Source organism: Streptomyces smyrnaeus (genome assembly GCF_017676345.1).
In the GTDB taxonomy this organism is placed as follows: domain Bacteria; phylum Actinomycetota; class Actinomycetes; order Streptomycetales; family Streptomycetaceae; genus Streptomyces; species Streptomyces smyrnaeus.
In genome coordinates, this window is the sequence record NZ_JAFFZM010000018.1 from 115,343 (window position 1) to 160,259 (window position 44,917).

Here is a 44,917-nt window from a genome sequence, read left to right on the forward strand (position 1 = left end):
GACCCCGTTGCCCGGCTCCGGCGCGAAGACGGCCACGCCCGCGCGCTCGGCGACGACCGACAGCTGGTTGACCGCGTTCGGGCGCTGGAGGTCGGCCGCGACCAGCATCGGCGTGTGCCCCTGCTGCTGCAGCCAGCGGCCCAGCTTGCCCGCCAGGGTGGTCTTACCCGCGCCCTGGAGACCGGCGAGCATGATGACGGTCGGCGGGTTCTTGGCGAACCGCAGGCGCCGCGTCTCGCCACCGAGGATGCCGATCAGTTCCTCGTTGACGATCTTGATGACCTGCTGGGCCGGATTCAGCGCCTGGGAGACCTCGGCTCCCAGCGCGCGTTCCTTGACCTGCTTGATGAAGGCGCGCACCACGGGGAGCGCGACGTCCGCCTCGAGCAGGGCGATACGGATCTCGCGCGCGGTGGCGTCGATGTCCGCCTCGCTGAGGCGCCCTTTGCCCCGGAGGTTCTTGAACGTCGCACTCAGGCGGTCGGAAAGGGTATCGAACACAGCGCTCGTCGGTCCTCGGGTCGGTGGCGGAGTCAATCTCTGCCAAGGGTAGCCGCCTCCCGGGCGGGGCCATCCCGCCTGTCCGGATCGGGGACGGCTCCGGGCCCGGATCGAAGTCGGCCCGTCCGTTCGGAGCGGACCGTACCGGTTCAGCGCAGCGCGGTCTCGACCTGCTGTGCGAGCCGCGCCGCCGCCACGTCGGAGAGGGGCACCCCGGCGGCGTCCGTCACGTAGAAGGCGTCGACGGCGTTCGCGCCCAGAGTGCTCACATGGGCGCTGCGGACGCGGACGCCGGCCTCCTCCAGGGCCTGGCCGATGCGGTGCAGCAGTCCCGGCGCATCCTGGGCCCGTACCTCGATGACGGTGGCCGCGGCGGAGTCGCCCGGCGCGACGGTGGCGCGTGGCGGGGGCGGCTGGATCGCCGTGCGGCGCGGACGGTAGGCGGCCTCCCGCTCGGCGAGCCGCAAGGCGAGGCCCAGCGAGCCGTCCAGGGCGCGCACCAGGTCTTCCCGCAGCCTCGCCGCCTGTGGGAGGGAGCCGTACTGAGCGGCAACCCGCCAGGTGAGCAGCAGGACGCGAGGGGTCTCGGCAGTCGCGGATCCACCTTCCACCGCTGCCGCGAAATCTCCCGCCACTGTCGTGCCGTGGGATGCCACTGCTGTGACGTCCGACGCCGCTGTCGAGCCGCCCTCCGTCAGTGCTGCGGGAAGTTCCGCCAGTCGCAGATCCGCGGCCCGGACAGTCAGCTTGTGCAAGGCCAGCACTCCGGCGACCGCGGGGAGCACCCCGGACTGCTCGGGCAGCGCCACGGAAAGCTCCACACCGACGGGCTCCGGCCCGCCGTCGGCACCGCCGTCGCCCGGCACCGCGGCGGCGCCCTCTCCCCCGGTGTGGCCGGTCTTGTGGGTGCGCAGCGCCAGTACGGGGCCACCGGTGCGCCACGCCTCCATCGCCAGTCGTTCGCCCTCCGCCGTCAGCTCCCGGTCGGCTGTCCGATCGGCCACCGGTTCACCGGCCAGCACGGCGGCCACCCGGGAGACGAGGTCGGACACGAGCGTCGCCCGCCAGGAGGACCAGGCGGCCGGTCCGGTGGCCAGGGCGTCGGCCTCCGTCAGCGCGTGCAGCAGTTCCAGCGTGCCGGGCGAGCCCACCGCTTCGGCGACGGAGCGGATGGTGGCCGGGTCGTCCAGGTTCCGCCGCGTCGCCGTCTCGACGAGCAGCAGGTGGTGGCGTACGAGAGTGGCCAGCGTCCGGGTGTCGGCGGCGTCGAAGCCGATACGGGCCGCCAGGTCACCGGCGATGGTCTCGCCGGTGACGGAGTGGTCGCCGGGCCAGCCCTTGCCGATGTCGTGCAGCAGCGCACCGGTCAGCAGCAGGTCCGGACGGTGGACACGCCGGGTGAGCGCTGCGGCCCGCACGGCGGTCTCCACCAGGTGCCGGTCGACGGTGTAGCGGTGCACGGGGTTGCGCTGGGGCCGGCAGCGCACCCGCTCCCAGTCGGGCAGCAGCCGGGTGATCAGGCCCGCGGCGTCCATCGCCTCCCACACCGGGACCGTCGCCTCGCCCGCGCCGAGCAGGGTGACGAACTCCTCACGGGCCTCGGCGGGCCAGGGCACGGGCAGCGGAGGGGCGCTACGGGCCAGCTTGCGTACGGCGGGCAGCGCCAGTGGGACTCCGGCCTGGGCGGCGGCGGCAGCGGCGCGCAGCGGCAGCACGGGGTCGCGGTCCGGGCGGGCGTGCAGGGCGAGGGCCGCCTCGCCCTCGTGTTCGACGACGCCCTCCGCCAGGGGCGTGCGCTCCCGCACGGGGGCTCCGGGGCGTCCGCCGGTGCGCCTGCCGCCGCCCAGCAGTCCGCGCAGCCGGGTGCCGCGCGGGGTGCCGCCGCGCGCCCGCAGTACCCGCTCCACCTCGCGCCAGGTCACGTCGCTCGCGTAACCGACGGCGCCGGCGGCCTCGTAGACGCGGCGCAGCAGGGTGTCGGAGTCCAGCAGGCCGAGCGCCGTCGCGACCTGGTCCTGGTCCTGGAGTGCGAGTCGGTCGGTGGCGCGGCCGGTTGTCAGATGCAGCGCGTCGCGGACGTCGAGGAGGGTGTCGCGCGCCTCCCGCAGTCCCTCGCGCGGGGCGTCGGCGAGCCAGGAGGCGGCCACGGCTCGCAGTGCGGTCAGGTCCCGCAGACCGCCGCGGGCCTCCTTCAGGTCGGGCTCCAGCAGGAAGCGCAACTCGCCGTGCCGCCGGGCCCGTTCACCGGCGTACTCGCGCAGTTCGGGGAGCCGGGAGCGGGCCTGGGCGCGCCATCGGGCGAGGGCGGCGGTGCGCAGTTGGGCCGTGAGGTCCTGGTCGCCGGCCACATGGCGGGCGTCCAGCAGGCCGAGCTGCACCTTGAGATCGTCCTCGGCGGCGGCGCGCGCCTCGCCCAGGGTGCGTACGGAGTGGTCGAGGGCGAGCCCGAGGTCCCACACCGGGTACCAGAGATGGTCGGCGAGGGCGGCGAGAGCCGCGGTGTCGGTGGTGCCGTCGTGCAGCAGGAGCAGGTCGAGGTCGCTGCGCGGGGAGAGCTCGCCGTGGCCGTAGCCGCCGACGGCCACCAGGGCGGTCCCGGTGGGCGCCTTGGCGGTGAACAGACCGGCGAGCCACCGGTCGGTGAGCCCGGCGAGTGCGCGGCGGCGGTCCGGTCCGGACAGCGCGGTGTCCTGCAGCAGCCGCACCCGGGCCGCCGCGTACCCCTCGGCCGTCCGGCCCGGGCCCTCGCCCGGGCCGCCCCCCGCGGGTACCGGGTCACCCGTATCCGGCCCGCTCCCGGCGGGCCCGGGGGCACCGTCCCCCGCCGGCGCCCCCGGGCCGTGCGTTCCGTGTGCCGTCGCCGCCGTCCGTGCCGCCGCCGCGTCCCTCACAGCGCGTCCGGCCCTCGCTCGCCCGTCCGTACCCGGACGGCGGTCTCGACCGGGACCATCCACGCCTTTCCGTCGCCGATCTTGCCGGTGCGTGCGGCCTTGACGACGATCTCCAGGAGCTGTTCGGCGTCCTCGTCCTCGGCCAGCACCTCGATGCGCACCTTGGGGACGAGGTCGACGGTGTACTCGGCACCCCGGTAGACCTCGGTGTGGCCGCGCTGCCGCCCGTAGCCGCTGGCCTCGGTGACGGTGAGGCCCTGGACCCCGAAGGCCCGCAGCGCCTCCTTCACCTCGTCGAGCTGGTACGGCTTGATCACCGCGGTGATGAGCTTCATCGGAAGTCCTCCGTGGATGCCCCGCCATCAGGCGAGGGAGGGAACGGACGGATTTCGCCGTTCCCCAGCGGGCGTGAGTCCGGCCAAGTAGTGTCCGCTATGCCTGGCCGGTGATAACCAAGCCGAGTGGGCCTACCGCCGGGCTGGCGGGAAGTTACGTCTGTGGAGAGCGTGTAAGACCGATGGGCGGCACACCGTCCCTCGCCGTTTGCTCGGGTCGGCTGTGGTCGGTGAAGCAGAAAACTCGACCTGTGAGGGGCGAATCCCGCTGCTTCGGCTGAGGGAGAGGTCAAGCCTCCACCTTGCTGTCATGGTGGCGGTCACTGCCGGTCGCGGTCAGGGTCTCATCCAGGGCCGCGCCGGGCGTGGCGGACGGCCCGCCCCTCTCGCGGAGCGAGGAGCCTCCGACGGCGCTGAAGTCGTACGCGGTCTCCGCGTGGAACGCCTGGTCGACGCCGGCCGCCTCGTCGTCCGGGTCGGCGCGGAAGCCGATCGTGGCCTGTACCAGCTTGGCCAGCAGCCAGGAGACCACGAAGGAGAACGCCATCACCGAGAAGGCGCCGAGTGCCTGCTTGCCGAACTGGGTGAGGCCGCCGACCCCGTCCACGGCCAGGAAGCCGACCAGCAGCGTGCCGATGACGCCGCCGACCAGGTGGACGCCGACCACGTCCAGCGAGTCGTCGAACCCGAGCTTGTATTTGATGCTGACCGCCCAGGAGCACACCGCGCCGGCGACGACTCCGATCAGCAGCGCGCCCATGGCGTTGACCGCGGCACCGGACGGGGTGATGGCCACCAGGCCGGCGACGGCGCCGGAGGCGGCACCCAGCGTGGTGAAGGCGCCGTGCCGCACCCGCTCGTAGATCAGCCAGCCCAGCATGGCGGCACCCGTCGCGAGCTGCGTGTTGAGCGCCATGTTCGCGGCGGTGCCGTCGGCGGCGAGCGCGGAACCGGCGTTGAAACCGAACCAGCCGAACCACAGCAGCGCGGCGCCGAGCATCACCAGCGGCAGGCTGTGCGGCCGCATGGGGTCCTTCTTGAAGCCGATGCGCTTTCCGACGACGAGTACGGCGGCCAGCGCCCCGATGCCCGCGTTGATGTGCACGGCGGTGCCGCCCGCGAAGTCGATGACTTCCAGTTCGTAGAGCCAGCCGCCCTCGGCCCACACCCAGTGCGCGACGGGGAAGTAGACGATCGTCACCCACAGGGTGAGGAACACGGCCCAGGCGCTGAACTTCACGCGGTCGGCGAGGGCGCCGCTCATCAGCGCCGGCGTGATGATGGCGAACATCATCTGGAAGAGGACGAAGGCGAAGACCGGGATGCCGCCCTTCTCGGTCAGGGACTCGGGCGAGATCCCCTTGAGGCCGATGAAGTCCAGGTTCCCGATCACACCGCCGGTGTCCGGGCCGAAGGCCAGCGAGTAGCCGTAGAGCACCCACAGCACGCTGACGATCGCCAGCGAGATGAAGGACATCATCAGCATGTTCAAGGCGCTCTTCACCCGGACCATGCCGCCGTAGAAGAAGGCGAGGCCAGGCGTCATCACCATCACCAAAAACGCGCTGACCAAGACGAAAGTGGTATCCGCGCCGTTCAATGTGGACGTCTCCTCGGGTCGCGACCCTGCGGGCGGGCCGGTGGGCACCTCCCGGCCGAGGCCGGGGGAGGGCGGGCTGGATGCCAGGTTTCCGAAGCCCGGTTTCGCCCGTCGCCCCCCGGTGTTTCGACACCGTGAAAACAGGCGCGCCGGTGTTACGCGCAGATGAAGCGGGACCTTCCGCGCGGTGACGCGCGTACGCTGCGCCCACTCTGAAGGCGCGCGGTGCAGCCGGCCCCGCAGGCCCCGGGCTCAGCCCGCGACGGCCTCGCTGTCGGTCAGCTCGACGCGGAGCCGCTCGCTCAACTGCACCACGTCCGCGAGCTCACCGAACTCGCGCACGGCACCGGCCGTGGTCCGGCGCAGCCGATTGTTGACCCGTTCCGAGCGCAGCCGCTTGGCGACGCCGAGGGCCTCGCTCGCCCGCGCCACACATCCCTCGGGCTCGCGCTGCAGCAGGTGCACGCTGGCCATGCCGATCAGGTTGAGCGCGTAGGAGCGCTGATGGCCGCCGCCCTCCTCCTCACGGGCCTCCTGCGCGAACAGCTCGACAGCGCGTTCCATCGCCGGCCGTGCCAGTGAGGCGTAGGTGGGGCTGCGGCCGGAGGAGTAGGCCAGATCGCGGTAGGAGTGCGCGTTCTCCGCGTACAGCTCGGCCTCGGAGAAGAACCGGATCCAGTCGGGGTCCGCGTCCGAGGGGTCGATGTCGGAGAACGTCTCCTCGGCCATCCGCACCGCGCGCTTGCACTTGCCGGGCTGGCCCATGTTGGCGTAGGCGCGGGCCTCCATCGCGTAGAGCATCGCCTGGGTGCGGGGGGTGGCGCCCTCCCGGCTGCCGTACTGCGCGAGGTGCACCAGCTCCAGCGCGTCCTCGGGGCGGCCCAGATGGATCATCTGACGGCCCATCTTGCTGAGCACGTACGAGCCGAGGGGCCGGTCACCGGCCTCCTTGGCGGCGTGCAGCGCCAGGACGAAGTACTTCTGCGCGGTGGGCTGCAGCCCGATGTCGTAGCTCATCCACCCCGCCAGTTCCGACAGCTCCGCCGTGACACGGAACAGGCGGCGCCGGACGGGCTCGTCGGGCCGCTCCTGCAGCAGGTCGGTGACCTCGTGCAGCTGTCCGACGACGGCCTTGCGGCGCAGCCCTCCCCCACACTGTGCGTCCCAGGTGCGGAACATCTGAGTCGTCTGCTCCAGCAGCTCCAGCTCCGGTGCGGACAGCCGCGGCCCGCGCCGCAGCCCGCCACCGCCGCGCCCGGCACCCTCGTCGCCGCCCCCGGCACCGGCACCGGCCGCCTGCCGCCGACGGCCCGGGTACGGGGCCTGTCCGCCGCCGCGTACGGCCTCGCCGTACAGCCCGTCCCGGGGTGCGGGAACGGTGGGTCCGCCCGGGGAGGCCTGCTGCTCCCCGGGCAGTCCGGCTTCGGGTCCGGTGCCCGGCACCAGCCAGCGCTGCATGGGCTCGATCAGGGCGGGGCCCGCGGACACGGACAGCGAGGTGCCCAGGAAGCCTCGGCGGCCCAGCATCAGATCGCTGCGGGTGAAGTCGCTGATCATCGCCACGGTCTGGGGTCCGGCCCAGGGCAGGTCGACCCCGGAGGCCGCGGGGGACTGCCGGGCGGGGCGCAGCCCGAGGTCCTCCACGGCGACGACGCAGCCGAAACGCTCGGAGAACAGTTCGGAGAGGATGCGGGGGATGGGCTCCCGGGGCTGCTCGCCGTCCAGCCAGCGGCGCACCCGTGAGGTGTCGGTACTGATGTGGTGTGCACCCAGCTGTCGTGCCCGGCGGTTCACCTGGCGGGCCAGCTCGCCCTTGGACCAGCCACTGCGCATGAACCACGAGCCCAGCCGCTCGTTCGGGCTCTTGCTCGCCTGGCCTCGCTCAGCCACTGGTAACGCCCCCATCCCGCCTTGGTGACGCGCTCAGGAGCGGGCAGGTCCGCGTTGCCCCGCGCGCCCGCACCCTCGACCCCGCCATGCCTGAGGCATAGTCCGCCGCCGCGCTCTCTCCGTTGTGTGTACCGAAAGTAATCCTACGATCACGACCCAGGCGAGCGTAATTGCAGAATCGCCACCATTCGCCACCCCTTCGGATGAACCCTGGAGCACTCGGAGGCGCTTGACTTGACACCTGGGAAGCAAACTCCACGGAGAGGCATCCCCATCTCCCCGTCCTCGCCCAGGAGTCCGACCGCCACCATCTCTTCGTCACTGTGTGCAACGACGCCGTAACCATAAGCATTCGGGACCCGTTGGAGTGAGCATGGGCTTCACGATCGGCGCCATCAGCGGTCTCAGCGGCATCCGCGAGATCCGCGAGCTGCGGCCCGGCGCACGCAGGCGCGAACGCGCCCAGGTGTGCACCACTGTCGCGGAGTACACCAGCCTGTGGGGCTGGGACGTGATCCCCGGCGCCCGCGCCATCCGCTCGGGCGGCCGTGTCGCCTGCTCCTGCGGCGCGAGCGCCTGCCCCTCCCCCGGTGACCACCCGCTCGACGCCTCCCTGGAGGTTCCCGCGGGTGCCACCCTCGACGAGGCCTCCCGCGCCTGGGCGGCGGTTCCCGGGGCGGCCATGCTGCTCCCGACGGGCCGCGCCTTCGATGTGCTGGAGGTCGCCGAGCCCGTCGGCCGGTGCGCACTGGTGCGGCTGGAGCGGATGGGGGTACCGCTGGGTCCGGTGGCCGCGACACCGCACGGGCGGGCCTGGTTCCTGGTCGCCCCGGGCGCGGCGGCCGAACTTCCGGAGCTGCTCTACCGGATGGGCTGGGACGACGCCGGCCTCGACCTGCGCGGCAGGGGCGAGGGCGAGCACATCACGGCGCCGCCGTCCGACCTCGCCGGTCTGGGCGCCGTGCGGTGGCTGCGCCCGCCCACCCTGGAGGCCTCGGGGCGCCCTCCGCAGGCCCGGCTGCTGCTGGGCACGCTGGCGTACGTGTGCCACCGGGCAGCCGCCGTCCGGTGAATCGGCCGCGCGTCCGGCTCCCCGCCGTCGAGCGGCCGCCTGCGGCGCACCGTCGTGGTGGGCCGCCGTCGCGGCGGAACGGGTACCGCCGCGACGGCGGCCTTCGGCCTCAGGCCTCTCGGACGAGCGCGTCCACGAACGCCTCCGGTTCGAAGGGCGCCAGATCGTCGGCGCCCTCGCCGAGCCCGACGAGCTTGACCGGCACGCCGAGCTCGCGCTGGACGGCGACGACGATGCCGCCCTTGGCGGTGCCGTCCAGCTTGGTGAGGACGATGCCGGTGATGTCCACGACCTCGGCGAAGACCCTGGCCTGCACCAGGCCGTTCTGACCCGTGGTGGCGTCCAGCACCAGCAGCACCTCGTCCACCGGACCCTGCTTCTCGACGACGCGCTTGACCTTGCCCAGCTCGTCCATGAGGCCGGTCTTGGTGTGCAGCCGGCCCGCCGTGTCGATCAGCACCACATCGGCGCCGGCCTCGGTGCCCTGCTTGACCGCGTCGAACGCGACCGAAGCGGGGTCGCCGGCCTCCGGGCCGCGGACCGTACGGGCGCCCACCCGGGTGCCCCAGGTCTCCAGCTGGTCGGCGGCGGCGGCGCGGAAGGTGTCGGCCGCGCCGAGCACGACCGACTTGCCGTCGGCCACCAGCACCCGGGCGAGCTTGCCGGTGGTGGTGGTCTTGCCGGTGCCGTTGACGCCGACGACGAGCACCACGCCCGGGCGGTCGACGGCGGCCGCCTCCGCGCCCGGCTCGGTGTGCACCGTGCGGTCCAGGTCGGTGCCGACCAGCTTGAGCAGCTCCTCGCGGAGCAGACCGCGCAGCTCGTCGGGGGTACGGGTGCCGAGCACCTTGACCCGCTCACGCAGCTGCTCGACCAGTTCCTGGGTGGGGCCGACGCCGACATCGGCCGTCAGCAGGGTGTCCTCGACCTCCTCCCAGGTCTCCTCGTCCAGGTGCTCCCGGGACAGCAGGGTCAGCAGGCCCTTGCCGAGGGAGTTCTGGGAGCGGGAGAGCCGGTCGCGCAGCCGCACCAGCCGGCCGGCGGTCGGGGCCGGGGTCTCGATCTCCGGCGCGGCCGTGGCCGCCTCCGCGGTGGCGGGTGCCTCGGCCTCCTCGGCCTCGGGAAGGCCGACCTCCTCGATCGTGCGGCGGGCCCCTTCGGGCGGGGCCTCCGTCTCCTCTCCGACCTTCGGTTCGACAGTGCGGGTGGGGGCTTCGGTAGTGCTCTCGGAGGTGCCGGGCTGCTGGGTCTCGGCCGCCTTCTTCCTGCGGCCGGTGACCACCAGCCCGCTGATCGCGACGAGCGCGATCACAGCGATGACTACTACAAGGATGACGATTTCCATAGCGGCTCCAGTATCGACCACCGTCAACGCTTCGCCGCCATTCCCTCTTCGCGCGCGCTGGGCTACGGTCCGGCACTCGCCATTGCCGTCTGCCGGGTGGGAGTCCTCGTGACCGTGACGACAAGTGTCCGCTTCAACCTCGTCCAGCCCGAACAGCCGCCGGGACCGGCGGAGTCGGCCGAGCGGCCGGTGGAGCGGTACCGGGCGGCGCTGGAGATGGCCGGCTACGCCGACGAGCACGGTGTGACCTCTCTCATCGTCGAGGAGCACCACGGTGCGCCGGACGGCTGGCTGCCCTCGCCGCTGGCCCTCGCGGGCGCCTTCCTGGGACGTACGCGCACCACGCTCGTGACGGCCTGCGCCATCCTGGCGCCGCTGTACGACCCGCTACGGCTGGCGGAGGACATCGCGGTGCTCGACCTGGCCAGCGGAGGGCGACTGGTCACGGTGGCGGGAGTCGGCTACCGCCCGGAGGAGTACGCGGCCCTGGGACGGGACTTCTCCCGGCGCGGCGCCCTGCAGGACGAGGCCCTGGAGACGCTGCTGGCCGCCTGGACCGGCGAGCCGTTCAGCTACCGGGGCCGTACGGTGCGCGTCACTCCGCGCCCGTACAGCAGTCCGCATCCGCCGCTGTTCGTCGGCGGCAGCTCGCGTCCCGCCGCACGCCGCGCCGCGCGGCTGGGCCTGCCGCTGTTCCTCCCCGCGCACCTGCCGCAGCTCGCGCGCTACTACGAGGAGCGCTGTGCGGCGGCGGGCGGCGCCCCGCTGTGTGTGATGCCGCCGCCGGAGCTGCCCGTCGTCCATCTGACCGACGACCCGGACCGGGCCTGGGCCGAGCTGGGGGAGCACTTCCTGTACGAGGCACGCCGGTACGCCGCCTGGCAGACCCCGGATGTGCACTCGGCGATGCGGGCGCAGGCCACCACGGTGGCGGAGCTACGCACGGAGGGCGTCTACCGCTTCGTCACCCCGGACGAGTGCCTGGCGATGGTGGAGCGGCAGCCGGCCGGGGCGCGGCAGGTGCTGCTGCATCCGCTGTGCGGCGGGATGCCGGTGGAAGAGGGCCGGCGGTCGCTGCGGCTGCTGGTGGAGGAGGTCATGCCCCGGTTGAAGGGGCTCGACGGCTGAACGGCTGAACGCCTGCCGCTCCCCGGCCGGGGCCCGTACAGCCCGCTGCCCCGGCTCCTGGCGAAGGAGCCGGGGCAGCGCCGTACGAGGAGTGGGCGGCGGGGGGGCTAGCCCATCTCCTCCAACGCCTTGCCCTTCGGCTCCGGCACCCACTTGAGGATGAACGGAATGGAGAGCAGGGCGAAGACCGTGTAGCCGACGTAGGTGGCCGACAGGTTCCACTCCGACAGGCTGGGGAAGCTGGCCGTGATGGCCCAGTTGGCGACCCACTGCGCGGAGGCGGCGACACCGAGCGCGGCGGCGCGGATCTTGTTCGGGAAGATCTCGCCGAGCAGCACCCAGACGACCACGCCCCAGGAGAGGGCGAAGAACAGCGTGAAGGTGTGCGCGCCGACCAGGGCGACGACGCCCTGTGCGTCCGGCAGCGAGACATTGTCGCCGGAGCCGGTCTTGGCGGAGAACGCCCAGGCCACCGAAGCCAGCGAGAGGGTCATACCGACCGAGCCGATCAGCGCCAGCGGCTTCCGGCCGATCCGGTCGACGAAGAGCATGGCGATGACGGTGCCGATGATGTTCACGATCGAGGTCGTGAAAGAGTAGAAGAAGGAGCTCTCGGGGTTGATCCCCACCGACTGCCACAGCGTCGAGGAGTAGTAGAAGACGACGTTGATGCCGACGAGCTGCTGGAAGACCGACAGGCCGATACCGACCCAGACGATGGGCAGCAGGCCGAAGCGACCGCCGAGCAGGTCCCGGAAGGTGGACTTGTGCTCGCTGCGCATGGCCGTCTCGATCTCGCCGATCCGCGCGTCGATGCCCTTGTGCTCGCCCTCGACACCGGCCAGCACCTCGCGGGCCTTGTCCTGGCGGCCGACCGAGATCAAGAAGCGCGGGGACTCGGGGATGGCGAAGGAGAGCAGGAAGTAGCCGACCGCGGGGATCACCATGATGCCGAGCATCCACTGCCAGGCCTCCAGGCCGGCGACGTCGCCGCGCTGCTTGCCGTCGGCGAGGTTGAGGATGCCCCAGTTGACCAGCTGCGAGACGGCGATGCCGAGGACGATGGCGCCCTGCTGGAAGGAGGCGAGCCGGCCGCGGTAGGCGGGCGGGGAGACCTCGGCGATGTAGGCCGGGCCGATGACGGAGGCCATACCGATGGCGATGCCGCCCAGCACCCGCCACATCGCCAGGTCCCACAGCGCGAAGGGCAGGGCCGAGCCGACGGCGCTGACGACGAAGAGGACGGCGGCCAGCCGCATGACCTGGATGCGGCCTATCCGGTCGGCTATCCGGCCGGCGACGGCGGCACCGATCGCGCTGCCGATCAAGGCGGCGGCGATGACCTGCGCCAGCATGGCGGAACCGACGTCGAAGCGACCGCGGATCGCCTCCACCGCTCCGTTGATCACTGAGCTGTCGTAGCCGAAGAGGAAGCCGCCCATGGCGGCTGCGGCGGTGATGAAGACGACACGGCCGAGGGGCGCGGTGTGCGCTCCGGTGCCTGGCCGCGGCTGCGGCGTCTGCGGCGCTTCCTGCGCTGTGCTGGTCACGTTCTTCTCCTGAGGTACCCCGGCGACAGTGCCGGGCGGGGACACCACCGTCAAAGGGTCGAAGACGGGCCTGCGCGGGGGAAGCGCGCTGGCCTCAGACTTAACGGTGGCCTCTCAGACTGTAAATCTTCAATTCATGAAGTCAATAGGTCAGCTTCTGCGACTCAGAGCACACAGAAGGCGATCATCGTTCGACTTGTGAAGCAAAGCAGTCGGAGTGGAGCCGGCCCGGGACCGCTGCGGGCCGCCTCAGGAGAGGCGCTGGCTGATCACCTTGGAGACGCCGTCGCCCTGCATCGAGACGCCGTAGAGCGCGTCGGCGACCTCCATCGTGCGCTTCTGATGGGTGATCACGATCAGTTGGGAGCTGTCCTTGAGCTCCTCCATGATCCGGATGAGCCGCTGGAGATTGGTGTCGTCGAGGGCCGCCTCGACCTCGTCCATCACATAGAACGGGCTGGGCCGTGCCTTGAAGATCGACACCAGCAGCGCGACAGCCGTCAGCGACCGCTCACCGCCGGAGAGCAGCGAGAGCCGCTTGACCTTCTTGCCCGGCGGCCTGGCCTCCACATCGACACCCGTGGTCAGCATGGAGTCGGGCTCGGTGAGCACCAGCCGCCCCTCGCCGCCCGGGAAGAGTCGGGAGAAGACGCCCTCGAACTCGCGAGCCGTGTCGTGGTACGCCTCCGTGAAGACCTGCTCGACGCGCTCGTCCACCTCCTTGACGACCTGGAGGAGGTCCGCGCGGGTCTTCTTGAGGTCCTCCAGCTGCTCGCTGAGGAACTGGTGCCGCTCCTCCAGCGCCGCGAACTCCTCCAGCGCCAGCGGATTGATCTTCCCCAGCTTCTGGTAGGCGCGCTCGGCCGCCTTGAGCCGCTTCTCCTGCTCGGCGCGGACGAACGGCACCGGCTCGCTGTGCGAGTGCCCGGCCGCGGCCGGCCTGCCCCCGGAGCCCCCCTCGGACGGCTCCTCGCCCTCGGCCGTCACGGACGGCGGCACCAACTGATCGGGGCCGTAGTCCCGGATCAGCCCCGCGGGCTCCACACCCAGCTCCTCCAGGGCCTTGGTCTCCAGCTGCTCGATGCGCATCCGCTTCTCCGCGCCGAGCACCTCGCCCCGGTGCACCGAGTCGGTCAGCTTGTCCAACTCGTCCTTGAGCACCCGGCCCTGGCTGCGCTCGTCGGCCAGCGCCTGCTCACGCTCGGCCTTGGCCCGCTCGATCCCCTCCCGCTCCTCGCGGGCGCGCTGCAGCGACGCCTCGACATGGGCGAGCAGCTGCCGGGAGCCGTCGGCCACGGCCTGTGCGACCTCCGCCTCGTGGCGCAGCCGCGCCCGGCGCTCCTCGGCACGGGCGCGGGCCTCCCGCTCGGCGCGGGCTCCCCGGTCGAGGGCGTCGGCCCGGCCGGCGATCGCCTTGACCCGCTCCTCGTGCGTACGGACCTGGAGACGGGCCTCCATCTCGGTCTGGCGCGCGTTGGCGCCGTCGGCGGCCAGGCGGTCGCGTACGGAGGTGTCCGGATCGGCCGCGCCCTCCGCCTCCTGGGCCTCCTCGGCGGCGGCCAGGCTCTCGGCCAGCTCGTCGGCCTCCTGACGGGCCTTCGCGAGCGCCTCCTGCGCCTTGGTGACCGCCGCGGCGGCGCGCTCGGCCTCGCCCCGGGCCGCGCGGGCCTGGCCTTCGAGGGTGCCGACGCGGCCTGCGACGCGGGACTTCTCCCGCTCCGCGCTGCTGCGCCGCCGGGCCAGATCCTCGACCTCGGCCGCCGCCGCCCTGCGGGCCTCCTTGGCCCGGGCCTGCTCCTCCTTGAGGCGTTCGCAGCGGCTTTCCAGCTCGGTGAGCTTGGCCGCGGCCTCGTCCACCGCTGCCTGCGCCTCCAGCAGGGAGGGCGCGCCCTCCGAGCCGCCGGTGACACGGTGCGCGGACAGCAGGTCGCCTTCGGCGGTGACCGCGGTGGTACCCGGGTGCCGCTTGACGACCTCCTCGGCCGTCTCCAAGGTGTCGACCACCACGGTGTCGGCGAGCAGCCGGCCCAGGGCGGGGCGGAGTTGCTCCGGCGCCGACACCAGGGCGGTCGCCGAGGTGCCCGGCGCCGGCGCGGTACCGTCGCCGGCTGCCGGGCGGGCGCCTCCCGTATCGGCGGCCACCAGCAAGGTCGCCCGGCCGCCGTCCTCCTTGCGCAGCAGCCGCAAGGCCTCGGTGGCGGTGGCCAGATCCGCGACGGCCACCGCGTCGGCGGCCGCGCCCAGCGCGGCCGCTATCGGCAACTCGTGGCCCGGCGTCACGGTCAGCAGTTCGGCCGCCGGGCCGAGCAGACCGGTGAGGCGGTCCTTGGCGGCCAGCAGCGCCGCTGTGCCGTCCTTGCGCCGGAGGTTGAGGGCGAGGGCGTCGTGCCGGGCCGAGGTCGCGGCGCGTTCGCGTTCGGCCTCGGTGAAGGCGTCGCGGGCGGCGCTGAAGGCGGCCTCGGCCTCGGCGAGTTGACGCTTGGCCTGTTCATGGCGGTCCGCCAGCTGCTCGTCGCCCGCGTCGAGGCCGTCGACCTCACCGCGCAGCGCCTCGTACTCCTCCTGCGCCTGTTCCGCGCGCCGGAGGGCGTCGTCGCGGGCGGCGGCGAGGCGGTCGATCTCGGACTGGGCCGAGGCGACGCGGCTGCGTGCGGCCCCGGCCTTGCCGCGCAGGCGTTCGAGGCCTTCGCGGCGGTCGGCGAGGGCACGCGCCTCGTCCCGCAACCGGCGCTCCTCCTGCTCCAGCCTGCGCTCCAGCTCGGCCCGGTGTGCGACGGTCTCGTCCAGCGCGGTGGTGGCGGCCTCCAGCGCCGCCTCCAGCTCGGCCTCCTGCTCGCGGATCCGGGCTGCCTCCCGCTCCATCTCCTCCGGGTCGCGGCCCCTGCGCTCCTCGGTCTGCGGCGCGGCGGCGTGCTGGACGCGCTGGTCGGCCAGGCCGATGGTGCCGCGCACCCGCTCGGCCAGCTGGGAGAGCTCGTACCAGGTCTGCTGGGCCCGCTCCAGCCGGGGTGCGAGGGTGCGGACCTGCTGCTCCAGGTCGGCCTCGCGGCGCAGCGCCTCCTTCAGCTCGGTCTCCGCGGCCTGTTTGCGCTGCTTGAGTTCGGCCTCGTCGGCCACCTCGGTGCGCAGCGCCTCGCGCAGCGAGACGAGGTCGTCGGCGAGCAGCCGCAGCCGGGCGTCGCGCAGATCCGCCTGGATGACCTGCGCCTTGCGGGCCACGGCCGCCTGTCGGCCGAGCGGTTTGAGCTGGCGGCGCAGCTCGTCGGTGAGGTCCTGGACGCGGGCCAGGTTGGCCTGCATGGCGTCCAGCTTCCGCAGCGCCTTCTCCTTGCGCTTGCGGTGCTTGAGGACACCCGCCGCCTCCTCGATGAAGGCCCGGCGCCCGGTCGGGTCGGCGTGCAGTACACCGTCGAGCTGGCCCTGGCCGACGATGACGTGCATCTCGCGGCCGATTCCGGAGTCGGAGAGCAGCTCCTGGATGTCGAGCAGCCTGCAGGTGTCGCCGTTGATCTGGTACTCGCTGCCGCCGTTGCGGAACATGATCCGGGTGATGGTGACTTCGGAGTACTCGATGGGCAGCGCGCCGTCGGCGTTGTCGATGGTCAGCGAGACCTCGGCCCGGCCCAGCGGCGGGCGTCCGGTGGTCCCGGCGAAGATGACGTCCTCCATCTTGCCGCCGCGCAGCGACTTGGCGCCCTGCTCGCCCATCACCCAGGAGAGGGCGTCGACCACGTTGGACTTGCCGGAGCCGTTGGGGCCGACGACGCAGGTGATCCCGGGCTCGAAGCGCAGCGTCGTGGCGGAGGCGAAGGACTTGAACCCCCGCAGTGTCAGGCTCTTGAGGTGCACGCGTCCGGACCCTACCGAGGTTGGCCCGGGGATGTCGCGCCGACGGCCCCGAAGCGACAGGAAGGGTTTTGTCCGGGGGTTTCACCGGGAGGGGGCGGGGGCAGATCAGACGTAACGAAACGCGCCACGGTGAGCACACACTCCGTAAACAGCGGAAGGCGAGCACACGAGAGGCGACAAAAACTAAGGGACGCCGAAGCGTCCCTTGAGATTTCTGAGTACGGCTGTCCTGCTCAGCCCGTCCTGCCCGGCGGGCGCGGATCAGGTCAGCGCAGGCTCGGCCGTTTTCACCTCGATGTCTTCGAACACCGGGTCGCGGTGCCGAGCGGCGGCGGACAGAGCGTCGTTCTCGGCCTGCATCCGTACGAGTTCGGATTCCAGGTCCTGGACACGCTGCTGCAGCCGTCGCATCTCGGCGAGCACCCGGGGGTCGTAGCCGCCGACGTGACCGAGAAGCGCCTTTGCCATGATGGATGGTCCTCCACACTGAGTGACCGACCGTGGGTTTGGTGGGTCGTGAGGGATTCGCACCGTTGAGGGTCTGCTCTGGACTTTTACTAAAGGTTCGCTGGATCAAACAACTCAGGTGCGCGGGGTTTCAGGATCTCACCAAATGGTTTGACGGTCAACACGATCACACGTCGCTCCCCCGGACCTGCCTCGGCTCGACGGCGTCCGACGCCGGAGACGGCTGTCCGCGGGGGTGGCTGAAAGATCCACGGCGCTCACTCGTTGCGGCAGCTTTGCACGGTACGGCGCGAATGGCAACCGTTGTGGATCACCGGATCGCGAAGCCGCGATACCCCCCTCTGGGGGTGTCCCAGATCTCCGTGACGCCGTCCACGTGTCCGGGCGTGTCACCGCCCCGCAGCCACTCCAGCAACTGCTCGCAGTCGGCACGGGTGCCCTCCGCCACGATCTGGACCCGGCCGTCACCGAGGTTGAGCGCGAAGCCGACGAGCCGGCCGATCCGCAGCGCCGCCGCGCGGGTGAACCAGCGGAAGCCGACGCCCTGCACCTCGCCGCGGACCCAGGCGGTCAGCCGCGCGGGCTCCTCGGGGCGCACCGGATCAGGCTGCTCGGACAACTGCTCACCCAGTTGTTCTCTCAGCTGTTCACGCGGCGTTCCGTCCGTACTGTCGGTCGGGTTGATGGCAGCCATGGGGTGCACGGTATCCGGACAATTCCCGAGCGGGCACATCAGGCCCCGTGGGGATGCCGTACATTGCCCGGCAACTCTCTTCACACCTCGCTCACACCCGGGCGTGAAGGGGGACGGAAGAGTCACGCCGTATCGCCGAGCAATGTGAGGACAGCACAGATGGGCCGCCATCGACGCGCTAACCCCACTCCCGCCGCCGCGCCGGAGCCCTTCGAACGGCAGTCCGGGCCCCGGCACCACGCGAGCAGGCACCGCAGACGCGCGGCCACCCCCGTACGGACCGGACTGCTGGGAGCCTCCGCCGCGCTCGCGATGGGGACCGTGGCCGTCGCCTCGGGTCTGATCCCGGCGCCCGGCGGGCTCGGCGGCCCGCGGGACGGCCGGGTACAGGCCGACGGCACCGGCGATCCCGCCTCCCCACCGATATCCGCCACCCCCTCCGACCGGACCGCCACCACCGCCCCCGAGGAGGACCGGAAGGGCGGCGACCCCCGGGCGACCCCCTCGCAGCAGACCTCGCGCCCCGAGAAGAAGCCGAGGACCACCCCTTCCGAGCGGCCGTCGAGGACCCCCGAGACCTCCCACGACGACAAGCGCGGCTCCCGCTCGGGCGACGATCGCCGGCCGGAGTCGGACCGGGCCGGTGGCGGCGGCACCGCGGCCGGCGCCCAGGAGTCCGCCGCCGAGAGCGAGGTCCTCGCCCTGGTCAACCAGGAGCGCGCCAAGGCGGGCTGCCGACCGCTCAAGGCGGACGACCGGCTCGCCACACTGGCCGGCAACTACAGCGAGGACATGGCGCGGCGCGGCTTCTTCTCGCACACCTCCCCCGACGGCAAGAGCCCCTGGGACCGCGCCGAGGCCGCGGGCATAGCCGATCTGGGCGGCGAGAACATAGCGCGCGGCCAGGCCAACGCGCGCTCGGTCATGGACTCGTGGATGCGCAGCCCGGGCCATCGGGCCAACATCCTCAACTGCGACTACCGGACGCTGGGCGTCGGCGCGCACTTCGCCGAGGGCGGCCCCTGGTGGACGCAGAACTTCGGCTTCTGAGGCCGACCGCAACCGGAGCGTTCGGCTTCACCCCTGGCGGGGAGCGCGCTGGCAGCGCGGGCAGAAGTAGCTGGAGCGGTTCATCCACGGGCTGCGGCGCATCGGGGTGCCGCAGCGGCGGCACGGCTCGTCCTCACGGCCATAGGCGTCGAGCGAGCGTTCGAAGTAGCCGGACTCGCCGTTGACGTTCACATAGAGGCTGTCGAAGCTGGTGCCGCCCTGGGCCAGCGCGGCGGTCATCACATCCCGCACATGGCCGACCAGCTCGGTGGTCCGCGCCCTGGTCAAGGTGGCCGTGGGGCGGTCGTAGTGCAGCCGGGAGCGCCACAGCGCCTCGTCGGCGTAGATGTTGCCCACGCCGCTGATCAGCGACTGGTCCAGCAGGGCGCGCTTGATCGTCGTGCGGCGGCGGCGCAGGGCCGTGTGGAAGGCCGCCTCGTCGAAGGCGGGGTCGAGCGGGTCGCGGGCGATATGCGCGATCACATCGGGCAGCCCGTCCTCGGCGGCCGGGTGGAGCGAGAGCCCGCCGAAGGTGCGCTGGTCGACGAAGCGCAGCTCACCGCCGTCCGTGTCCTCGAAGGTGAACCTCACGCGCAGATGCCGCTCGTCGGGGATGCCGGACGGCTGTATCAGGAGCTGGCCGCTCATGCCGAGGTGGGCGAGGAGGGCATGGGAGCCGTCCTCGACGGGCAGCCACAGATACTTGCCGCGGCGCCGGGCGGTCCCGATGCGCCGGCCCGCCAGCCGCGCGGCGAAGTCCAGCGGTCCGGCCGCGTGCCGGCGGATGGCGCGGGGGTGGAGCACTTCGGCGGCCGCGATGGTGCGGCCGCCGGCCCAGCGTTCCAGTCCGCGGCGGACGACCTCGACTTCCGGCAGCTCGGGCACGGGACTCCTCATGGGACAGGGCCCCGCCTGCTCGGGGCCGCCAGCACCACGGCCGCCCCCGGGAGGGGCGGCCGATGCGGGTGCGGGTGGGGTGCGGTGGGGTCAGCGGGACGCCGTGGTGCCCTCGCCGGTCCCGGCGGGCTCGCTGGACCGGGCATCCGGCGCGGACGGTCCCGCGGCACCGCTCTTCTCGGCCGGTGCCCCCTTCTCAGCCTCCGCGCCCTTCCCGGTCAGCGCGCTCTTGTCGGCCTGGACACTGTCCGCCGCGGCCTCGCTGCGGGCGGAGATGGCGCGCCAAGCGGTCTCGGCGGCCTGCTGCTCCGCCTCCTTCTTGCTGCGTCCTGTGCCGGTGCCGTACGCGACACCACCGACGCGGGCAGCAGCCGTGAAGGTCTTCTCGTGGTCGGGACCCGTCTCGGAGACCAGGTATTCCGGGACGCCGAGCCCTTCCGCGGCCGTCAGCTCCTGAAGACTCGTCTTCCAGTCGAGACCGGCGCCGAGGTTGGAGGAGCGCTCGATGAGCGGGTCGAACAGGCGGTGCACCAGTTCGGAGGCCGCTTCCAGGCCCTGGTCGAGGTAGACGGCCCCGATGACCGCTTCCAGCGTGTCGGCGAGGATCGACGCCTTGTCCCGGCCGCCGGTGCCCTCCTCGCCCCTGCCGAGGCGGATGAAGGCACCCAGGTCGAGACCTCGGGCCACACCCGCGAGGGCACGCGAGTTGACCACCGCCGCCCGCAGCTTGGCGAGCTGGCCCTCCGGGAGGTCCGGATGCATGCGGTAGAGAGTGTCGGTGACGACGAGTCCGAGGACCGAGTCACCGAGGAACTCCAAGCGCTCGTTGGTGGGCAAACCGCCGTTCTCGTACGCGTAGCTGCGGTGCGTCAGTGCACGCACCAGAAGGGCGGACTCCAGTCGGTAACCGAGCCGCCCTTCCAGAATCGCGTGGGACGAGGCCGCGTCCACCAGCTCCGCAGAATCTCCTCCCTTCCCGGGAGCGGGGTTCTGAGGAGTGCCGGCGTTGGACATGAAGCCTGTCACCCGCCGATCAGACCTCGAGGACCTGGCGCTTGTTGTAGGTGCCGCAGCTCGGGCACGCGATGTGCTGCTGCTTCGGCTCGCGGCAACGCTCGCACTTCACCAGGGTGGGGACCGCAGCCTTCCACTGCGACCGGCGGTGGCGCGTGTTGCTGCGCGACATCTTCCGCTTCGGAACAGCCACGGCTACTTCTCCTGTGAGTCATCCCCGTCGGCGCGGGGCTCGTTTTCCTTCTCGCCGTCCGTCATGGTCTCGGCGAGTCCCTGCAGTGCCGCCCACCTGATGTCGACGGCGTCTTCGTGCCCGTGGTCGGGGTCGTCCGCCAGCTTGGCCCCGCATTCGGGGCACAGGCCGGGGCAGTCCTCGCGGCACACCGGCTGCAGCGGCAGTGCGAGCACCACCGCGTCCCGCAGCACGGGTTCGAGGTCGAACAGGTCGCCCTCGAGGAAGAGTGTGTCCTCGGCCTCCTCGTCGTCGCCGGGCTCCGCCACAGGGCGGCCCCGGTCGTCGGCGTCGGGGTAGGAGAACATCTCCTGGAAGTCCGCTTCGACTCGCTGGTCGAGCGGCTCCAGACACCTTACGCACTCCCCCGTCAGCGGCGCACGGGCGGTACCCGTGACGAGTACCCCTTCCATGACCGACTCCAGACGGAGGTCCAGCTCGATCGTCGCCCCGTCGGGAACCTTGATGAACTCGATACCGAGGTCACCGGGGGACTCCACCTCGCGGGAGAGCCGCTTCATCGCACCAGGACGCCGCCCCAGCTCGCGTGTGTCGAACACGAGAGGAGCGCGGTGGTCGAGGGGGGCGTTCAGGGCTTCCTGCTTTCTACGGGTGGGGCTGGGGCCGCACGTACTCGCGGCCGAAGAGACAGGATACTTGACGGCTCCCCCATGACCCAATCCGCGCCCGGGTGACACCCGCACCGGGTGACGCCCAGCCCGGCTTCGCGGCTCAGCCGCCCTGGCCGTGCCGCTGCTCGTACGCCCTGAGCTGGTCGATGTCGATCATGCTGGTGTCGAAGAGGCTGGTCTCGTCCAGCTGCGCGTGGGACTGCTGCTGATGCTGCTGCGCCTGGTAGTGCTGCTGCTGGTAGTACGCGTCCTGCTGCTGACCGTAGCCGTACGGGTCGTGCTGCTGCTGCGCGTAGTAGGCCTCCTGCTGCGCCTGCTGCTGGGCCTGGGCGTACGCGTACGGATCGTGCTGCTGCTGACCGCCGTCGTAGGGCAGCTGCTGCTGACCGTAGTAGGGGTCGGCGGCGACCGGCTGGCTCTGCGGCTGCGGGGGGACGTGCGGCGGCTGCGGCGGCTGGGCGGGCGGCTGGGGCAGCTGCTCCCCGTGCGGCGCCTGTGCGGTCGGCTCGGTGTGCGCGAGCCCGGCGAGATAGTCCGCGTCGCTGGTGTGCGCCGTGTAGCCGTCGGCGCCGTCCTGCGCCGCCATATGGGCCGCCAGCTCGTCGATCGGCTCCTGGCCGCGCAGCTTGAGGCGGCCCCGCCCCACGGCCTCCAGCGTCTTGGCGAGCACCGCCGAGACGGAGCCCAGCCGGGCCTCGACATAGCTGTCGGCGCGGCGCTGCAGCTCCCGCGGGTCACCCGTGCGCTCGGGGGCCTCGTGGGCGTACTCCTCGTGCCACTCCTCGGCACCGGGCCCGCTGCCCAGCAGCTTCTCCCGGCCCCGCTCGATGGAGCCGATGGTCTTGGAGAGCACCGCCTCGAAGTTGGCCAGCTTGCTGTCGACGTAGTCGTCCGCCTCGACCCGGATCTCGCCCGCCTCCCGGCGGGCCTCGGCGAGGATGCGGTCGGCCTCCTCCTGGGCACGCCGGGCCACTTCGGTGCCGGACACCAGTGCGGCGCGCTCGGCCTGGGCCGCCTCGATGATGCGTTGCGCCTCCTGGTGGGCCTCGGCCACGACCTGCTCGCGACCGCCGATCACCTCGCGCGCCTCGGCGAGCGATCCGGGCAGGGCCTGGCGCACTTCCTCGAGCATGGCGAGCAGCTCGGACCGGTTGACCACGCAGGAGGCGGACATGGGCATCGAGCGGGCGCCGTCGACGGTCGCCACGATCTCGTCGAGTTTCTGCTGTACGTCCACGCAGGTGACTGTACGGCCCGTGGGCGCGGGCCCGTTACTCCTTCCCGGAAGCCGACGAATCCGGGCAGGTCAGGGCGTTGTGAGACGTTCGGCCAGTGCGCGGTTGACGGCTTCGGGCACCAGGTGGGAGACGTCGCCGCCCCAGGTGGCGACCTCCTTGACCAGGCTGGAGGACAGGAAGCTGTAGGTGGGGTTGGTCGGGACGAACAGCGTCTCGACGCCGGAGAGGCCGTTGTTCATCTGCGCCATCTGCAACTCGTAGTCGAAGTCGCTGACGGCGCGCAGCCCCTTGACGATGGCCGGGATGTCGCGGTCCTTGCAGAAGTCGACCAACAGCCCGTGGAACGCCTCCACCTGGACGTTTCCGAAGTCCTCGGTCACCTCGCGGATCAGGTCGATGCGCTCGTCGACCGTGAAGAGGCCCTTCTTGGACTTGTTGATCATCACGGCGACGTACACCGTGTCGTACAGCCGGGAGGCACGGTCGATGATGTCGAGGTGGCCATTGGTGATGGGATCGAAGGACCCCGGGCAGACTGCGCGGCGCACTGGCACTTCCTCGCTCTCCTCACGGCGGGCACCGGGCCCCACCTCAGGTGATCTCAGCATGACGCGGGAGTAACTTCCCGCGCGGCGGCGCGACCGTACCAAAGCGTTCCCTCGCCGTAGCGACGGGATCGGAGCCCCTCGAAACCCTCCGGCCAGCGGAAATCACCGCCCCTGGTGCTGCGCTCCACGGTGGCCAAGGCACCGGGTGCCAGCCAGTCCTTCGCACGGAGTGTGAGGAGTGTCTCCCGCAGTTCGTCGTCGGTGACCGCGTACGGAGGATCGAGAAAGACAAGGTCGAACGGGTGCTCGGGCGGCTCCCCCGCGAGGATCTGGGAGGCCTTGCCCGAGCGCACCTCGGCACCGGACAGGCCGACGGCGCGCACGTTCTCCTTGAGGGTGCGCACGGCACGCGGATCCGCCTCGACGAGAAGCGTGCGGGCCGCGCCCCTCGACAGCGCCTCCAGTCCGACGGCGCCGGAGCCGGCGTACAGGTCCAGCACACGCAGGCCCTGCCAGCCGGCGGCGCCCCCCAACTGGGACTCCCAGCTGGAGAACAGGCCCTCGCGGGCCCGGTCGGAGGTGGGGCGGGTACCGGTGCCCGGCGGAACGGCCAGCCGTCGCCCGCCTGCGGCTCCGGCGATGACGCGGGTCATGGGTGCGGATCCTCTGTGTGGGGTGGGTGCTCGGACATCAGGATCCCATGCGGCGGCGGGGTCGGTAGGGGCCCGGATCGGCCGTTGTCCGCATCAGCCCCGTCAGCCCTTGTCGAGGTACTCCTCGCGCTCCTCGTCCAGCAGGGCGTCCAGCGCCGTGCGCAGCTCGGGGTGCTGCTCCAGCTCCGGGTCGGCGGCGACCAGGACCGTGGCCTCGTCCCGGGCCTCGGCGATGACCTCCTCGTCCTCGATGACGGCGAGCATCCGCAGCGAGGACCGCACCCCGGACTGCGCCTGGCCCAGCACATCGCCCTCCCGGCGCTGTTCTAGGTCGATACGGGACAGCTCGAAGCCGTCCAGCGTGGCGGCGACCGCCTCCAGCCGGGCCCGCGCGGGGCTCTCCTGCGGCATGTCCGTCACCAGCAGGCACAGACCCGGTGCCGAGCCCCGGCCGACGCGGCCGCGCAACTGGTGCAGCTGCGAGACGCCGAAGCGGTCCGCGTCCATGATCACCATGCCGGTCGCGTTGGGCACGTTCACACCGACCTCGATGACCGTGGTGGCCACCAGCACATCGACCTCGCCCGCGGCGAACCGCCGCATCACCTCGTCCTTCGCCTCCGGCTGCATCCGCCCGTGCAGGGGCTCCACCCGCAGACCGGCGAGCGGACCGGACGCCAACTGCTCGGCGATGTCCAGGACGGCCAGCGGCGGGCGCTTCTCCTCGCTGTCGGCGCCCTCGTCGGGGGCTTCCACCAGAAGGCCGGCCACCTCCTCGGCACTCTCGGCGTTCCCGGCGGGCCGCCGCCTCCCGCCCGCGCCCTTGGCCGGCCCTCCCGGCTCGTCGTCCAGATCGCCGATCCGCGGGCAGACCACATACGTCTGGTGCCCCGCCTCGGTCTCCTCGCGCACCCGCTCCCAGGCCCGGGCGAGGAAGTGCGGCTTGTCCCGGACGGGCACGACGTGGGTGGCGATCGGGGAGCGTCCGGCGGGCAGTTGGTCGAGTACGGAGGTCTCCAGGTCACCGAAGACCGTCATGGCGACGGTCCGGGGGATGGGCGTCGCCGTCATCACCAGCAGGTGCGGGGGTTGCTTGCCCTTGGAGCGCAGCGCGTCGCGCTGCTCGACCCCGAAGCGGTGCTGCTCGTCCACCACGACCAGGCCCAGATCGTGGAAGGTGACCTTGTCCTCGATCAGCGCGTGGGTCCCCACGACGATGCCCGCCTCGCCCGTCGCCAGGTCCAGCAGCGCGCGACGGCGGGCCGCCGCGCCCATCGAACCGGTCAGCAGCACCACCTTGGTGCCCTGCTCGGCGCCGCCCAGCATCCCGCCCTCCGCCAGTTCGCCCATCATCTCCGTGATGGACCGGTGGTGCTGCTGTGCCAGCACCTCGGTGGGGGCGAGCATCGCCGCCTGACCGCCCGCGTCGACGGTGGTGAGCATGGCCCGCAGTGCCACCATCGTCTTGCCGGATCCCACCTCGCCCTGCAGGAGCCGGTGCATGGGGTGCTCGGTGGCCAGGTCGGCGAAGATCTCCCGACTGACCTCCCGCTGCCCCTCGGTGAGGGTGAACGGCAGTCGCGCGTCGAACGCGTCCAGCAGTCCGCCGGAGACCGGGCGGCGCGGCACCGCGGGCAGTTCCGTCTCCTTGGCCCGCCGCCGGGCGAGGGCGACCTGCAGGACGAACGCCTCGTCCCACTTGAGCCGGGCGCGGGCCTCGGCGATGTCCGCCTTGCTGCGTGGCCGGTGGATCTTCTCGAACGCCTCGGGGAGGTCGACGAGTCCGCGCTGCTCGCGCAGCGCGTCCGGCAGCGGATCGGTCAGCCCGCGCCAGTCGGTGGCCTGCAGCGCGTTGAGCACCATCCCGACCGACTGCTCGATGCTCCAGGACGAGAGCTGCTTGCACGCCGGGTACAACGGCAGCAGCGCCCCGGCGAACTGTTCGACGGCCTGCTGGTCGCTGTCCTCGTCCAAGAGCTTGTAGTCCGGATGGGACAGCTGGAGCTTGCGGTTGAAGACCCCCACCTTGCCGGCGAACATGCCGCGCTTGCCGGGCAGCAGTTGCCGCTGGTGGAAGTGGACCGAGCGGCCGAAGAAGACGATCTGGAGCCGCCCGCTGCCGTCGGTGAGCGTGACCTCCAGGCGCTGGCCCTTGCCCCGGTTGAACTTGTGCACGCGCGCGTCGTGGACCCGGGCGACGACGGTGACGTGCTCGTCCAGCGGCAGTTCGGCCAGCCGTGTCAGCTCGCCGCGCTCGGCGTACCGGCGCGGGTAGTGGTGCAGCAGATCGCCGACCGTACGCAGCCCGAGGTGCTCGGACATCACCTTCGCGGTGTTTCCGCCGAGCAGCGCCTTCAGCGGCTCCTGGAGGGGTTCGCTTCGCGTGGTTTCAGTCGAGGGCACGGTCCCATCCTGCCGGACACGTGTGACAGTGCCCGTGTCACTCGCCAGGAGAGGTCGGTCCGGTCGGCCGATGGATCCCGGATATCGCCCCACGCGGCCGTCATTCGACGCCGATGAGCAGCTGCGCCTCCTGCTGCCGTCCCTCGTAGACGACCGTGTCGACGGCGAGATGGCAGCTGCGCACATGGTGCTCCAGGGCCGCGGCCAGCCCGTCGGGCGCGTCCGCACCCAGGACGAGGGTGACCAGCTCGCCCCCGGCGGCCAGCATCCGGGCGAGCACGTCCGTCGCCACCCGTACGGTCTCGTTGCCGATCAGGGCGACATCGCCCTCCACGAGTCCGAGCACGTCCCCGGCCTGGCAGACACCCGCTGTCGTCCACGACTGCCGCTCCGCGACGGTCACTTCGCCGTACCGGGTGGCTCCGGCCGCCGAGGTCATGGTGACCACGTCCTCGTCGAAGCGGCGGTCGGGCTGGTGCACGGCCAGCGCCGCAAGCCCCTGAACGGCGGCGCGGGTGGGGATCACGGCGCATCTGATGCCCGCCGCGCGTACCGCGTCGGCCGCGCGCGCCGCCACCGGGTGGAGCTCGGTGTCGTTGGGCAGCAGCGCCACCTCCGCGGCACCCGTCGCCCGTACGGCCGCGACCAGCGCGTCCCGGCGGGCGGCCTCGGACACCTGCAGCACGCCGGCGCCCGCCTGGCGGCACAGCGCGGCCAGACCCTCCCCCGGTACGACGGCGACGACGGCCCGCCCCCGACCAGCCGGCCCGGGCGCCGTCGGCTCCACCGCCTCTTCGCGCACAGCGCCCCGCGCTCCCCAGACCGAGCCGCCGCCCGTGTCGTCTCCGGAGCCGTCCCGCGAGCGTTCCTCGGTGCCGGCCTCGGTGCCTTCCTTTGTGCCGTGGCCGTCCGTCGGCAGGTGGGTGATGCGGATGCGGTACGGACGGCCTGCCGCCAGGCCCGCCTCGACGGCGGCTCCGGCGTTGGCCACGTGGATGTGCACGCTCCACAGCCCCTCTCCGCCGCCGATGACCAGGGAGTCGCCGAGCGGGTCGAGTCGCGCCCGGAGCGCGCCGACGGCCTTCGGGTCCTCCGCCTCCAGGAGGTACATCACCTCGAACTGAGGAGGGAAAGGCGCCTGCGGCGACCCGTCGGCAGGAGGGGCTGCCGCGCCCGGCGCGGGCACGGGGCACCCGGTGACGCTCGCCCCGGCTGCCGCACCGGTCGTACCGGTCGTCGCCCCGGCCGCACCGGTCGCCGGCTCCTCCGGGACCGGCTGGCCCAGCGCCGCCCACAGCGCCGTCAGCAGCGCGGTCAGGCCCAGCCCGCCCGCGTCCACCACGCCGGCCCGGGCCAGGGCCGCCAGCCTGCCGGGAGTCGCGGCCAGCGCCTCGTGCGCCGCCGCCGCGGGGTCGCCGCCTGCCTCGGCGGCGTCGGCTGCGGCTGCCGCCACCGTCAGCATCGTGCCCTCGACGGGGTGCGCGACAGCGGCGTACGCGGCACTCGCCCCGCAGCGCAGCGCCCGGGCCAGCGCCTGGCCGTCCCCGCCGCTGTCCGTGCCGTCCGTGAGGCCCTGCGCCATGCCGCGCAGATACTCGGCGAGGATGGTGCCGGAGTTGCCCCTGGCGCCCAGCAGCGCGGCCCGCGCCATCACCCGCAGCACTTCAGCGGCTGTCGCTTCCTCGGTTGCCGCTTCCTCGGCTGCCGTGTTCCCGGTTGCCGTGTCCCCGGGCGGGAGGGCGGCGACCGCTGCCTCGAAGGTGAGGCACAGATTGGTGCCGGTGTCACCGTCGGCGACCGGGAAGACGTTGATGGCGTCCATGCGCGCGCAGCAGGCGCGCAGCGACTCCAGGCCGAGGGCGCACCAGCGTCGTACCGCGGCGGTGTCGAGCGGTGGCGGCACCTGCGGGACCTCCTCCAGAAGGCTGCGACCGGTGGGACGGCCGGGGCGGCTGCGTTGCGGGAAGGCTAGTGGGGTCCCGGGCGGAATCCCAGGTCGGGACCGGGACGAGGGCCTTGGTTTCGCTGTTCGAGACCGTCCGTTGTATGCTGCTCCGGTTGCCTGATCCGGATGTTTCGGTCCGGTAGGCAACGATCTCCCTGGCACAGCCGGTCATCTGGTCCTGCGTCGCCGGGATTCACCGTACGTGCATCTGAAGTCTTTGGAGTGACCCGTGGCTGCGAACTGCGACGTCTGCGGCAAGGGGCCGGAGTTCGGCAACAACATCTCCCACTCGCACCGCCGCACCCGCCGTCGCTGGAACCCGAACATCCAGCGCGTGCGTGCCGTGGTCGGCGGGACGCCGAAGCGCCTCAACGCCTGCACCTCGTGCATCAAGGCCGGCAAGGTGTCGCGCTGACGTCCTCGACGTAACGCAGCGCGGCTCACGCCGAGAGCCGAACGCAGAACCGGCCCGCAGCACGCGGGCCGGTTTTTGTGTGCTCGGATCCTGTGTGCTCCGAACCTGTGTGATCCCGGGCGCTCCGATCTTGTGCGCACGGGGGTGCCCCGGACGCTCCGGCGTACCCCGCAGCTCAGCCCCGCTCGCCCGACCGCCATCCGTGATCCACCGGGCCCAGTCCCGCGCCCAGCGGGAAGCCCGCCGCTATGGCTCCCGTCGTGTACTCCTTCGCGGCCCGTGCGGCCTGCGGCACCGGCAGCCCCTTGGCCAGATACGAGGCGAGCGCGCTGGCCAGCGTGCAGCCCGTACCGTGCGTGTGCCGGTTGTCGTGGCGCGGAGCGCGCAGCCAGTGCTCCTCGGTGCCGTCGGTGAGCAGATCGACGGCCTCGCCGGGCAGGTGCCCGCCCTTGATCAGGGCCCAGCGCGGGCCGTGGGCCAGCACGGCGGCCGCTGCCTCGCGCAGCCCGCTCTCGCCGGTGACCCGGACACCCGTCAGCTGGGCGACCTCGTCCAGGTTGGGGGTGACGACGGTGGCGACCGGCAGCAGCTTGCCGCGCAGCGAGTCCACGGCGTCGGCGGCCAGCAGCGGGTCCCCGTGCTTGGAGACCCCCACCGGGTCGACGACCACCGGTGCCCCGGTACCGGCCAGCAGTTCGGCGACGGTCTCCACGAGCGGCGCCGAGGCGAGCATCCCCGTCTTGACGGCCTGCACCCCGATGTCGTCCACGACGCTGCGGTACTGCGCGCGTACGGCCTCCACCGGAAGCTCCCAATAGCCCTGCACGCCCAGCGAGTTCTGGGCGGTGACGGCGGCGATCACGCTCATGCCGTGGGTGCCGAGCGCGAGCATCGTCTTCAGATCGGCCTGGATGCCCGCGCCGCCGCCGGAATCGGACCCGGCGACGGTCAGCACGCGGGGCGGCCCGCCGGCACGGGAGTTCTCATCGTCCATGGTGACGACGGTACTCAGTGCTCCCCGTCGTCGGAGAAGTGGTCCCAGCCGCCGGCCCTCGACCAGGGGGCGCCGTCCACGGTGACGCGCGGCCGTGCGGAGGCCCCTTGCACCTCGCCGATGACGCGCCAGCGCGCCGGGAGCTTCTGATCGCGCGGGAAGGTGGCGACGATGGCGTGGTCCTCTCCCCCGGTGAGCACCCACTGGAGCGGGTCGACGCCGACGGCCTGCCCGATGTCGGCCATCTGCGCGGGGATGTCGAGGTCGGCCGAGCGGATGTCGATCCGCACCTTGCTGGCCTCGGCGATGTGCCCGAGGTCGGCCACCAGTCCGTCGCTGACGTCCGTCATCGCGGTGGCGCCCAATCCGGCGGCCGCGGGCCCCGCGTGGTACGGCGGCTCGGGGCGGCGGTGCGCCTCCACGAAGGCGCGGGGCGAGCGGAAGCCGCGGGAGAGCACCGCGTGCCCGGCGGCCGACCAGCCCAGCCAGCCGGTGACGGCCACGACGTCGCCGGCGCCCGCGCCGGAGCGGGTGACCGGCTCGCGGTTGCGCAGGTCCCCCAGTGCCGTGATGGAGACGGCGATGCTGTCGCCGCGCACCACGTCGCCGCCGACCACGGCGGAGGCGGCGACCTGTGCCTCGTCCCGGATGCCGTCCATCAGCTCGGTGGGCCAGTTGGCGGGCAGGTCGGCGGGGACGATCAGACCGAGCAGCAGCGCGGTGGGCACGGCGCCCATGGCGGCGATGTCGGCGAGATTCTGGGCCGCGGCCTTGCGCCCCACGTCGTACGCCGTCGACCAGTCCCGCCTGAAGTGCCGGCCCTCCAGGAGAATGTCGGTACTGGCGACGACACGCCGGTCCGGGGCCGCCACCACAGCGGCGTCGTCGCCCGGGCCGATCCGGACGGCTGGGGTGGTGGTCAGTCGGGAGGTCAGTTCCCGGATGAGGCCGAACTCCCCCAGCTCCCCCACGGTGCCCTTGCTCCGGCCCCGCGCGGGGCCGTAGGGGGCCTCCATCGCGGGCTGCGTGGGTTCCGACGCGGTACCGCCGTTCACATCCCGCATTGCGCTGCCCCTTCGCTCACTTCGCTCATCGTGCACTCCCGTGCGTCGTCCACACGCCCGTGATGCGTGTCCGTCCGATGCGTGGCCCGGCCGCCGAGGCGTCCTTCGCTGCCCGCCGGTCCCGATGCCCCCGGCCGCCATACGGGCGGCCCTGTGGTCTCCCGGCGGCAGGGGGGACGCGGTACGGTGGCGTTTCTCTCTCGCCCCGCATGATCCTCGTAGCCCCCGTGGAGGTTCCGTGGTACAGGCGTACGTCTTGATTCAGACCGAAGTTGGCAAGGCTTCGACCGTCGCAGAGATCGTCTCCAAGATCCCCGGTGTGATCCAGGCCGAGGATGTAACGGGTCCGTACGATGTGATCGTGCGTGCCCGCGCGGAGACCATGGACGATCTCGGTCGCATGGTGGTCGCCAAGGTCCAGCAGGTGGAGGGCATCACCCGCACTCTGACCTGCCCCATCGTCCATCTCTAGGCCCCCCGTATGCTCGCCCGGTGAGCATTCGACGCCGGGCTGCTTCCCCTCGTTCCGTCCCTGCCGCCTCCGCTGCCGCGGTGGGTGTACCGGTCGTACTGGCCCTGCTGGTCACGGCAGGCTGTTCGGTCACCGGCGATGCGGGACCCACGCCGCCCAGTCCCTCCGGCAGGGCCGCGAAGGTGTGCCGGTCGCTGCACGACGCGCTGCCGAAGCGGGTCGACGGCCAGTCGCGCGGCGAGGCCGATCCCGTCTCCGACTACACCGCCGTCTGGGGGGACCCGGCCATCGAGCTGCGCTGCGGCGTGCCCGAGCCCGCCCGGCTCACCCCCGGTGACGAAGAGTACAACCCGACCGCCGACGCGGCGGAGGTCAACCAGGTCTCCTGGCTGATGGAGAAGCAGGACGGCGGCTACCGCTTCACGACGACCGACCGCGTCGCCTACGTCGAGTTGACCGTACCCGACGACTACAAGCCGGAGGTCGAGGCCCTCGCGGACCTCAGCGGGGCGGTCAAGAGCGCGGTGCCGAAGCAGCGGAAGGACTGAGCCGGCGCCGCGCCCCACCGACCGGCGGCCGGAGCCGGTCCGGACCCGTACGACGGCTCAGGCCCGGTACGACGGCTCAGGCCCGGTACGACGGCGTCCGGGCCCGGCGGCAGCCTCCGGCCCGCTGCTACCGCAGGCCCGTGGAGCGGCGCAGGGCCGACTGGATGAGGCGGTCGACCAGCTCCGGGTAGCTGACGCCGGTCTCCTGCCACATGCGGGGGTACATCGAGATGGGGGTGAAGCCCGGCATCGTGTTGATCTCGTTGATGACGAACTCGCCGTTCTCGCACAGGAAGAAGTCGGCCCGCACCAGCCCCTCGCAGGAGGCGGCCTCGAAGGCCTGTACGGCCAGCTGCCGCACCCGTGCCGTCTCGGCCTCGGTCAGCGGAGCCGGGACGATGCCGGAGGCCGAGTCGATGTACTTGGCCTCGAAGTCGTAGAAGTCGTGGTCGCTGACCGGGGGGATCTCGGCGGGCACGCTGGCGCGCGGTCCGTCCTCGAACTCCAGGACGCCGCACTCGATCTCGCGCCCGCGCAGCAGCGACTCCACGATGATCTTCGGGTCGTGGCGCCGGGCGGTCTCCACGGCCTCGTCCAGCCCGCCCAGGTCGCCGACCTTGGTGATGCCCATGGAGGAGCCGGCGCGTGCGGGCTTGATGAAGACCGGCCAGCCGTGCTCGGAGGCGAAGTCGACGATCTTCTTACGGGCCGCCGCCGGGTCGTTCTCCCACTCCCGGGGCCGGACGGTGACGTAGGGGCCGACCGGCAGTCCGAAGGAGGTGAAGATCCGCTTCATGTACTCCTTGTCCATGCCGACTGCCGAGGAGAGCACGCCCGAGCCGACGTAGGGCACCCCTGCCAGCTCCAGCATCCCCTGCAGGGTGCCGTCCTCGCCGTAGGGGCCGTGCAGCACGGGGAAGACGACATCGATCTCGCCCAGCGCCTTGGGCACCTGGCCCGGCTCGGTGTGCACGACCTCCCGGTCGCCGGGCGAGACGGGCAGCTGCACACCGCCGGTGTCCGACTCGGACAGCTGCTCGACGGTGGGGAGTGTGCGGTCCTCGATGGCCATCCGGGCCGGGTCGTCGGCAGCCAGCGCCCAGCGGCCTTCCGCGGTGATGCCGATGGGCAGCACCTCGTACTTGTCGCGGTCGATGGCGCCGAGCACCGCGCCGGCCGTGAGGACGGAGATCTGGTGCTCTGAGTTGCGTCCGCCGAAGACGACGGCGACTCGGGGCTTGGGGGCGGGGCTCTGGCTGCTCATATCGGTGGGACTTTACCGCGTCGTAGCCGCGCTGCCGATGCGGGACGCCCCGTGGCGCGCGGGCGCCGCACGGGTCCGTCCGGGGCCGGGCCCCGGGCCGCCGGGTGGCGGCCTCAGGCCCGTTCGGGCTTGGCGCTGCGGGACATCAGCTCCTTGAGCGCCACATGGGGCGGCTTGCCCTGGTGGACGATCTCCACGACGGTCTCGGTGATCGGCATCTCCACTCCGTGCCGCCGGGCCAGATCCAGCACGGACTGGCAGGATTTGACGCCCTCCGCGGTCTGCTCGGTGACCGCGATCGTCTCCTGGAGGGTCATGCCCCGGCCGAGGTTGGTGCCGAAGGTGTGGTTCCGGGACAGCGGCGAGGAGCAGGTGGCCACCAGGTCGCCCATCCCGGCGAGACCGGCGAAGGTGTGGGCCTCGGCCCCCATGGCGAGACCGAGCCGGGTGGTCTCGGCCAGCCCCCGGGTGATCAGCGACGCCTTGGAGTTGTCGCCCAGCCCCATGCCGTCGGCGATGCCCACGGCGAGCGCGATGACGTTCTTGACGGCGCCGCCCAGTTCGCAGCCGACCACGTCGGTGCTGGTGTAGGGCCGGAAGTACGGGGTGTGGCAGGCGCTCTGCAGCGCTCGGGCCGCCTCCTCGTCCGCGCAGGCGGCGACGGCCGCCGCAGGCTGCCGGGCGGCGATCTCGCGGGCGAGGTTGGGCCCGGTGAGGACGGCGACCCGCTCGGCGGGGACGTCGGCGACCTCCTCGATGACCTCGCTCATCCGCTTGGCGGTGCCGAGTTCGATCCCCTTCATCAGGGAGACGAGCACCGTGCCGGGGTGCAGCAGCCCGCGCCAGGACTCCAGGTTGCCGCGCAGCGTCTGGGAGGGGACGGACAGCACCGTGAACTCCGCGTCGCGGGCCGCGTCGGCGGGGTCGGTGGTGGCCCGCACCCGGGCGGGGAGTTCGGTGTCGGGGTGGTATCCCGGGTTGCGCCGCGTGGTGTTGATCGCCTCGACGACCTCGGCCCGGCGGCCCCACAAGGTCACCTCCACCCCGGCCTCGGCGAGCACCATCGCGAAGGCGGTGCCCCAGGAGCCGGTGCCGAACACGGCGGCCTTCCTCCGGCGTTCTTCCTGCCGATCGTCCTGCCGCCCGTCGTGCCGGCTCACGCGTTCTTCTCTCCCTCTGCCGCTTCGGCCGCGGCCGGTGTCTGACCGGCCGGCTCGTGCTGTTCGTCCACCCCGCGCCGCCGCGCCGGGTTCTCCCGGGCGGCCCGCTGCTCGCGTCTGCGGACCGCCGCCTTGCGCATGTCGTACCGCTCGGCGGGCGCGGGCTCGCCACGGACGACCGCGAGCTGTTCGGTGACGGCGTCCATCATGACGTCGGTGACCTCGCGGAGCACCTCGGCGGTGGGCTCCCGGTCGTAGTACGCCGACAGGTCCAACGGCGGCCCCGCCTGCACGATGAACGTCTTGCGCGGGAAGAGTCGCAGCTTCTTCTCCTTGGCGTACGGCGGCATCGCGAGGTTGGCCCCCCACTGCGCGACGGGGATGACCGGCGCCCTGGTCAGCAGGGCGACCCGGGCGGCTCCGGTCTTGCCGGCCATCGGCCACATCTGCGGGTCGCGGGTGAGGGTGCCCTCGGGGTAGAAGGCGACACACTCGCCCTTCTCGATGGCCTCGACGGCGGCCCGGAAGGCGCCCACCGCGTCGGCGGACTCGCGGTAGACCGGAATCTGCCCGGTGCCGCGCATCGCGGCGCCCACGAAGCCGCCCTTGAACAGCCCCACCTTCGCCAGGAACCGCGGGACGCGGCCGGTGTTGTACTGGAAGTGGGCGTAGGAGAGCGGGTCGAGATACGAGTTGTGGTTGACGACGGTGATGAAGCCGCCGTCCTGCGGAATGTGCTCCATTCCGCGCCAGTCCCGCTTGAAGAGCAGGATCAGCGGGGGTTTCAGCAGGAACGCCGCAAAGCGGTACCAGAAGCCGATCTTCCTGCGTTTACCGTCACTCCCCGGCATTGCGCGCCCCCTTCGGCTCGGCTTTTCCGGCCGAGGGTCCTGGGGTTGCTCCCGGGGCGGATACGGTCTGGCGGGACACCCGGACACCATCTCCTTAGGGGGCTCCTTGTGGGGCCCTTCCTCTGAGGGCGAATCGACAACCGCACAAGTGTCGCCGCGGACTGCCTCACTGTCGAGCACACTGTCCGTGCCCGACTGTGGGGCACACGGTAACCCCGCCCCCGTCGCCCCGCTCGGGCAGCAGGCGAGAATGGGGCCGATGCAGCCACATGTGACGCCCGTGACGTGGACTCTCGTGGTGCCGCTGAAGCCTCTCTCGCGGGCCAAGAGCCGACTGGCGGGCGCCGCCGCGTACGCTCCGCTGCCCGAGCTCGCGCTGGCGTTCGCACAGGACACGGTGCGCGCGGCGCTGGAGTGCCGGGTGGTGCGCGGTGTGGTGGTTGTCACGGACGATGCGCTGGCCGCGGGCGAACTGCGCGCACTGGGGGCCCGCCCGGTGCCCGATCTGCCGGGCGACGGGCTCAACGCAGCGCTGGCGCACGGGGCGGCTGCGGCGCGTGCCGTGGAGCCCGGTACGGCGGTCGCCGCCCTCAACGCCGATCTGCCGGCCCTGCGGCCGGCGGAATTGGAACGGGTACTGAATACGGCTTCCGGTTTTTCCCGCGCTTTTCTTCCCGACGCCGCGGAAATCGGTACAACTGTGCTGACGGCCCTCCCGCGGGCGACGCTCTCCCCCGCTTTCGGCGGCCCCTCCCGGGCCCGGCACCGGGCGTCCGGGGCGGTGGAACTCCCGGTGGCCGAGGTGTCCAGCGTGCGGCAGGACGTGGATACAACCGAGGATCTGCGCGCGGCCCTCGCGCTGGGTGTCGGCGGTTTCACCTCGGCACTTCTCGCCGGGTCCCTCCCGGGGCCGGGCCGTTAGGCTGCCGGTATGCAGGCCACGGCGTACACCTACGACCCGGCGTCCCGGTCCGGCAGCGTTCTGCTGGACGACGGCACCCCGCTTTCCTTCGAGCCCTCCGCCTTCGACGCGGGCGGGCTCCGCCTGCTGCGGCCCGGCCAGCGGGTCCGTATCGAGGTGGAGGGTCAGGGCGAAGCCCGCCGCATCACCCTGGTGACGCTGCAGACGCTGTGAGGGGCCGCGCTCGGCGCTGACGGCCGGGGCCGGGGCCGCCGCCCGGCCACCTGCGTACGGCAAGGGCCCTGTGCGGACACGCCGCGGGCCGGGCTCCCCCGAGGGAGCCCGGCCCGGCGCTGGCGTCGCGGCCTGCGGCCGCGTTCGGTCCGCTCCCGGCGCGCGGCCGGAAGGTGCCCCGCCCACGGGTGACGGCGCGCCGCCACCAGGGGAGGGATCGTTTCACCCGCCGACCCCGGGTGCGGGGTGCGGGGTGGGGGTCGCATGCGGACGTGCCGCGATACGCGGACTCACCGCCGCCGCGACGTGGTCTTCTTCGCGGTGGTCTTGCGGGCCGCCGTCTTGCGCGCGGGGGCCTTCTTGGCGGTGCTCTTGCGCGCCGGCGCCTTCTTGGCGGTGGTGGTGGTCTTGGCCGGTGCCTTCTTGGCAGTGCTCTTCTTGGCGGTGGTGGTCTTCGCCGGAGCCTTCTTCGCCGGTGCCTTCTTCGCGGTGGTCTTCTTCGCCGGAGCCGCCTTCTTGGCTGTGGTCTTCTTGGCCGTCGTCTTCTTGGCACCCGCCTTCTTGGCCGTGGCCTTCTTGGTGGCGGTGCCACCGGAGAGGCTGCCCTTGGGGGCCTTCTTGACCGCGACATCGTTCTTGGGGAGCTTCTTCGCCCCGCTCACCAGGTCCTTGAAGCCCGCACCGGCGCGGAAGCGCGGCACGGAGGTCTTCTTCACGCGGACCCGCTCACCGGTCTGCGGGTTGCGGGCGTAACGGGCCGGTCGGTCGACCTTCTCGAAAGAGCCGAAGCCGGTGACCGAAACACGCTCACCGGCGACGACCGCACGAACGATCGCGTCCAGGACTACATCGACCGCATCCGCGGCCTGCTGGCGTCCACCGAGGTCATCTTGGATAGCTTCAACGAGCTGCGCCTTGTTCACGTCTTCCCCTTCGGAGACATTGCCGGAACGAATGTGTTCAGCTTTTTCGCACGTTAGGCAGATATATACCGCAAATCAAACACGAAACGGGCGAATCACCCTTGTGCCGCAACGAACTCGCCCGTCACGGAGTTCCGTCCGCGCACACGTCCCCTCGCCCCGCACTGAATCGCCCCTCGTCGACGTCGGCCATCAGGCGCTCCAGACGCCGTTCGGCGTCGGCGAGATCGTGTTTGGAAGCCGCGGTGATGACGAGCAGCTTCCGGGCCAGCGGCACCCGTGCGCTCTGCGGAATTTGCGGGGAGCGCACCCGGGAGTGCGCTTCCTTGAGTCGGGCGGCGAGTCGGTCGTAGAGCTCCAGTTGACCGTCGCGTTCCATGCGGTGATTGTGCCATCTGGGGTGAGTTGTCGCTTCCAGCGGGTCAGCGTAGGGCGGGGACGTGCCAGGTGTGGGCACCAACTCCGCTGGGCAGAGCCTTTGTTGACACCTCCCGGCGAGTCGTGCGGGCGAGTCGCGAAGAGCACTATGCCTTGGTGCGACAGGAGCCGACGTCAAGACTAATTCACGTCATTCGTCAGCGCACGCGTGTGCGCACACGTGCCGCAACAACAGCACCGCTGCGACACACCAAAAGCACCGCGCCCTCGCCGGGTGCGGCGGGGGCGCGGTGGCGTGCTCGGGAGTGTCGCCGGACGGCTCCGAGCTGAGGTGCGACGCTGCTGCTCAGGCCCTCACGCGGCCAGCGTGCGCGGTTTGAAGGAGGCCCGGGTCTTCTCGAATTCCGCGATGGCGTCCTCGTTCTTCAGGGTGAGGCTGATGTCGTCCAGCCCCTCCAGCAGCCGCCAACGGGCGTTCTCATCCAGTTCGAAGTCCGCCTCGACACCGGGCGCCACAACCTTGCGCCGCACCAGGTCCACGGTGATCTCGGTGGCCGGATCGGTCTCCGCCAGCTGCCAGAGCGCTTCCACCGTCTCCTGCGGCAGCACCACCGTGAGCAGGCCGTTCTTGAGCGAGTTGCCCCGGAAGATGTCGGCGAACCGCGAGGAGATGACGGCCTTGAAGCCGTAGTTCTGGAGCGCCCAGACGGCGTGTTCACGCGAGGAGCCGGTGCCGAAGTCCGGTCCTGCGACCAGCACCGTCGCACCCTGGTGCGCCGCCTGGTTGAGCACGAACTCCGGGTCCTTGCGCCACGCCTCGAACAGTCCGTCCTCGAAGCCGTCGCGGGTGACCTTCTTGAGCCAGTGGGCGGGGATGATCTGGTCGGTGTCGACGTTGCTGCGGCGCAGCGGGACGGCCCGGCCGGTGTGTGTGGTGAAGGCTTCCATGTCTTCGTATCCCTTCAGCTTCCTGGGTCCGTCGTCCCGTCAGGCCACAGCCGGCTCGCGGACGTCCGCGAGATCGGCGGGCGAGGCCAGGTGGCCCAGTACCGCCGTCGCGGCCGCCACCTGCGGCGAGACCAGATGGGTGCGGCCGCCCTTGCCCTGCCGGCCCTCGAAGTTGCGGTTGGAGGTGGAGGCGGCGCGCTCACCCGGCTGGAGCTGGTCGGGGTTCATCCCCAGGCACATCGAGCAGCCGGCGTGCCGCCATTCGGCGCCCGCCGCGGTGAACACCTTGTCCAGCCCCTCCTCCACGGCCTGCAGCGCGACCCGTACGGAACCGGGTACGACCAGCATCCGCACGCTGTCGGCCACCTTGCGGCCGTCCAGCACCGCGGCGGCCGAACGCAGGTCCTCGATACGGCCGTTGGTGCACGAGCCGACGAAGACGGTGTCGACGTTCACCTCACGCAGCGGCTGACCGGCACTCAGCCCCATGTAGTCCAGGGCCTTCTCGGCCGCGTACCGCGCGCTGGCGTCCTCGAAGGAGGCCGGGTCGGGCACCGCGTGGGACAGCGGAGCACCCTGGCCCGGGTTGGTGCCCCAGGTGACGAACGGCGCCAGCTCGGCCGCCTCGATGACGACCTCGTGGTCGAAGACGGCGTCCTCGTCGGTGCGCAGCGTCTTCCAGTAGGCGACGGCCTCGTCCCAGTCCGCGCCCTTGGGGGCGTGCTCGCGGCCCTCGACATAGGCGAAGGTGGTCTCGTCCGGGGCGATCATCCCGGCCCGGGCGCCCGCCTCGATGGACATATTGCAGATCGTCATGCGGGCTTCCATCGACAGCTTCTCGATGGCCTCGCCGCGGTACTCGATCACATAGCCCTGGCCGCCACCGGTGCCGATCTTGGTGATGATGGCGAGAATCAGATCCTTGGCGGTGACGTCCTCGGGCAGCTCACCGTTCACGGTGACCGCCATCGTCTTGAACGGCGCCATCGGCAGCGTCTGGGTGGCGAGCACATGCTCCACCTGGGAGGTACCGATACCGAAGGCCAGCGCGCCGAACGCGCCATGGGTGGAGGTGTGGCTGTCACCGCAGACCACCGTCATACCGGGCTGGGTCAGCCCCAGCTGCGGCCCGACGACGTGTACGACGCCCTGTTCGACATCGCCCAGCGGGTGCAGGCGCACCCCGAAATCCGCGCAGTTCTTGCGCAGGGTCTCCAACTGGGTGCGGGAGACCGGGTCGGCGATCGGCTTGTCGATGTCGAGGGTGGGGGTGTTGTGGTCCTCGGTCGCGATGGTCAGATCCGTGCGCCGAACGGACCGGCCCGCCTTGCGGAGTCCGTCGAACGCCTGCGGGCTGGTCACCTCGTGGAGCAGGTGCAGATCGATGAAGAGAAGGTCCGGCTCGCCTTCCACACGCCTGACGACATGGTCGTCCCAGACCTTCTCCGCGAGTGTGCGTCCCATCGCATTCCCTCCGGCCGGCAGCGCCGCCGACCACATATCGAGACCTGTTCCTCCCCCGGCCTTCGGTCGGGGGGACCCCCAATAAGCGGTGGCCGTCCCTCAAGGTTGGCGGGTCACCGGGAAAATTGAACTTGCGTTTCACACTCTGAGACGTGAGTATCGACGCATGGACAACTCTAGCGGCGTCGGCGTTCTCGACAAGGCAGCTCTGGTACTGAGCGCTCTGGAGTCCGGTCCGGCCACGCTCGCCGGGCTGGTCTCCGCGACCGGTCTCGCGCGCCCCACGGCGCACCGGCTCGCGGTGGCTCTCGAGCACCACCGCATGGTGGCCCGCGACATGCAGGGCCGCTTCATCCTCGGCCCGCGACTGGGCGAGCTGGCAGCGGCGGCGGGCGAGGACCGGCTGCTCGCGGCGGCAGGCCCGGTACTCACCCACCTACGCGATGTGACCGGCGAGAGCGCCCAGCTCTACCGGCGCCAGGGCGACATGCGCATCTGCGTGGCCGCCGCCGAACGCCTCTCCGGCCTGCGCGACACCGTGCCGGTCGGCTCCACCCTGCCGATGAAGGCGGGCTCCGCCGCACAGATCCTGATGGCCTGGGAGGAGCCCGAGCGGCTGCACCGCGGCCTGCAGGGCGCCCGCTTCACCGCCACCGCGCTGTCGGGCGTACGGCGCCGCGGCTGGGCCCAGTCGATCGGCGAGCGCGAACCGGGCGTCGCGTCCGTCTCAGCGCCCGTACGCGGCCCTTCCAACCGTGTGGTGGCCGCCGTGTCCGTCTCCGGCCCCATCGAGCGTCTGACCCGGCACCCGGGGCGGATGCACGCCCAGGCCATCGTGGACGCTGCCGCCCGCCTCAGCGAGTCGCTGCGGCGCCCGGGCTGAGGAGTGCGTGTACGCGCCACCTGTGAGCGGTGACCGCCGCCCCGGCACCCGCGAGCTGCCCGCTCGGACCCACAGGTGGCGCGTACGCGGTGCTTCCGCCCGCCTTCACCGCGTCACATCGTCGCCGCCGCCGCGCAACACCGTCCGCGTCACGCCTTTCCCATCCGCTCACGCGCCCGGTCGCCCCGGGTGGCGACCGGGGCGGAGCCGTACGCGGACGCGAGTCCGTACGCGGGCATGTCGACGTAGACCGACTCATAGCGGCCTGCCGGGACGCGGTACGTCTCGTGCCAGACGCCCACGCTGCCCCGGCTCTTCCTGATCCGGCGGTTGAACGCCGCCCAGGCGGGACGGTGCGCCTTGTCCTGGGCCGCCGCGTAGTCGAAGAGCTGCTGGGTGGAGCGCCAGTACTGCACCACCGCGAACTCCCGGGGACCACTCACCGCGTAGCGGGCCGAGATCAGACCGCTGGAGTCGTCGGCCCCCAGCTCACGCAGCATCCGGGGCATCGCCATCAGCGCGGGCAGCCAACTGCGCACCGCCCGCAGCCGGTTGATCCGCATACCGATGAGGAAGACGACCACCTCCCCGTCCGCGTCCGCCGTCCTGCGCCCCTCGATCACCTTGCTGCCCATGGAACCCCCTCGGCCGTTCCGCCAACCGTGTCGGATAGTCGCGCTATCCATGGTTGGATAGTGCCACTATCCGGCGAGAAGGGCCAGCGGAAGAACGGCACAGGAGCCGGAGGGAGCAAGCACCGAGGGAGGAGCCCGGAATGCGGCTGGCCGAGCTGAGCGCACGCAGCGGTGTCCCCACCGCCACGATCAAGTTCTATCTGCGCGAGGGGCTGCTGCCTCCCGGCGAACGGATCAGCGCGACCCAGGCCGGCTACGGCGAGGAACACCTGCACAGGCTGCGACTGGTGCGCGCGCTCATCCAAGTGGGCCGGATGCCGGTGGCCACGGCCCGCGAGGTGCTGGCCGCCGTGGACGACCCCGGTCTCGACCAGCACTCCCGGTTGGGCATCGCCACCTGGGCACTCCCGGGGCCCGCACCGGGCCCCGGCCCCGAGGAGGAGGACGACGCCGCCACCCGGACGGCACGGCAGGAGGTCGGCAGCCTGCTGGAGCACCTCGGCTGGGACCAGTTCGGGCCCGGGAGCCCCGCCTACGAGACGCTGGTGCGCGCCGTCGCCACGCTGGTGCGGCTCGGATACCCCTGTGAGGCCGGTCATCTGCGGCGGTACGCACACATCGCGGCTCAGGTCTCCGAGGCGGATCTGGACCTGCTGGAGAGCCTGCCCGGCGAAGTCGAGCAGGTGGAGGCGAGCGTGGCCCTGACCGTGCTCTTCGAGCCGGTCCTGCTGAGCCTGCGGCGGCTGGCACAGGCGGAGGAGTCCGCGCGGCGGTTCCGCGGCTGAGGCGTACCCAGGAGAGAGCCCGGCGGTGCCGAGCCGCACACGACGAAGCCCCGCACCAAGAGTGCGGGGCTTCGGTGGATCGAGTACCCCCGACCGGATTCGAACCGGCGCTACCGCCTTGAGAGGGCGGCGTGCTAGGCCGCTACACAACGGGGGCCCTATCTGTGATCCCACCCGGATCGATGATCCGGACGGAATCCGTACCCCCGACCGGATTCGAACCGGCGCTACCGCCTTGAGAGGGCGGCGTGCTAGGCCGCTACACAACGGGGGCTCGATCTCGCAGAACGTGAACAGTGCTGCCCACAACGCGGATCTTGCTGGGCTACCAGGACTCGAACCTAGACTAACTGAACCAGAATCAGTCGTGCTGCCAATTACACCATAGCCCACCGAAACGCAACCCCCTGCGGGGATCTTGTCTGGGTGACCGCCTCCCGGCTCCGGCCTTTGCGGCCTGCCCCGTTCGGCGACAGGAAGAACATTACCTGATGGGGGACGGTGCTCCAAAACGAGTTCCCGGGCTCCCTCCGGGCACCGTCCCCACCTCGGCGGCTAGGAACCCAGCTTGGCCAAAGCCGCGTCGATACGGGCCAAGGTGCGGTCCTTGCCCAGCACCTGGAGGGACTCGAAGAGGGGCAGGCCGACGGTGCGGCCTGTGACGGCCACCCGGACCGGGGCCTGGGCCTTGCCCAGCTTGAGGCCGTGCTCCTCGCCGGCGGCCAGGACGGCGTCCTTCAGCGCCTCGGGAGAGCTCCAGTCGGCGCTCTCCAGCTTGGCGCGGGCCGTGCGCAGCAGAGCGTCCGAGCCCTCCTTCATCGCCTTCTGCCAGGACTTCTCGTCCTGAACCGGCTCGTCCAGGAAGAGGAAGTCGACGTTGTCGGTGATGTCCGCCAGGACCGTGAGCCGGGTCTGGGCCAGCGGGGCCAGCTCCTCGAAGGCCTGCTGGGAGAAGTTCGCCTCGTCCCAGGGGGCGTGCGGCGCCTTCAGCCACGGCTCGCAGGCGGCGATGAAGTCCTTCAGCGGCATCTCGCGCAGGTGCGTGGCGTTGATGGCCTCGCACTTCTTCAGGTCGAAGCGCGCCGGGTTGGAGTTGACCTCGTGGATGTCGAAGGCGGCGACCATCTCGTCCATCGAGAAGATGTCCCGGTCCTCGGCGATCGACCAGCCGAGGAGCGAGAGGTAGTTGAGCAGGCCCTCGGGAAGGAAGCCGCGCTCGCGGTAGAGGTTGAGGGAGGACTGCGGATCGCGCTTGGAGAGCTTCTTGTTGCCCTCCCCCATCACATACGGCAGATGCCCGAACTGTGGGACGCGCTGGGCGACACCCAGCTCCATCAGCGCCTTGTACAGCGCGATCTGACGCGGGGTGGAGGAGAGCAGATCCTCGCCGCGCAGCACGTGCGTGATGTCCATCAGCGCGTCGTCGACCGGGTTGACCAGCGTGTACAGCGGTGCGCCGTTGGTGCGCAGGATGCCGTAGTCGGTGACGTTCTCCGGCTGGAAGGTGATCTCACCGCGCACCAGGTCGGTGAAGGTGATCGGCTCGTCCGGCATCCGGAAGCGGACGACGTGGCTGCGGCCCTCGGCCTCGTAGGCGGCGATCTGCTCGCCGGTCAGCTCCCGGCAGCGGCCGTCGTAGCCGGAGGGACGGCCCTCCTTGCGGGCCTGCTCGCGGCGCTGCTCCAGCTCTTCGGCGGTGCAGTAGCAGGGGTAGGCGTAGCCGCCGTCCAGCAGTTTGCGTGCGACGTCCGCGTAGATGTCCGTCCGCTGGGACTGGCGGTAGGGGCCGTGCGGGCCGCCCACCTCAGGCCCCTCGTCCCAGTCGAGGCCCAGCCAGCGCATCGCGTCCAGCAGCTGCTCGTAGGACTCCTCCGAGTCGCGCGCCGCGTCGGTGTCCTCGATGCGGAAGACCAGGGTGCCGCCGGTGTGCCGGGCGTACGCCCAGTTGAACAGGGCGGTACGGACCAGACCCACATGGGGGTTACCGGTCGGGGAGGGACAGAAACGTACGCGGACGTCCGTGCCCGCGGTCCCTCCCCGTCCGGAGAACTCAGTAGTCACGCTTGATCACCTTATTGGTGAGAGTGCCGATTCCTTCGATGGTGACGGCGACCTCGTCGCCGACGTTGAGGGGGCCGACGCCCGCGGGGGTGCCGGTGAGGATGACATCACCCGGCAGCAGCGTCATGGCCTGGGTGATGTGGACGATCAGGTCCTCGATGGGCCGGATCATCTCGCTGGTACGGCCCAGCTGGCGCTGTTCACCGTTGACGGTGCACATGATGCCGACGTCCGAGGGGTCCAGCTCGGTCTCCGTCCAGGGGCCCAGCGGGCAGGAGCCGTCGAAGCCCTTGGCGCGGGCCCACTGCTTCTCCGTACGCTGCACGTCACGCGCGGTGATGTCGTTGGCGCAGGTGTAGCCGAGGATGACGTCCTTGGCGCGCTCGCGCGGCACGTCCTTGCACAGCCGGCCGATCACCACGGCCAGCTCCGCCTCGTGGTGCAGCTCCTCGGAGAAGGACGGATAGCCGATCGGGTCGTTCGGGCCGATCACCGAGGTGGACGGCTTGAGGAAGGTGACGGGGATCTCGGGCACCTCGTTGCCGAGCTCCTTGGCGTGCTCGGCGTAGTTCCTGCCGATCGCCACCACCTTGTTCGGGAGGGTGGGCGGGAGGATACGGACCTTGCTCAGGGGGAGCTTTTGGCCCGTGCGCTCGAACTCGGCGAAGGGATGGCCCTTGATGATGTCGAGGACAGGGCCCTCCTGGGTTGAGGGCTCGCCCTCGACGACGCCGAAACCTACGGTTCCGTCCAGGGAGAATCTTGCGATGCGCACGGGGGTCCTTCGGTGCCGGTTCCAATGGCTGAGACCCCAGCGTATTCCACTCGCCCTGCGGTCAGGGGCGGGGTTGTCCGGCCTCTGACCCTCCCCGGCCTCCGGTCATGAGCTGCCCCGAGGTACCGGAATCAGCGCAGACGTGCCATCAGGGCGTGTTCCACCAGGGTGATCAGCGCGCTCTTGGCGTCGGCCCGGTGCCGGGCGTCCGTGGTGATGATAGGTGC

41 protein-coding genes, 3 tRNA genes and 1 pseudogene (1 of these 45 only partly in view) are annotated in these 44,917 nt (G+C 71.6%); 10 read left to right on the top strand and 35 right to left on the bottom strand.

All coding sequences use genetic code 11. The features are described 5' to 3' along the window. The 5 genes from ffh to JW613_RS26840 all read right to left on the bottom strand — a co-directional run. Positions 1-501, bottom strand: partial view of a signal recognition particle protein gene (gene ffh / locus JW613_RS26820; protein WP_099884603.1) — the 5' end (the start) only. The gene continues 1,059 nt to the left of window position 1, outside the view; only the first 501 of its 1,560 coding nucleotides appear in the window; its start codon is at positions 499-501; its stop codon lies off the left edge, out of view. A gap of 149 nt (positions 502-650) precedes the next feature. Next, entirely contained in the window at positions 651-3,392 is a 2,742-nt protein-coding gene (locus JW613_RS26825) for a [protein-PII] uridylyltransferase (RefSeq protein ID WP_209213473.1), read from the bottom strand. Next, a complete protein-coding gene (locus tag JW613_RS26830; RefSeq protein WP_209213474.1) occupies positions 3,389-3,727 on the bottom strand; it encodes a P-II family nitrogen regulator in 339 nt (112 codons plus the stop codon). The genes JW613_RS26825 and JW613_RS26830 overlap by 4 nt, the downstream gene beginning before the upstream one ends. Positions 3,728-4,016: 289 nt before the next feature. Continuing rightward, positions 4,017-5,327: an ammonium transporter gene (locus JW613_RS26835; RefSeq protein ID WP_245226328.1), complete on the bottom strand. Its 1,311-nt coding sequence runs from the start codon at positions 5,325-5,327 to the stop codon at positions 4,017-4,019. Positions 5,328-5,579: 252 nt separating this feature from the next. Beyond that, positions 5,580-7,232, bottom strand: coding sequence for an NsdA family TPR-like regulatory protein (locus JW613_RS26840; protein WP_209213475.1), 1,653 nt, complete (start codon positions 7,230-7,232; stop codon positions 5,580-5,582). Between the two features lie 358 nt (positions 7,233-7,590). Between JW613_RS26840 and JW613_RS26845 the strand changes: the two genes are divergently transcribed. Then, a complete protein-coding gene (locus JW613_RS26845; RefSeq protein WP_209213476.1) occupies positions 7,591-8,289 on the top strand; it encodes a bifunctional DNA primase/polymerase in 699 nt (232 codons plus the stop codon). Positions 8,290-8,398: 109 nt separating this feature from the next. Here the strand turns inward: JW613_RS26845 and ftsY are convergent, their stop codons facing one another. Beyond that, entirely contained in the window at positions 8,399-9,634 is a 1,236-nt protein-coding gene (gene ftsY, locus JW613_RS26850; RefSeq protein ID WP_209213477.1) for a signal recognition particle-docking protein FtsY, read from the bottom strand. A gap of 108 nt (positions 9,635-9,742) precedes the next feature. Here ftsY and JW613_RS26855 point away from each other — a divergent pair, with 108 nt between their 5' ends. Next, positions 9,743-10,762, top strand: a complete 1,020-nt coding sequence (locus tag JW613_RS26855) for an LLM class flavin-dependent oxidoreductase (RefSeq protein ID WP_209213478.1) — start codon at positions 9,743-9,745, stop codon at positions 10,760-10,762. A gap of 107 nt (positions 10,763-10,869) precedes the next feature. On the opposite strand, the gene JW613_RS26860 is transcribed toward JW613_RS26855, so the two are convergent. The 4 genes from JW613_RS26860 to JW613_RS26875 all read right to left on the bottom strand — a co-directional run bounded on the left by JW613_RS26860 (position 10,870) and on the right by JW613_RS26875 (position 17,227). After that, on the bottom strand, positions 10,870-12,312 hold the full coding sequence (locus JW613_RS26860) for a sugar porter family MFS transporter (protein ID WP_099884589.1): 1,443 nt from the start codon (positions 12,310-12,312) through the stop codon (positions 10,870-10,872). Positions 12,313-12,561: 249 nt separating this feature from the next. Continuing rightward, the gene (gene smc, locus JW613_RS26865) at positions 12,562-16,161 is read right to left on the bottom strand and encodes a chromosome segregation protein SMC (RefSeq protein ID WP_209213479.1); all 3,600 of its coding nucleotides are present in this window, start codon (positions 16,159-16,161) and stop codon (positions 12,562-12,564) included. Between the two features lie 261 nt (positions 16,162-16,422). Next, the gene (locus JW613_RS26870; RefSeq protein ID WP_209213480.1) at positions 16,423-16,629 is read right to left on the bottom strand and encodes a hypothetical protein; all 207 of its coding nucleotides are present in this window, start codon (positions 16,627-16,629) and stop codon (positions 16,423-16,425) included. A 310-nt stretch (positions 16,630-16,939) separates the two neighbouring features. Continuing rightward, positions 16,940-17,227: an acylphosphatase gene (locus JW613_RS26875; RefSeq protein ID WP_099886814.1), complete on the bottom strand. Its 288-nt coding sequence runs from the start codon at positions 17,225-17,227 to the stop codon at positions 16,940-16,942. Positions 17,228-17,482: 255 nt separating this feature from the next. On the opposite strand from JW613_RS26875, the gene JW613_RS26880 reads away from it, so the two are divergent. Then, on the top strand, positions 17,483-18,373 hold the full coding sequence (locus JW613_RS26880) for a CAP domain-containing protein (RefSeq protein WP_209213481.1): 891 nt from the start codon (positions 17,483-17,485) through the stop codon (positions 18,371-18,373). 27 nt (positions 18,374-18,400) lie between these two features. Here JW613_RS26880 and mutM read toward each other — a convergent pair whose 3' ends face one another. The 9 genes from mutM to JW613_RS26925 form a co-directional block, all read right to left on the bottom strand. Further along, the gene (gene mutM / locus JW613_RS26885) at positions 18,401-19,258 is read right to left on the bottom strand and encodes a bifunctional DNA-formamidopyrimidine glycosylase/DNA-(apurinic or apyrimidinic site) lyase (protein ID WP_209213482.1); all 858 of its coding nucleotides are present in this window, start codon (positions 19,256-19,258) and stop codon (positions 18,401-18,403) included. 102 nt (positions 19,259-19,360) lie between these two features. After that, entirely contained in the window at positions 19,361-20,284 is a 924-nt protein-coding gene (rnc, locus tag JW613_RS26890) for a ribonuclease III (RefSeq protein ID WP_209213513.1), read from the bottom strand. A 19-nt stretch (positions 20,285-20,303) separates the two neighbouring features. Beyond that, entirely contained in the window at positions 20,304-20,477 is a 174-nt protein-coding gene (gene rpmF / locus JW613_RS26895) for a 50S ribosomal protein L32 (RefSeq protein ID WP_016470089.1), read from the bottom strand. 2 nt (positions 20,478-20,479) lie between these two features. After that, positions 20,480-21,076 carry a YceD family protein gene (locus tag JW613_RS26900; RefSeq protein ID WP_180289771.1) on the bottom strand — a complete coding sequence of 199 codons (597 nt, stop codon included), beginning with the start codon at positions 21,074-21,076 and terminating at the stop codon, positions 20,480-20,482. Positions 21,077-21,248: 172 nt separating this feature from the next. Beyond that, positions 21,249-22,385, bottom strand: coding sequence for a cell division initiation protein (locus tag JW613_RS26905; RefSeq protein ID WP_209213483.1), 1,137 nt, complete (start codon positions 22,383-22,385; stop codon positions 21,249-21,251). A 69-nt stretch (positions 22,386-22,454) separates the two neighbouring features. Next, on the bottom strand, positions 22,455-22,934 hold the full coding sequence (gene coaD / locus JW613_RS26910; protein ID WP_209213484.1) for a pantetheine-phosphate adenylyltransferase: 480 nt from the start codon (positions 22,932-22,934) through the stop codon (positions 22,455-22,457). 53 nt (positions 22,935-22,987) lie between these two features. Continuing rightward, positions 22,988-23,587: a 16S rRNA (guanine(966)-N(2))-methyltransferase RsmD gene (rsmD, locus tag JW613_RS26915; RefSeq protein WP_209213485.1), complete on the bottom strand. Its 600-nt coding sequence runs from the start codon at positions 23,585-23,587 to the stop codon at positions 22,988-22,990. 102 nt (positions 23,588-23,689) lie between these two features. Continuing rightward, positions 23,690-25,909: an ATP-dependent DNA helicase RecG gene (gene recG, locus JW613_RS26920; RefSeq protein WP_245226356.1), complete on the bottom strand. Its 2,220-nt coding sequence runs from the start codon at positions 25,907-25,909 to the stop codon at positions 23,690-23,692. 181 nt (positions 25,910-26,090) lie between these two features. Next, positions 26,091-27,893 carry a DAK2 domain-containing protein gene (locus JW613_RS26925; RefSeq protein ID WP_307866048.1) on the bottom strand — a complete coding sequence of 601 codons (1,803 nt, stop codon included), beginning with the start codon at positions 27,891-27,893 and terminating at the stop codon, positions 26,091-26,093. A 271-nt stretch (positions 27,894-28,164) separates the two neighbouring features. Here JW613_RS26925 and rpmB point away from each other — a divergent pair, with 271 nt between their 5' ends. Further along, entirely contained in the window at positions 28,165-28,350 is a 186-nt protein-coding gene (rpmB, locus tag JW613_RS26930) for a 50S ribosomal protein L28 (protein ID WP_016470082.1), read from the top strand. A 175-nt stretch (positions 28,351-28,525) separates the two neighbouring features. Here rpmB and thiD read toward each other — a convergent pair whose 3' ends face one another. Both thiD and JW613_RS26940 read right to left on the bottom strand, forming a co-directional pair. Next, the gene (thiD, locus tag JW613_RS26935) at positions 28,526-29,344 is read right to left on the bottom strand and encodes a bifunctional hydroxymethylpyrimidine kinase/phosphomethylpyrimidine kinase (RefSeq protein WP_209213487.1); all 819 of its coding nucleotides are present in this window, start codon (positions 29,342-29,344) and stop codon (positions 28,526-28,528) included. Positions 29,345-29,358: 14 nt separating this feature from the next. Then, positions 29,359-30,360 carry a thiamine-phosphate kinase gene (locus JW613_RS26940; RefSeq protein ID WP_245226358.1) on the bottom strand — a complete coding sequence of 334 codons (1,002 nt, stop codon included), beginning with the start codon at positions 30,358-30,360 and terminating at the stop codon, positions 29,359-29,361. A gap of 286 nt (positions 30,361-30,646) precedes the next feature. Here JW613_RS26940 and JW613_RS26945 point away from each other — a divergent pair, with 286 nt between their 5' ends. Together JW613_RS26945 and JW613_RS26950 are read left to right on the top strand one after the other, a co-directional pair. Continuing rightward, positions 30,647-30,880 (top strand): Lrp/AsnC family transcriptional regulator, encoded by a 234-nt coding sequence (locus JW613_RS26945; RefSeq protein ID WP_019355801.1) that lies wholly within the window; start codon positions 30,647-30,649, stop codon positions 30,878-30,880. 80 nt (positions 30,881-30,960) lie between these two features. Beyond that, positions 30,961-31,428: a DUF3515 domain-containing protein gene (locus JW613_RS26950; RefSeq protein WP_209213489.1), complete on the top strand. Its 468-nt coding sequence runs from the start codon at positions 30,961-30,963 to the stop codon at positions 31,426-31,428. A 127-nt stretch (positions 31,429-31,555) separates the two neighbouring features. Here JW613_RS26950 and JW613_RS26955 read toward each other — a convergent pair whose 3' ends face one another. The 3 genes from JW613_RS26955 to JW613_RS26965 form a co-directional block, all read right to left on the bottom strand. Next, complete coding sequence (locus JW613_RS26955; protein ID WP_209213490.1) at positions 31,556-32,692, bottom strand: D-alanine--D-alanine ligase family protein; 1,137 nt, start codon at positions 32,690-32,692, stop codon at positions 31,556-31,558. Positions 32,693-32,805: 113 nt separating this feature from the next. Then, positions 32,806-33,852, bottom strand: coding sequence for an NAD(P)H-dependent glycerol-3-phosphate dehydrogenase (locus JW613_RS26960; RefSeq protein ID WP_209213491.1), 1,047 nt, complete (start codon positions 33,850-33,852; stop codon positions 32,806-32,808). Continuing rightward, positions 33,849-34,703 carry a lysophospholipid acyltransferase family protein gene (locus JW613_RS26965; RefSeq protein WP_209213492.1) on the bottom strand — a complete coding sequence of 285 codons (855 nt, stop codon included), beginning with the start codon at positions 34,701-34,703 and terminating at the stop codon, positions 33,849-33,851. The genes JW613_RS26960 and JW613_RS26965 overlap by 4 nt, the downstream gene beginning before the upstream one ends. Before the next feature lie 280 nt (positions 34,704-34,983). Between JW613_RS26965 and cofC the strand changes: the two genes are divergently transcribed. Both cofC and JW613_RS26975 read left to right on the top strand, forming a co-directional pair. Then, positions 34,984-35,625: a 2-phospho-L-lactate guanylyltransferase gene (gene cofC / locus JW613_RS26970; RefSeq protein WP_307866049.1), complete on the top strand. Its 642-nt coding sequence runs from the start codon at positions 34,984-34,986 to the stop codon at positions 35,623-35,625. Positions 35,626-35,634: 9 nt separating this feature from the next. Continuing rightward, on the top strand, positions 35,635-35,838 hold the full coding sequence (locus JW613_RS26975; protein ID WP_185018229.1) for a hypothetical protein: 204 nt from the start codon (positions 35,635-35,637) through the stop codon (positions 35,836-35,838). 290 nt (positions 35,839-36,128) lie between these two features. Here the strand turns inward: JW613_RS26975 and JW613_RS26980 are convergent, their stop codons facing one another. The 4 genes from JW613_RS26980 to leuC form a co-directional block, all read right to left on the bottom strand. Then, positions 36,129-36,761, bottom strand: coding sequence for an HU family DNA-binding protein (locus JW613_RS26980; protein WP_209213494.1), 633 nt, complete (start codon positions 36,759-36,761; stop codon positions 36,129-36,131). 124 nt (positions 36,762-36,885) lie between these two features. Further along, on the bottom strand, positions 36,886-37,140 hold the full coding sequence (locus tag JW613_RS26985) for an SCO5555 family protein (protein ID WP_209213495.1): 255 nt from the start codon (positions 37,138-37,140) through the stop codon (positions 36,886-36,888). Between the two features lie 353 nt (positions 37,141-37,493). Beyond that, entirely contained in the window at positions 37,494-38,087 is a 594-nt protein-coding gene (gene leuD, locus JW613_RS26990) for a 3-isopropylmalate dehydratase small subunit (protein WP_209213496.1), read from the bottom strand. Positions 38,088-38,126: 39 nt separating this feature from the next. Further along, entirely contained in the window at positions 38,127-39,551 is a 1,425-nt protein-coding gene (gene leuC / locus JW613_RS26995; protein ID WP_209213497.1) for a 3-isopropylmalate dehydratase large subunit, read from the bottom strand. Positions 39,552-39,717: 166 nt separating this feature from the next. On the opposite strand from leuC, the gene ndgR reads away from it, so the two are divergent. Beyond that, complete coding sequence (ndgR, locus tag JW613_RS27000; RefSeq protein WP_099884559.1) at positions 39,718-40,434, top strand: IclR family transcriptional regulator NdgR; 717 nt, start codon at positions 39,718-39,720, stop codon at positions 40,432-40,434. Between the two features lie 149 nt (positions 40,435-40,583). Here ndgR and JW613_RS27005 read toward each other — a convergent pair whose 3' ends face one another. Beyond that, on the bottom strand, positions 40,584-41,069 hold the full coding sequence (locus JW613_RS27005; protein ID WP_209213498.1) for a DUF4188 domain-containing protein: 486 nt from the start codon (positions 41,067-41,069) through the stop codon (positions 40,584-40,586). 140 nt (positions 41,070-41,209) lie between these two features. On the opposite strand from JW613_RS27005, the gene JW613_RS27010 reads away from it, so the two are divergent. Then, entirely contained in the window at positions 41,210-41,854 is a 645-nt protein-coding gene (locus JW613_RS27010) for a MerR family transcriptional regulator (protein WP_209213499.1), read from the top strand. A gap of 84 nt (positions 41,855-41,938) precedes the next feature. Here JW613_RS27010 and JW613_RS27015 read toward each other — a convergent pair. The 6 genes and pseudogenes from JW613_RS27015 to JW613_RS27040 all read right to left on the bottom strand — a co-directional run. After that, a tRNA-Glu gene (locus JW613_RS27015) sits at positions 41,939-42,011 on the bottom strand. Positions 42,012-42,055: 44 nt separating this feature from the next. Then, positions 42,056-42,128: transfer RNA gene (locus tag JW613_RS27020), tRNA-Glu, on the bottom strand. 46 nt (positions 42,129-42,174) lie between these two features. Next, a tRNA-Gln gene (locus tag JW613_RS27025) sits at positions 42,175-42,246 on the bottom strand. A 163-nt stretch (positions 42,247-42,409) separates the two neighbouring features. Beyond that, complete coding sequence (gltX, locus tag JW613_RS27030) at positions 42,410-43,915, bottom strand: glutamate--tRNA ligase (RefSeq protein ID WP_209213500.1); 1,506 nt, start codon at positions 43,913-43,915, stop codon at positions 42,410-42,412. Further along, complete coding sequence (locus tag JW613_RS27035; RefSeq protein ID WP_209213501.1) at positions 43,905-44,690, bottom strand: fumarylacetoacetate hydrolase family protein; 786 nt, start codon at positions 44,688-44,690, stop codon at positions 43,905-43,907. The genes gltX and JW613_RS27035 overlap by 11 nt, the downstream gene beginning before the upstream one ends. Before the next feature lie 131 nt (positions 44,691-44,821). Continuing rightward, a pseudogene (locus JW613_RS27040) lies at positions 44,822-44,917 on the bottom strand (ATP-binding protein); the annotation flags it as partial.

What these genes read in the sequence shown, in the direction of transcription:
- JW613_RS26975 (WP_185018229.1), top strand. Translation starts at nt 35,635, where the DNA reads ATGCAGGCCACGGCGTACACCTACGACCCGGCGTCCCGGTCCGGCAGC.
- leuD (WP_209213496.1), bottom strand. Translation starts at nt 38,087, where the DNA reads ATGGAAGCCTTCACCACACACACCGGCCGGGCCGTCCCGCTGCGCCGC.
- JW613_RS26870 (WP_209213480.1), bottom strand. Translation starts at nt 16,629, where the DNA reads ATGGCAAAGGCGCTTCTCGGTCACGTCGGCGGCTACGACCCCCGGGTG.
- JW613_RS26985 (WP_209213495.1), bottom strand. Translation starts at nt 37,140, where the DNA reads ATGGAACGCGACGGTCAACTGGAGCTCTACGACCGACTCGCCGCCCGA.
- leuC (WP_209213497.1), bottom strand. Translation starts at nt 39,551, where the DNA reads ATGGGACGCACACTCGCGGAGAAGGTCTGGGACGACCATGTCGTCAGG.
- thiD (WP_209213487.1), bottom strand. Translation starts at nt 29,344, where the DNA reads ATGGACGATGAGAACTCCCGTGCCGGCGGGCCGCCCCGCGTGCTGACC.
- JW613_RS26955 (WP_209213490.1), bottom strand. Translation starts at nt 32,692, where the DNA reads ATGAGCAGCCAGAGCCCCGCCCCCAAGCCCCGAGTCGCCGTCGTCTTC.
- JW613_RS27005 (WP_209213498.1), bottom strand. Translation starts at nt 41,069, where the DNA reads ATGGGCAGCAAGGTGATCGAGGGGCGCAGGACGGCGGACGCGGACGGG.
- JW613_RS26940 (WP_245226358.1), bottom strand. Translation starts at nt 30,360, where the DNA reads ATGGAGGCCCCCTACGGCCCCGCGCGGGGCCGGAGCAAGGGCACCGTG.
- JW613_RS26845 (WP_209213476.1), top strand. Translation starts at nt 7,591, where the DNA reads ATGGGCTTCACGATCGGCGCCATCAGCGGTCTCAGCGGCATCCGCGAG.
- rnc (WP_209213513.1), bottom strand. Translation starts at nt 20,284, where the DNA reads ATGTCCAACGCCGGCACTCCTCAGAACCCCGCTCCCGGGAAGGGAGGA.
- ftsY (WP_209213477.1), bottom strand. Translation starts at nt 9,634, where the DNA reads ATGGAAATCGTCATCCTTGTAGTAGTCATCGCTGTGATCGCGCTCGTC.
- rsmD (WP_209213485.1), bottom strand. Translation starts at nt 23,587, where the DNA reads ATGACCCGCGTCATCGCCGGAGCCGCAGGCGGGCGACGGCTGGCCGTT.
- JW613_RS26830 (WP_209213474.1), bottom strand. Translation starts at nt 3,727, where the DNA reads ATGAAGCTCATCACCGCGGTGATCAAGCCGTACCAGCTCGACGAGGTG.
- JW613_RS26840 (WP_209213475.1), bottom strand. Translation starts at nt 7,232, where the DNA reads ATGGGGGCGTTACCAGTGGCTGAGCGAGGCCAGGCGAGCAAGAGCCCG.
- ndgR (WP_099884559.1), top strand. Translation starts at nt 39,718, where the DNA reads ATGGACAACTCTAGCGGCGTCGGCGTTCTCGACAAGGCAGCTCTGGTA.
- JW613_RS26880 (WP_209213481.1), top strand. Translation starts at nt 17,483, where the DNA reads ATGGGCCGCCATCGACGCGCTAACCCCACTCCCGCCGCCGCGCCGGAG.
- JW613_RS26965 (WP_209213492.1), bottom strand. Translation starts at nt 34,703, where the DNA reads ATGCCGGGGAGTGACGGTAAACGCAGGAAGATCGGCTTCTGGTACCGC.
- recG (WP_245226356.1), bottom strand. Translation starts at nt 25,909, where the DNA reads ATGTCCGAGCACCTCGGGCTGCGTACGGTCGGCGATCTGCTGCACCAC.
- JW613_RS27010 (WP_209213499.1), top strand. Translation starts at nt 41,210, where the DNA reads ATGCGGCTGGCCGAGCTGAGCGCACGCAGCGGTGTCCCCACCGCCACG.